General features: G+C 66.4%; 46 protein-coding genes (1 of these 46 only partly in view). 13 read left to right on the plus strand and 33 right to left on the minus strand.

Annotated elements, in window-relative coordinates; all coding sequences use genetic code 11:
• From AM590_RS02545 to AM590_RS02555, 3 genes are all read right to left on the minus strand, one after another.
• Positions 1-484: the 5' portion of a VOC family protein gene (locus AM590_RS02545; RefSeq protein ID WP_058826074.1), read on the minus strand. 14 nt of this gene lie to the left of the window's left edge; the window shows 484 of its 498 coding nt (coding positions 1-484); it begins with the start codon at positions 482-484; its stop codon lies off the left edge, out of view.
• 81 nt (positions 485-565) lie between these two features.
• Positions 566-1,549 (minus strand): formyltetrahydrofolate deformylase, encoded by a 984-nt coding sequence (locus AM590_RS02550; protein ID WP_058826075.1) that lies wholly within the window; start codon positions 1,547-1,549, stop codon positions 566-568.
• Positions 1,550-1,695: 146 nt separating this feature from the next.
• The gene (locus tag AM590_RS02555) at positions 1,696-3,117 is read right to left on the minus strand and encodes a GntP family permease (RefSeq protein ID WP_058826076.1); all 1,422 of its coding nucleotides are present in this window, start codon (positions 3,115-3,117) and stop codon (positions 1,696-1,698) included.
• A 284-nt stretch (positions 3,118-3,401) separates the two neighbouring features.
• On the opposite strand from AM590_RS02555, the gene purS reads away from it, so the two are divergent.
• Positions 3,402-3,653, plus strand: a complete 252-nt coding sequence (purS, locus tag AM590_RS02560) for a phosphoribosylformylglycinamidine synthase subunit PurS (protein WP_004969187.1) — start codon at positions 3,402-3,404, stop codon at positions 3,651-3,653.
• A 1-nt stretch (position 3,654) separates the two neighbouring features.
• A complete protein-coding gene (gene purQ, locus AM590_RS02565) occupies positions 3,655-4,329 on the plus strand; it encodes a phosphoribosylformylglycinamidine synthase I (protein WP_007275597.1) in 675 nt (224 codons plus the stop codon).
• 497 nt (positions 4,330-4,826) lie between these two features.
• Here the strand turns inward: purQ and AM590_RS02570 are convergent, their stop codons facing one another.
• Together AM590_RS02570 and AM590_RS02575 are read right to left on the minus strand one after the other, a co-directional pair.
• A complete protein-coding gene (locus AM590_RS02570; RefSeq protein ID WP_058826077.1) occupies positions 4,827-5,909 on the minus strand; it encodes an archaeosine biosynthesis radical SAM protein RaSEA in 1,083 nt (360 codons plus the stop codon).
• An 85-nt stretch (positions 5,910-5,994) separates the two neighbouring features.
• On the minus strand, positions 5,995-6,825 hold the full coding sequence (locus AM590_RS02575) for a DICT sensory domain-containing protein (RefSeq protein WP_058826078.1): 831 nt from the start codon (positions 6,823-6,825) through the stop codon (positions 5,995-5,997).
• A 135-nt stretch (positions 6,826-6,960) separates the two neighbouring features.
• On the opposite strand from AM590_RS02575, the gene AM590_RS02580 reads away from it, so the two are divergent.
• Both AM590_RS02580 and AM590_RS02585 read left to right on the plus strand, forming a co-directional pair.
• Complete coding sequence (locus AM590_RS02580; RefSeq protein ID WP_058826079.1) at positions 6,961-8,040, plus strand: hypothetical protein; 1,080 nt, start codon at positions 6,961-6,963, stop codon at positions 8,038-8,040.
• 126 nt (positions 8,041-8,166) lie between these two features.
• Positions 8,167-10,098 (plus strand): aldehyde ferredoxin oxidoreductase family protein, encoded by a 1,932-nt coding sequence (locus AM590_RS02585; RefSeq protein ID WP_058826080.1) that lies wholly within the window; start codon positions 8,167-8,169, stop codon positions 10,096-10,098.
• 57 nt (positions 10,099-10,155) lie between these two features.
• Here the strand turns inward: AM590_RS02585 and AM590_RS02590 are convergent, their stop codons facing one another.
• The 12 genes from AM590_RS02590 to AM590_RS02645 form a co-directional block, all read right to left on the minus strand.
• Positions 10,156-10,782 carry a hypothetical protein gene (locus AM590_RS02590; protein ID WP_058826081.1) on the minus strand — a complete coding sequence of 209 codons (627 nt, stop codon included), beginning with the start codon at positions 10,780-10,782 and terminating at the stop codon, positions 10,156-10,158.
• 50 nt (positions 10,783-10,832) lie between these two features.
• Positions 10,833-11,519: a hypothetical protein gene (locus tag AM590_RS02595; protein ID WP_058826082.1), complete on the minus strand. Its 687-nt coding sequence runs from the start codon at positions 11,517-11,519 to the stop codon at positions 10,833-10,835.
• A 74-nt stretch (positions 11,520-11,593) separates the two neighbouring features.
• Positions 11,594-11,932, minus strand: coding sequence for an AzlD domain-containing protein (locus tag AM590_RS02600; protein WP_058826083.1), 339 nt, complete (start codon positions 11,930-11,932; stop codon positions 11,594-11,596).
• On the minus strand, positions 11,933-12,628 hold the full coding sequence (locus tag AM590_RS02605; protein ID WP_058826084.1) for an AzlC family ABC transporter permease: 696 nt from the start codon (positions 12,626-12,628) through the stop codon (positions 11,933-11,935).
• A 67-nt stretch (positions 12,629-12,695) separates the two neighbouring features.
• Positions 12,696-13,136, minus strand: a complete 441-nt coding sequence (locus AM590_RS02610; protein ID WP_058826085.1) for a hypothetical protein — start codon at positions 13,134-13,136, stop codon at positions 12,696-12,698.
• Positions 13,133-13,390 carry a hypothetical protein gene (locus tag AM590_RS02615; RefSeq protein WP_004042070.1) on the minus strand — a complete coding sequence of 86 codons (258 nt, stop codon included), beginning with the start codon at positions 13,388-13,390 and terminating at the stop codon, positions 13,133-13,135. Before AM590_RS02615 ends, AM590_RS02610 begins: the two co-directional genes overlap by 4 nt.
• A 1-nt stretch (position 13,391) precedes the next feature.
• The gene (samp3, locus tag AM590_RS02620; protein WP_004975684.1) at positions 13,392-13,670 is read right to left on the minus strand and encodes a ubiquitin-like modifier protein SAMP3; all 279 of its coding nucleotides are present in this window, start codon (positions 13,668-13,670) and stop codon (positions 13,392-13,394) included.
• 276 nt (positions 13,671-13,946) lie between these two features.
• The gene (locus AM590_RS02625; RefSeq protein WP_172795745.1) at positions 13,947-14,174 is read right to left on the minus strand and encodes a HalOD1 output domain-containing protein; all 228 of its coding nucleotides are present in this window, start codon (positions 14,172-14,174) and stop codon (positions 13,947-13,949) included.
• A 401-nt stretch (positions 14,175-14,575) separates the two neighbouring features.
• Complete coding sequence (locus tag AM590_RS02630; RefSeq protein ID WP_058826087.1) at positions 14,576-16,534, minus strand: archaea-specific SMC-related protein; 1,959 nt, start codon at positions 16,532-16,534, stop codon at positions 14,576-14,578.
• Between the two features lie 34 nt (positions 16,535-16,568).
• Positions 16,569-17,213 carry a rod-determining factor RdfA gene (rdfA, locus tag AM590_RS02635; RefSeq protein ID WP_058826088.1) on the minus strand — a complete coding sequence of 215 codons (645 nt, stop codon included), beginning with the start codon at positions 17,211-17,213 and terminating at the stop codon, positions 16,569-16,571.
• Positions 17,214-17,404: 191 nt separating this feature from the next.
• Complete coding sequence (locus tag AM590_RS02640; protein ID WP_058826089.1) at positions 17,405-18,412, minus strand: DUF1616 domain-containing protein; 1,008 nt, start codon at positions 18,410-18,412, stop codon at positions 17,405-17,407.
• Positions 18,413-18,475: 63 nt separating this feature from the next.
• Positions 18,476-20,656: a DUF4129 domain-containing protein gene (locus AM590_RS02645; protein ID WP_058826090.1), complete on the minus strand. Its 2,181-nt coding sequence runs from the start codon at positions 20,654-20,656 to the stop codon at positions 18,476-18,478.
• Positions 20,657-20,914: 258 nt separating this feature from the next.
• Here AM590_RS02645 and AM590_RS02650 point away from each other — a divergent pair, with 258 nt between their 5' ends.
• From AM590_RS02650 to AM590_RS02660, 3 genes are read left to right on the plus strand one after another with little or no spacing between them, the layout of a single operon-like run.
• Positions 20,915-22,339: a DUF58 domain-containing protein gene (locus AM590_RS02650; RefSeq protein WP_058826091.1), complete on the plus strand. Its 1,425-nt coding sequence runs from the start codon at positions 20,915-20,917 to the stop codon at positions 22,337-22,339.
• Between the two features lie 18 nt (positions 22,340-22,357).
• Entirely contained in the window at positions 22,358-22,858 is a 501-nt protein-coding gene (locus tag AM590_RS02655; RefSeq protein WP_058826092.1) for a hypothetical protein, read from the plus strand.
• Entirely contained in the window at positions 22,855-23,910 is a 1,056-nt protein-coding gene (locus AM590_RS02660; protein WP_058826093.1) for a hypothetical protein, read from the plus strand. Before AM590_RS02655 ends, AM590_RS02660 begins: the two co-directional genes overlap by 4 nt.
• Positions 23,911-23,919: 9 nt before the next feature.
• On the opposite strand, the gene AM590_RS02665 is transcribed toward AM590_RS02660, so the two are convergent.
• The 4 genes from AM590_RS02665 to AM590_RS02680 form a co-directional block, all read right to left on the minus strand.
• Positions 23,920-24,909 (minus strand): MoxR family ATPase, encoded by a 990-nt coding sequence (locus AM590_RS02665; RefSeq protein ID WP_058826094.1) that lies wholly within the window; start codon positions 24,907-24,909, stop codon positions 23,920-23,922.
• Between the two features lie 108 nt (positions 24,910-25,017).
• Complete coding sequence (locus tag AM590_RS02670) at positions 25,018-25,923, minus strand: DUF4350 domain-containing protein (protein WP_058826095.1); 906 nt, start codon at positions 25,921-25,923, stop codon at positions 25,018-25,020.
• The gene (locus AM590_RS02675) at positions 25,924-26,199 is read right to left on the minus strand and encodes a hypothetical protein (protein ID WP_004042058.1); all 276 of its coding nucleotides are present in this window, start codon (positions 26,197-26,199) and stop codon (positions 25,924-25,926) included.
• A 117-nt stretch (positions 26,200-26,316) separates the two neighbouring features.
• Positions 26,317-27,159 carry a hypothetical protein gene (locus tag AM590_RS02680; RefSeq protein WP_058826096.1) on the minus strand — a complete coding sequence of 281 codons (843 nt, stop codon included), beginning with the start codon at positions 27,157-27,159 and terminating at the stop codon, positions 26,317-26,319.
• A gap of 239 nt (positions 27,160-27,398) precedes the next feature.
• Here AM590_RS02680 and AM590_RS02685 point away from each other — a divergent pair, with 239 nt between their 5' ends.
• Positions 27,399-29,606 carry a S8 family serine peptidase gene (locus tag AM590_RS02685; RefSeq protein ID WP_058826097.1) on the plus strand — a complete coding sequence of 736 codons (2,208 nt, stop codon included), beginning with the start codon at positions 27,399-27,401 and terminating at the stop codon, positions 29,604-29,606.
• 9 nt (positions 29,607-29,615) lie between these two features.
• On the opposite strand, the gene AM590_RS02690 is transcribed toward AM590_RS02685, so the two are convergent.
• Complete coding sequence (locus AM590_RS02690; protein WP_058826098.1) at positions 29,616-30,638, minus strand: DUF1616 domain-containing protein; 1,023 nt, start codon at positions 30,636-30,638, stop codon at positions 29,616-29,618.
• A gap of 41 nt (positions 30,639-30,679) precedes the next feature.
• Positions 30,680-31,165 (minus strand): hypothetical protein, encoded by a 486-nt coding sequence (locus tag AM590_RS02695; RefSeq protein WP_253244160.1) that lies wholly within the window; start codon positions 31,163-31,165, stop codon positions 30,680-30,682.
• A gap of 537 nt (positions 31,166-31,702) precedes the next feature.
• Here AM590_RS02695 and AM590_RS02700 point away from each other — a divergent pair.
• From AM590_RS02700 to AM590_RS02710, 3 genes are read left to right on the plus strand one after another with little or no spacing between them, the layout of a single operon-like run.
• Positions 31,703-36,952: a CARDB domain-containing protein gene (locus AM590_RS02700; protein ID WP_253805824.1), complete on the plus strand. Its 5,250-nt coding sequence runs from the start codon at positions 31,703-31,705 to the stop codon at positions 36,950-36,952.
• Positions 36,953-37,003: 51 nt separating this feature from the next.
• Complete coding sequence (locus AM590_RS02705; RefSeq protein WP_253244163.1) at positions 37,004-38,161, plus strand: dockerin type I domain-containing protein; 1,158 nt, start codon at positions 37,004-37,006, stop codon at positions 38,159-38,161.
• 3 nt (positions 38,162-38,164) lie between these two features.
• A complete protein-coding gene (locus AM590_RS02710; RefSeq protein ID WP_253805826.1) occupies positions 38,165-39,373 on the plus strand; it encodes a PGF-pre-PGF domain-containing protein in 1,209 nt (402 codons plus the stop codon).
• Between the two features lie 191 nt (positions 39,374-39,564).
• Here AM590_RS02710 and AM590_RS19685 read toward each other — a convergent pair whose 3' ends face one another.
• Positions 39,565-40,149 (minus strand): hypothetical protein, encoded by a 585-nt coding sequence (locus tag AM590_RS19685; protein ID WP_082677634.1) that lies wholly within the window; start codon positions 40,147-40,149, stop codon positions 39,565-39,567.
• Between the two features lie 263 nt (positions 40,150-40,412).
• Between AM590_RS19685 and AM590_RS21215 the strand changes: the two genes are divergently transcribed.
• The gene (locus AM590_RS21215) at positions 40,413-40,535 is read left to right on the plus strand and encodes a hypothetical protein (protein WP_256364930.1); all 123 of its coding nucleotides are present in this window, start codon (positions 40,413-40,415) and stop codon (positions 40,533-40,535) included.
• Between the two features lie 3 nt (positions 40,536-40,538).
• On the plus strand, positions 40,539-41,843 hold the full coding sequence (locus AM590_RS02715) for an RNA-guided endonuclease TnpB family protein (protein ID WP_058826102.1): 1,305 nt from the start codon (positions 40,539-40,541) through the stop codon (positions 41,841-41,843).
• 337 nt (positions 41,844-42,180) lie between these two features.
• Here AM590_RS02715 and AM590_RS02720 read toward each other — a convergent pair whose 3' ends face one another.
• From AM590_RS02720 to AM590_RS02760, 9 genes are all read right to left on the minus strand, one after another.
• A complete protein-coding gene (locus AM590_RS02720) occupies positions 42,181-43,290 on the minus strand; it encodes a hypothetical protein (RefSeq protein ID WP_058826103.1) in 1,110 nt (369 codons plus the stop codon).
• Positions 43,291-43,345: 55 nt separating this feature from the next.
• Positions 43,346-46,339: an FtsX-like permease family protein gene (locus AM590_RS02725; protein WP_058826104.1), complete on the minus strand. Its 2,994-nt coding sequence runs from the start codon at positions 46,337-46,339 to the stop codon at positions 43,346-43,348.
• Positions 46,340-46,354: 15 nt separating this feature from the next.
• Positions 46,355-47,035 (minus strand): ABC transporter ATP-binding protein, encoded by a 681-nt coding sequence (locus AM590_RS02730; protein ID WP_058826105.1) that lies wholly within the window; start codon positions 47,033-47,035, stop codon positions 46,355-46,357.
• Positions 47,036-47,084: 49 nt separating this feature from the next.
• Positions 47,085-48,749, minus strand: coding sequence for a hypothetical protein (locus AM590_RS02735; RefSeq protein WP_058826106.1), 1,665 nt, complete (start codon positions 48,747-48,749; stop codon positions 47,085-47,087).
• The gene (locus AM590_RS02740) at positions 48,742-51,708 is read right to left on the minus strand and encodes an ABC transporter permease (RefSeq protein ID WP_058826107.1); all 2,967 of its coding nucleotides are present in this window, start codon (positions 51,706-51,708) and stop codon (positions 48,742-48,744) included. Before AM590_RS02740 ends, AM590_RS02735 begins: the two co-directional genes overlap by 8 nt.
• 192 nt (positions 51,709-51,900) lie before the next feature.
• Positions 51,901-52,884: a CARDB domain-containing protein gene (locus tag AM590_RS02745; protein ID WP_058826108.1), complete on the minus strand. Its 984-nt coding sequence runs from the start codon at positions 52,882-52,884 to the stop codon at positions 51,901-51,903.
• A 330-nt stretch (positions 52,885-53,214) separates the two neighbouring features.
• Positions 53,215-53,508 (minus strand): hypothetical protein, encoded by a 294-nt coding sequence (locus tag AM590_RS02750; RefSeq protein WP_058826125.1) that lies wholly within the window; start codon positions 53,506-53,508, stop codon positions 53,215-53,217.
• 207 nt (positions 53,509-53,715) lie between these two features.
• Positions 53,716-56,526 (minus strand): right-handed parallel beta-helix repeat-containing protein, encoded by a 2,811-nt coding sequence (locus AM590_RS02755; protein ID WP_172795743.1) that lies wholly within the window; start codon positions 56,524-56,526, stop codon positions 53,716-53,718.
• A gap of 267 nt (positions 56,527-56,793) precedes the next feature.
• The gene (locus AM590_RS02760) at positions 56,794-57,597 is read right to left on the minus strand and encodes a DUF502 domain-containing protein (RefSeq protein WP_058826126.1); all 804 of its coding nucleotides are present in this window, start codon (positions 57,595-57,597) and stop codon (positions 56,794-56,796) included.
• Positions 57,598-57,671: the final 74 nt, after the last annotated feature.

Consider the following 57,671-nt stretch of genomic DNA (forward strand, 5'->3'; position numbering starts at 1 on the left):
GCTCGTTTTTCGCCGCACCGTCGGAGTCGTAACAGACCAATTCGACGCGGTTGCCCTCCGGGTCTGCGAAGTAGAGCGACCGCCACTCGACCCACTCGTGATACGCGAAGTCGAGGTCGAGGCCGTGGTCGCGGAGGCGGGCGACTTCGGCGTCGAAGTCGGCGGGCGAGATGCTGAACGCGAGGTGGTCCAGCGTCGTGAACGTCTGGTCGATGCCCTCGTACTCCGCGTCGTCCGTTCGGTCGAAGAGGGCGAAGACGGCCTCGTGGCCGGCGTGACTCTCGCCGAGACTGAAGAACGTCGCGGTGTCGAAGTCGCCGACGGGGGCACCGAGACCGACGATGTCGCGGTAGAACGCCCGCATCGTCGGAAGGTCCTCCACGCGGAGCGCGAACTCGCCGAGTGCACGGGCGGCACCGGGACCGTTCGGCTGGCCGTCGAGGTCGGGGGTCGGGGAACCGGCCTGCCGCTCAGAGTCTGTCATGGATCCGACTGGGCGGAGAACCGAGAAAAGCGTTAGTCCGACAGGTTGCCGGTCCGGCGGTCCGCGCCGGACCCGGTGACCTCAGTCCTCGGACGGCTCGGGCGCGAGCGCCTCGCGCTCGCCGAGGGCGTCGATGATGCCGTCGACCGGGCGGTCGGGGTTCGACGCCTGCGCCTCGCGGGTGAGGCCGAGTTGGTAGCGCTCGGGGTCGGCGCTCTCGCGGAGGCTGGTGCGCCCGCGGTGGACCGAGACGTCGTTGTTGAGGTGGAGCTTCACGGCTTCGAGGAGCGCGTCGGCCTCCAGCGGCTGGCCGCGCTCTTTTATCTCGTCGATGGTGGCGTCGTCGGGCACGTCGAAGGCGCGCTGGGTGATGATCGGCCCTTGGTCGAGGTCGGTCGTCACGTAGTGGGCGGTGACGCCGGCGATGCGGACACCCTCTTCTTTCGCCTGCCGGTAGGCGGCCGCGCCGGGGAACGCCGGGAGCAGCGACGGGTGGATGTTGATGATGCGGTCCTCGTAGCGGAAGACGACGTTCGGGCCGAGGATGCGCATGTAGCGCGCGAGGACGATGAGGTCGACGTCGTACTGTTCGAGGAGGTCGAGCAGGCGGTCTTCGTTGGCGGTTCCCTTCTGGTCGCCGATGTCGTGGAAGGGCACGTCGTAATGGCTCGCCAGCGGTTCGAGCGTGTCGTGGTTGCCGATGACGACCGAAATCTCCGCGCCGAGGTCGTCGTTGGCCCACGCCTCGAACAGCGCTTCGAGACAGTGGGACTCCTTCGTGACGAGGACGGCGATTTCGCGGGTCTCGCGGTCCGAGGGGAACCGGACCTGCACGTCGACGCCGAGGTCGTCGCCGAGGTCGGACAGCGCCGCCCGAAGCTCGTCGCGGGAGCAGGTCATCTCCGAGGTGTCGGCGTGGAGGGTCATCCGGAAGATTCCCTCGCGGACCGCCTGGTCTAAGTCCTCGACGTTGATTCCGCGCTCGAACAGCAGGGTGGTCACGTTCGCGATGAGTCCGGTCTTGTCTCCTCCGATGACCGTGATTTCGGTGAGTTCGCGAGTCATACCGTCACCTCCAGCTGTTCGAAGCTGAACATACACCGTCCTGCGTCGGCGAACGGTAAACCGCTGTCGTTCTCCGCAAGCGAATCCCTCGGGAACGACCGTGAATCACCCGCGAAAAGGAAAAGCCGACGTGAACGCGAGGCCGCCTACACCAGCGGCAGTATCGACGAGACGACGAGGACGACGACGAGACCGGTCACGGAGATAATCGTCGTCAGCGCGGTCCACGTCTTCAGCGTCTCCATCTGCGTGAGGCCGCCGATTTCCTTGACGAGCCAGAAGCCGGAGTCGTTGTACCACGAGCAGATGTTGCCGCCCGCGCCGATGACCATCACCAGATACGCGGTGTGGACCGGAAGCTGACCGGTGAGCGGGGCCATGATGCCGGCGGCCGTGAGCATCGCTGCGGTCGCGGAGCCCTGCGCGATGCGGACGATGGCGGCGATGAGCCACGCGGTCACGAGAAGCGGGATGCCGAAGCCTTCGAGGCCGTTTGCGAGGTACGAGCCGATTCCGGAGGCTGCGAGGAGCGCGCCGAACGCGCCGCCCATCGCGGTGATGGCGGCGATGTTGCCGCCGCTTTTCAGCGCCTCGGTGAGTTCGTCCTCCCAGTCGGACCGCGAGAGGTCGGACCAGCGGTAGTACGTGTAAGCCGCGGCGAGCGCGGCGACGGTCAGCGCGACGTTCTTGTCGCCGATGAACGCGACGAACGGTCGGTTGTCCACGATGAACGAGACGAGCGGCTGGAACGGTTCGGCCACCGTCACGCCTTCGAGGGCGTTGACGACGGTGAGCGAGCCGACGAGTGCCACGGCGATGACGATGGGCGCGGTGGCTTCGAGGAAGTTCGGCAGGGACGACACGTCACGCTGGGCGCGCTCCTGCAGTTCCTCCGTGGTCGTCCCCATCGCGTCGCGGAGGGGGATGTCGAGATGGCGGTTAATCCAGCGGCCGTAGACGAGGCCGCCCATAGTGGCCGATGGGACGGCGACGGTGACGCCGATGAGCATCGTGGTGCCGATGTCGGCCCCGATTTCGCTGGCGACCGCGAGCGGGCCGGGCGTCGGCGGGATGAACACGTGAGCCGTCGCCGCGCCGGCCCCGACGACGACGAGGTAGAGCGCGTAGTTGTCGCCCATCCGCGCCCGCATCGACCGCGCGAGGGGAGCCATGAGGTAGAACACGCTGTCGAAGAACACGGGGATGGCGAGCACCGTACTGCTTCCCCACAGCGCGATGTCGCTGTTTTCTCTCCCGACGAGCGACTGGAAGGAGCGGACGATGCGCTGAGCGGAGCCGCTTTCGAGCATCGACTTCCCGATGATGGCGGCCATCAGGATGGGAATCCCGATGCCGGCCATCCCGTTGCCGAACGCCGTGGCCGTCCGCGTCGCCGCGTCGGCGAGCGCGAAGTCGGGGACGAACGCCGCGTTGACGAGGCCGACTGCGAACGCGGCTATCGCCAACCCGACGAACGCAGGGAGGTCTAACACGACCAGTAACAACACGACCAACGCGAGTCCGACGGCGAACGTCAAGAGCGGACTCTGTGCGAACTCGATTGCCATGCGTGGGATAGCGTCTTCATCGGGGGCATAAAAATTATTATCATATATCATGTATGTAATTGTCTTTTATATAATTATATAAAATAATAAATGATTGAGACGCGTAATCAAAAGAGTTGTTGAGACGCGTCCGCGGCGCGCCGTCAGCTAGTGAGAACTGTCGCGTCCACGACGTAGCGTGGTCTCTGCCGGTGTCGTCGCCGGTTCGGAAAACAGTACACACATTCGTGTATATCAAACACGACCCAAAACCGTTTTTGCACATCACCACGCATCGCCACCTGATGACCACCTACACCGCGACGGTGACGGTGCGCCTCAAGCGTGGCGTGCTCGACCCCGAGGCGGAGACCACGAAGCGCGCGCTGGAACGACTCGGGTTCGAACTCGACGCGTTGCGCTTTACCGAACGGTACGAAGTCGACCTCGACGCGGCCGACGCCGACGAGGCCGAGGCCCGCGCCGACGAGATGGCAGAACGCTTGCTGGCGAACCCGACCATCCACGACTACGAGGTCGCGGTCGCCGAGGCCTGAGATGATCGCAGTCGTGCAGTTCGGCGGCTCGAACTGCGACCGCGACGCCGTGCGCGCGCTCTCCGACCTCGGCTTCGAGGCAGAGCGCGTCTGGCACGAAGACCCGCTCCCCGAGGAGACGACGGGCATCGTCCTCCCCGGCGGCTTCTCGTACGGCGACTACCTGCGCGGCGGCGCGATGGCCGCCCGCTCGCCCATCATGAAGTCGGTCCGCGAGGCGGCCGAAGACGGCGTCCCCGTCCTCGGCGTCTGCAACGGCGCGCAGATCGGCTGCGAGTCCGGACTCACTCCCGGCGCGTTCACGACGAACGCGAGCGCCCGCTTCCAGTGCGAACACGTCTACCTCCGCGTCGAGAACGCCGACACGCGCTGGACCGCGGCGTACGAGGAAGGCGAGGTCATCGAACTCCCCATCGCCCACGGCGAGGGTCGCTTCGAACTCGACGCCGAGCGCTACGAGGAGCTCGAAGCCGACGACCGAATTCTGTTCCGCTACTGCGACGAGGACGGCAACGTCACCGACGAGGCGAACCCCAACGGCTCGCTCGGGAACGTCGCGGGCGTCCTCGGCGACAGCGAGTCCGTGGCGGTGCTGATGCCGCACCCTGAGCGGGCGTCGCTGCCGCAACTCGGCAACACCGACGGTCGGGGCGTGCTGGCGGGCTTCGAGGGATAGGTGTATAAAAAAGACCGTCCGCCGCGGTGGCGGGCGGCACGGGGTCGGTTGGCGAACGTAGCGGCGTACACGATGAGCGATGTTGGAGTGTCGAGGTTTCCGACCCGCGTACCGCGTGCTATGGGGCGAGAGCGCAGGGAGCGTCCGTGGCGATCCACGCCTCGGCGTTCTCCTCTTCGCGAATCTCGAACCACCCATCCGCGTAGTAGACGGTCTTGTACGTGTGTTTCGTCATGATGGCGGGCGGCTCGGATGGACACGTCCGAACCACCGAATATGACAACGACTCACACCCTCTTTGATACGAATAGCCTATCCAACCGTTAGGATCCTGTTACTTTCGGATAGCACCCCCTAACGCGGCCGAATCGAAGAAAACGAGCTGAGATACTGGACGAACGGTCGGAGTTGCCGGCGGGCGACGGTCCGGTCCGAGACGAGGGTCGTTCGCCCGCGCGAGCGACGTGAACCCGGGTGGTGCGACGGAACGCGCCGGCCTACTTGACCAGCGGCATGTTGTAGCTCGTCTCGTTGTCGAGGACGAACTCCCACGTCGCCTCGCAGTCGCAGGACACCTGGTCGAAGACGCTCGGGTCCTGCCGCAGGTTGAAGTCCTTGACCGCCTTGAACACGAGTTCGTCGCAGTCGCCGCAGTTGTGCGCGCCGCGCTCTTGGCCGCCGCCGACGGGGTCGGAGACGACGATGGCGTCCACGTCGGCCGTCTCGCGGAGCGCGTCGGCGACCGACCAGAGCCACGGCGGGCGGTAGCCGCCGTTGAAGAACAGTTCGTCGACCATCGTGTAGCGCTGGACGTTCGTCGGGTTCATCGAGACGGTGTGGCAGTTGTCGACCGCCGCACACCGGCGGATGGACGACTTCATGTCGTCGAGCGCCTCGGGTTCCGAGAGGAACGGCGGCTTCATCAGGAGGTACGCCTTGACGCCGCCGCCGGCCGCGGCGGCCTCCTCGCAGGCGTCCTCGAAGTCCGCGAAGTCGAAGTACTTGTTCACGCAGTCGTGGCGGACGCGGTCGGTGGCGGTTTCGAGGCCGATTGCCACGTCGGTTTCGAGGCCGCGATCGGTGAAGTCCGCGAGTTTCTCGCGCGTGACGAAGTCCGGCAGCGACTCGACGACCATGCGCTCACGGTCGGCGAACGTCTCGGCGATGGCGTCGCGGGTCTCGGCGGGCACCTCGCGCTCGTCGAGGAACGAGCCGGAGGTGTAAATCTTGATGAGACCGGCCTGCTCGCCGTCGTCCATCTCCTCGGCCTCGTGGTCGAGACAGACCTGGATCTGGTCCATCAGCGCCTCGTGGGCGACGGTGCCGCCTTCGACGGACTCGGCGACGTAGCCGCACATGGTACAGCCGCCGGCGCGCGCCCACCGGCAGCCGCCGGTGTTGAGAATAATCGTCAGCGAGTCGTAGACGCCGTCGGGCGTGTTGTCCTCGTCGATCCACACCCGGGTGGGCTCGTGGGGGTCGTAGGTCTTCTGCTTCCGCGAACGGATGTCGCGCATCACCTTGTTGTGCGCGTCCATCCCGCGTCCCCGCTCGTAGACCTCGGGGCTCGGCTTACTCATTGGATACCCGTATCGGACGGGCGCGTAAAGCGGCTTCGTCTGGCTTCGTCTGGCTTCGGCGGCGGGCGGCGGCGGCCGCCGACCCTCACATGTTCCGCGAGATGTAGCGGTCGATGTCGGCGACGAGCGACGGGCGGAACGTCCAGTAGCCCTCCCAGCGCTTCGGTTCGGTCTCAAGCGCGAGGAGAGCGACGGGTTGGCCCGGCGTCGCGCCGTCGAGGTCTCCCGCGTCACCCCCATCGGTCGCGGGGTCCCTCCCGACAGAGCCGTCGTCCGGCGGCGTGTAGACGACGAACCACGAGTCGTAGAAGTCCTCGGTGTAGCCGCCGTGGGTCAGGAGGTCGGAGTTAGACGGCGGGGTCCAGTCGGGAATCCCGTAAATGTGGGTCTGTACGTCGGTCGACGCGACCTTCTGGTAGACCGCTCGCGTCCCGCGCTCGTCTTCGATGCGGGAGAGCCGCTGGAACGACGACCGGAGCCGGCCGTTGCGGGCGCGCCACGCGTGCCGCTCGATGTATCGCGAAATCGCCACAAGCAGCAGTTTCTCCTTGTCGGACTCGGGATAGCCGCGGAGGGAAAACGGCACGTCGTCGAGTCGCGTGAGCACCGACGGGAGTTCGAACTCGTCGAGCTTCGTCTGGCCCGTCTTGTAGAGGTCCGAGTTCACGAGGAGGACGGTGTTCATCACCTCCTCCAGCGGCGAGGTCGCGACGACCTCCTGTCCCTCGGGCGTCTGCTCGGTGAGCACGACCACGTCGTCGCCGTGCGCGTCGTCCGACAGTTCGTCGACATCGACCGGCTGGTCGGCGAACGTGGTTTCGAGCATCCGCTGGACGGGGTCGGGAGCCGAGCGATTGACCACCGAAAGCGACTGACTCGCGGCGTCAATCGCGCCGAGAAAACTGTCGAGTCCCATCTGGTTCGTGGAAACGACTGACCCCCGACGAAATAGCTGTTTTGGAGGTCGGAGCCGCGACCGGCAGCGGCGACGACGGTCGAACGCGGCACCGCAGCGACAGACGTTCATATGCGTCGCCCCCGTAGGTGGCCCATGGAGCGCCGCACGCTGCTCTCGCTTCTCGCGGGCGGCCTCACCGGGGTCGCCGGGTGCGGGACGCCCGAGGGCGAGACGGAGACGCCGACCCCCGAGGAGGGGACCGACGCACCGACCGAGACGCCGACGACCGACGCGCGCGTGGAGCGGTCGCTGACGCTCTGGAACCCGACGCCGGACCCGGTGTTCACGACCGTCGTCGGCGTCCGCGGCGACCGCGACGTGTTCTTCGAGAACCGCGACCTGCTCCCCGGCGAACGGACGGCGCTCTCGGTCGCCGTCCCGACCGGGGAAACGGCGGTGCTCGTCGAGACGGACACCGGCCTGCGGGCCCGGTCGGGATGGGTCGTCGACGCGGCGTTCGAGGGGCTGGAGGTCGTCCTCGGTCGGGACGGCGCGGAGTTCTGGCGGACCGTCTCGTGCGACGCCCGAGGAGAGTGTTCGCTCGCGGCGGCAGTCCCCGACGACGGTCCGAGAATCGACCTCCCGCTCGTCGGCGACGGCTCCGCGCGGTGGTACGCACCCGCGGGCGTCGTCGTGGAGAACCCCGGTCCCGAGACGACCGCTCGACTCCGCATCGACCTCGGGGACACGGTGCTCGTCGACCAGGCGTACCGGGTCCCGTCGGGGGCGAGGCTATCGATTCCGGTGACGTACCGAAGCGGAGACTACCGCGTCGCCGTCGAGACCGACGAGCGACGCGTCGAGACGGGGTGGCCGGTGCCCGACGAGCCGACGAAGTACATCGACGTGTCGAGCGGGACGACCGGCTGTGGTCCGGCGAACACGACGCTCACGGTCGCCAACCGCGACGACGAACCCCATCGGCTCTCGCTCCGGGTCGACCCCGCGGGCGGCGGCGAGTCGTTCGACCGCGTGCTCGCCCTCGACCCCGGCGAAGTCCGCGAACTCGTCCCCGTGACGGCCTCCGGAGCGCACGCCCTGTCGGCGACCCTCGAAACCGGGGCGGCGGTCTCGGGAACGTGGTGGTCGTGCCCGCCGCGCGGCCCCGCGAGCGTCGTCGTCGATGCCACCGGAACCGTCTCGTTGCGGGTTTCCGGCCCGCAACCGGGATAAGTCGCACGGGTTGCCGCAATCCCCTGACGGTTCCGCGTCGGTCCGCGACGGGGTAACCTCGAACGGTTACATTGAGGTGGGAATCACTAACCCGACAGCGGCCGTATATAATCAACGAGGATTACAATGACTGAACTCGGTGGTTATCATGACAGGGTCGCTCGGGTGGACCTGTCATCCGGCGACATCGCGTACGAGGGAATCGACGACGAGGACGCGCGGAAGTACATCGGGGCCCGCGGCCTCGGCGTGAAGTACGTCTTCGACCAGGGACCGGACGTGGACCCGCTGGGGCCGGACAACCTCCTCGCGTTCATGACCGGCCCGCTCACCGGCACGCAGACCGTGATGAGCGGTCGAATCGCGGTCGTGACGAAATCCCCGCTCACGGGGACCGTCACCGACTCGCACCACGGCGGCTGGAGCGGCGCGCGACTCAAATGGTCCGGCCTCGACGGCCTGCTGTTCACGGGCAAGGCCGAACACCCGAGCTACGCCATCGTCGAAGACGGCGAAGTGACGCTCCGCGACGCCCGTGAAATCTGGGGCTGGGGCGTCCACGACACCATCTCCGAACTCGAAGCCGAAGTCGACGGGAGCCTCGGCAAGAACCTCTCGATAATGGCCATCGGCCCCGGCGGCGAGAACGAGGTCAAGTTCGGCTGTATCGTCAACGAGGACGACCGCGCGTCCGGCCGCGGCGGCACGGGCGCGGTCATGGGCTCGAAGAACCTCAAGGCAATCGTCGTGAAGTCCGGCACGAGGATGCCGAAACCCGCCGACGCCGACACGTTCAAACAGGGCTACCAGCAGGCGATGCAGCTCATCCGCGAGTCCGAGGTCACCGCGCCCAACGAGGGCGGCCTGTCGCTGTACGGGACGAACGTCCTGATGAACGCGGGCGAAGAGCTCGACGGCCTCCCGACGAAAAACGGGAAGTACACCTCGACCGCAGCGATGCGAGACGCCGAGGGCGCAGACATCGACTCCGAACGCGTCTCCGGCGAGAACGTCCGCGAGAACATCCTCGTCGACGAGCCGACGTGTCACTCCTGCCCGGTTGCCTGTAAGAAGGAAGTCGAGGTGTCGGTGATGCACAAAGGCGAGGAGCTGAACGTCCGCGGCGAGTCCTACGAGTACGAGTCCGCCTACGCGCTGGGCCCGAACTCCGGACACACCGAGCGCGACGAAATCGCCGTCATGATCGACCGCTGTAACGACATGGGCGTCGACACCATCGAGATGGGCAACATGATGGCGATGGCGATGGAGATGTCCGAGCAGGGCAAGCTCGACGGGCTGAGCGAACAGCTCGACTGGGGCGACACCGAGCGCATGATCGACCTCATCACCGAGGTCGCGAACCGCGACGGCGACCTCGCAGACGCCCTCGCGGAGGGGGCGAACGGCCTCGCAGAGCGCTTCGACGCATACGACAACTCGCTGGCCGTCAAGGGCCAGACCATCCCGGCGTACGACCCGCGCTGCATGAAGGGCATGGGCATCGGCTACGCCACCTCGAACCGTGGCGCGTGCCACCTCCGCGGCTACACGCCGTCCGCCGAGATTCTCGGCATCCCGGAGAAGCACGACCCCCACGAGTGGCGCGGCAAGGGCGAGCTCGTGGCGCTGTTCCAGGACATGCACGCCATCTCGGACTCGTTCGACATCTGCAAGTTCAACGCGTTCGCGGAGGGCATCGAGGAGTACGTCCTGCAGTACAACGGCATGACCGGCCGCGACGTGACCGAAGAGGAACTGCTCGAAACCGGCGACCGCATCTACACGTTAGAGCGGTACTACAACAACCTCGCCGGCTTCGACGGCTCCGACGACTCGCTGCCGGGACGCTTCGTCGAGGGCGACGAGGCGATGCCGGGACAGGGCGCGTCTGAGGGTCAGCTGTGCGAACTCGACGAGATGAAAGAGGAGTACTACGCCCGCCGCCAGTGGGTCGACGGCGTCGTCCCCGACGAGCGTCTCGACGAACTCGGTATCGACATCGGCCCCGGCACGGGCGTCTCCCGCGGCGACTCGCCTGCACCCGCCGACGACTGAGCCGACGACTGGAACGACCACCCGGTCCGACCCGGTCGCGGTCGACACCCACTCGACTCACGCATTTTTCGACCGATTACGAACCCCAGTAGCGGCGAGTCCGCCGACGAGCGCCGCGGCGGCGACGACGCCGAGTCCGATGAACGCCGTCGGAGAGACGAGTGGGAAGTCGACGACCGGCCCGACGAGGTGGAACGCGGCACCGACGACCGCCGCGCCGACGGCGAGTCGAACCGAACCCTCCCCGCGGTACGTTCGCGCCCCGACGCGTCCGAGCGCGAGGCCGTAGGCGACGAACGGAAGTTCGTACACCCAGTAAACCACCGGGAAGCCGCCGGCGGCGAACGTATAGAGCCGGTAGTAGTCGCCCTCGTAGACGACAGCGTACAACCCCTGTCCCGGGGCCGTGTAGTCGCTGTAGAAAAAGCGGTCTGGCCAGTCCTCGTCGCCGTAGACGATGTGTGAGCCGTCTGGCGATTCGATGGCCTGCCGAACCGCATCCTGTGCGTCGGCGTCGAGTTCGTCGTACCGAAGCACGGGCGTCTCGTCTCGGACCTGCGACGCGTCGATTTTCGACGCCGAGAGAGACACCTGCTCCGACCAGTCGGCCATCGTCACCGGCGCGCCGACGAGCGAGACGGCGACGAGGAGCGCGAAGACCGATGCGACGAGTCGCCGGGACATAGGCGTTCCACGTTGTCAGATCGGTGAATATCTTCTGGGGCCGACGCCGACTATCGGAACGGGGAGAGCGACGCCACCGCCCCGCCGAGGCCGCCGAAGACGACGCCGAACACCAGTCCAGAGAACGCCCCCCAAAGCGGGAGGCCGACCGAGTCCCCGTCGAGGTCGGTCGGGTGGAACCCGGTCGAACCGATGCGGACGAACCCGTCCGCGTTCGGGGGCACGTCGCCGAGGCCGACGCGAGCGACGAGCGCGGCGACGGCGACTGCGGCGGCGAAGCCGAGCGCGACCGACGACCCCGTGACGAATCCCTCTGCGGGGCGTCGGGACCACGCCGCGAGGCGCGCTGTGACGATGCCCGCGAGGAAGACGCAGGCGGGCGGCAGTGCGCCAAGCCAGTACCACGAGTCGGCCGCGCCGTCGAACCCGTCGACGAGGTTTCGGAGGACGACCGCGCGACCGGGGCCGGTCGTCTCGACGAGTCGAACGGGCAGGCCCATCGCGCCGCCGAACGTCCAGACGGGGACGAACACGGACGGGACGGGTTTTCCGGCGGTCATCTCGGTCGCGGCGTCGAGCGTCGAAAACGAGCCGTCGGTGGCGAGGGCGAGCCAGCCGGCGACCGCGAGCGTGCCGGCGACGAACGCGGCGACGCCGGCGGCGAACCCGGTCGGAAGGAGGGCGCGACCCTCGTCGTCGCGGGGGAGTGAGTAGAGACGCGGGAGCGAGGAGGGCATGCGTGCGACCGTGGTCGCCCGCGAGACGAGTATCTTGGGGGAGGCGACGGGTCAACGAACAGGGCTGGCGGCGCTCAGACGACGAACCGGAGAACCCAGAGCGCGCCCATGCCGACGAGGATGGTCGCGAGCACGCGCTCGGTGTACCACGCGGCGAGTGCGGCCAGCGCGCCGGCGATGAGTTTCTCGTTGCCGACGGAGACCGCGAGGTCGCCGGTGGGCGCGAGGAGCGCGGGGAAGACGAGCGCCGCGAACACGGCTGCAGGGACGTACTCAAGCGCCGACTCGACCGCCGGCGGCACGTCGTCGATGCGGCCAAACAGGTAGATGAACGACCCGCGGATGGCGAACGTGAGGACGCCCGCGAGGGCGATGACGATCCAGACGGTCGCCGAGTCGTAGCCGGTCGGCATTCAGGCATCGCCTCCGAGGGATTCGACGCCGAGGCCGGCGAGGACGCCGACGACGGCCGCGACGATGATGTCGAGGTGGAACGGGACGCCCGCGACGACGACGCCGGTAGCGACGAGGCCGCCGACCAGACACGACGCGCCGGACGCGCGGTCCTTCAGCGTGGGGACGAGCAGGGCGAGAAAGACGAGCGGTGCGGCGAAGTCGAAACCCCACTCGGGCGGGAGCCCAGAGCCGAGCAGCGCGCCGGCGACGGTCGTCACCTGCCAGACGAACCACAGCGACGCGCCCGCGCCGACGTAGTACGCGAAGCGGTCGGTCTCGCCGTCGCGGCCGTAGCGGGCGATGGAGACCGCGTACGCCTGGTCGGTCAGGAGGTACGACGCGAGCGCCTTCGACCGGGCGGTCAGGTCGCGGAAGTACGGCGCGATAGAGGCTGAGTACATCATCGTCCGGAGGTTGATGACGACCGCCGTGCCGACGACGATTGCCAGCGGCGCGTCCGCGCCGAGGAGTTCTATCATGGCGAGTTGTGACGCGCCCGCGAAGACGAGACTGGAAAAGCCGAGGGCGTGCGTGACCGACAGCCCCTGTTCGACGGCCGCGACGCCCGCGACGAGGCCGAACGGCGCGATACCGAGTTGGAGCGGCCCCGCGGCCCGGACGCCGTCGAGGAGGTCGGAGGAAACGGTTGGCATCTGTCGGTAGCAGGTCGCGGCCCCCGAAATAGCCGTCTATCGTCGGGCGGTTTGCCGGCTTTTCGGCCTACCGCCTGACAACGGCGACCTCACGGATTTCGAGCGCCGTCTCGAACTCGTCGCGGCGGTCGGCGTCCGCGCCGACACGTCGGAGATGTTCGGCGTGCGCCCGGCGGACCGCGTCGACCTCGCGGTGCGAGAAGTCGAGGTCGAGTCCCTTCGTGTCCCAGTGGCCCAGCGGGACGAGAAACACCGCCGTCTCGTCGTCCTCGTGGACGCATTCGAACCCCTGTGCGTACTCGGTCGCCCGCCCGTCGAGGTACGCCTGCGCCCGGTCGAGCAACAGCGGGAGGCTGCTTGCGGGGACGCTCGCCTTCGCGGCCGCGAGCATGATGGCCGTGCCGTCGATGGCACCGCCGCGGGGCGCGTCGTCGTCGCCGTCCGGCGCGAGGCGCTCGCTGAGTCGTTCGCGCCCCGGCCGCCGGTCGCCGTCGGCTCCCACGGTCATCCCCCCGCGCGCATCGCCTTTCGGGCGAATCGCTCGACGAGGTCGTCGAGCGTCTCCTCGTCGCCCTCGAACGCGAGTTGCACCTCGGTGAGCTGGATACTGCTCGTTATCGTGACCTCCTCGGTCTCGATGTCGACGGCCCAGTCGGGGCCGACCACGCGGCCGTCGCCGTCGGCCTCGCCGCCGAGTCCTTCGAGGTACTGAATCGCGAGGCGGGGCGAGATACCGCGGAACGCTCGCTGGCGGCGCGCCACGTCAGCCCCCTGCGACCGGCGGGAAGACGCTCACGGCGTCCCCGTCGTCGAGCGTCGTGGCCATCCCCTCGAGGTGGACCACCTCGCGCCCGTTTTTCAGCACGTTCACGTGCGGCTTGACCTCGCCGTCTTCGATGAGTCGGCCGGCGAGACCGTCGTACTCCGCTTCCAGCGACTCGAGGACGTCTCCGACGGTCGCGTCGTCGTCGACCCGCCAGTAGATGGACTTCTGGCCCACTACCTCCCGAAACGTCGCGAAGAAGCGTAATTCGAGTTCCATACCCCTTGTCGGCGTCCACGAGACAAAAAGGTACGTCGCGGGTGGCCACAGCGGACGGTCGGCCGGACTTATCGGAGTCACTAATTCAAATAAACTGCAAGATTATCGTCTGAAAGATCTCAACCAATTAAGTAGAAAGAGCGTCGAAACGTCTCGATCGAATGGACATTCCAAGCGCCTTCGATACCGACCCGCGCGGGCCGGATAAGTGCGGTCGGTGCGAACCGTTCGACAACGGTCGAATCATCCCCAATTAGTGTCGAACGGCCCGGCCGATTACCGTCCCGCGTCGCGGACCTCGATACGACCGACGGACTCGACGGTGACGACGAAGTCGGCGTAGTCGAATTCGAGCGACGCACCCGTCACACGCGGTGCTCCGGGCGTGTTGCGGCCGAACAGGGCGTCGAGGGCGTCGGTGTCTACGTGCTCTGTGAGCGGCGGTAGCTCCGTCGGGTCGCGGCGCGTGTGTTGGTTCACGGCCGCGGCGACCGCCTCAGAGATCGGTTCGGTACGCTCGCAATCGTACCAAACCCGTGTCGGTTCGAACTCGTCTCGGAACTGCGTGTCTGATGTGATGATGGTTTCGTCCCCCCAGTATCGTCCGTTCGATACGTTGTTTTGTTGTGTTATATTTCTTGCGTACTATCGGTATGTTCCTTTGCAAGTGTTGTAGTAATACAATACTATCAGTCGGAATCGACTGCTAAACAGGCCGAGAGCGGCGAGTTATCGGAACATCGACCCGCGATGACGGCGGAAACCGGGGTGGCACGTCACCGCGAGCATGTTCATGGGGCGGAGGAGACGGCTCGGGAGGGACAAAAAGAGGTGGCAAACGAACGAATCGGAATGGAACGAGCGGGGACGTAATCGCCGTCCCGACACCGCGCGGACTGGTCCGGTCAGGCAGCGGGTGCCACGTCGGTCCCCCACGTGACGCGGCGGTACGACTCGTCGAGGGCCTGCGCGTCCTCGGGGAGGAGGGCCGCGACGAGGAACGTCGGATACTGCTCGAAGTGGTCGACCAGCGCGGCGATGCGTTCGGCGTCGATGGCCTCGACAGAGTCGAGCAGCATGAACGGGACTTCCTCGTACACCTCGTGGACGAGGTAGCCCGCGAGGGCGAACACGAGGCCGACGACCTCGCGCTCGCTCTCGCTGAGGTGGTCGATGGAGTCCTCGTACACCGCTCCGGAGTCGGACGCGCGGACGATGTGGAGTTCGAACTGGGTCTTTTCGACCTTGCGACGGCCCTCTCGGACCCGACGTTCGACCTGCTCCAGCCAGACGCGCTCGATGTTGTCGTAGCCGAGGAGGTCAAGGACCGTCTCCATCTCCTCGTTGAACGCCTCGACGGCTGCGGTCGTCAGCGACCGAATTCGGGTTCGCGCATCCTCGAGTTCCTCCGTCACCTGTTCGCGTTCGAGTTCGAGTGCTTCGCGCTCATCGAACCGGTCGTCGAGCGCGTCGAGGTCGTCGTGGACCGACGCGAGGTCGTCGCGTGTCCGGTCGAGCGTGAACTCGACCTCGTTGAGCTTCTTGTGGAGTTCGATGAGGTCGCCTTCGGCCTGCCCGCGGAGGTCCGACGCGTCGGCTTCGAGCGCTTCGACCCGTTCGGCGAGCTTCTCGCGCTGGTCGGTCAGCGAGTCGATTTGCCCGGTCCGTCGGTCGAGTTCGTCTTCGAGGCGCTGAAGCTTATCCCGGAGCTTCCGGCGGTCGCGCTGGGCTTGTTCCGCCGCCCGCATCGAGCGTTCGAGTTCGTCGAGTTCGCGGCGGAGTTCGGCGCGTTCCTCGCGCTGTTCGTCTCTGACCTCGCGGAGGCGGTCGGTCGTCCCCCGAATCTGGTCGCGGTCGACCTCGGTGCCGCAGGTCCAGCAGGTGATCGTCTCCGAGGAGACGAGTTGGTCCGTCACCGAACCGCCACCGACCGCGCCCAGCGAGTCCTCGACGAGGTCGGCCTTGCCTTCGAGCACGTCCTCCGTGTACTGGACGATGGTCTGGAGCTCCGAAATCGTCGAGTTGAGCGACTCGATACGCGACCGAATCGACTCGATGCGGTCGTTCGCCTCGCCGCGGTCGACCTCGTCGGCCTCGAACGAATCGAGTTCCGACTGGAGTTCGGAGCGCTCCTCGCGGAGCGATTCGACGCTCTCGCGCTCGCTCTGGAGGCGGAAGCGGACCGTTTCGAGGTCCGACCGCGCCGACTGGAGGTCCGACAACACCTCGTCTAACGCGGCTTGGTTCTCGCGTTGCGATTCGACCGTCTGGTCTTCGGCCTCGATTTCGGCTTCGAGGTCGTCGCGCTCGGCTTCGAGGTTCTCGATTTCGGCTTCGAGGTCGTCGCGCTTCGCTTCGAGCGACCGGCGGTCGGCCTCGAGCGAGTCGAGCGAGTCGAGTTGTGTTTCCACCTGCGTCCGTCGGGTCTGGAGGCGCTCGATTTCGGCCTCGATGGCGTCGGTGTCGACCGGTGCCATGATGACGTCGTGGAGGTCCCGCTCCGAGACGACGGCCCGGCGCGCCTCGTTTGACCCGAGAAGGAACGCAAAGCGGTCGGCGGTCGTCGTGTCTTGGAGATACGGCGTGCCGTCGGTCGCGACTGACCCGTTCTCGCGGGAGAGGATGCGGGTGTAGGTCCGGCCGTCCAGTTCGAGTTCGACCGACCCCTCGTCGGCGTCGCCCTTGAGACTGGCCGCGTCGCTCCCGAACGCGCCCATAAGCGCGCGCAGGAATGACGTTCGGTTCGTCGCGTTGCGTCCGGTCAGAACGGTGACGCCGGGTTCGAGCCCGACGGTTCGTTCGTCGATACCACCGATGTTTCGTATACGGACAGTCGCCGTCTGAAGTGCCTCTGAATCGTTCATGTTTCGGATGTGGTGTGTTGGTGAGCCCGAATCGCTACTCGTCGCTCTCGTGTTCGCAGTCGCAGTGCCCGGAGTTGAGGAGCGTCGTCGGGGTCATTCGAGTGTCGCAGTCCGTGCAGGTGACGCGGATGTCTACTTCGACCTCGTAGGTGCCGATGAAGACCGCTTCGGCCTTCACTAAACGGTCGATAACATCGATAGTCACCGTCCGAAGTCGGGATCGGAGCTTCCGAATCGTCGCGAGTCCCGACTCGGTCGCGCTCTGTCCGTCTTCGTCGTCTTCACGTTCGACGTTTCGGTGTCGTTTGAGGTAGTTATACACCGACTGATAGGAGATGATGTCCGACTCCAACTGGTCGATGTCGACGCCGCGCTCGCGGAGCGTGTTCCGCGCGTCGGTGCGGCTCCCCGCGGTCACATCGTCGCTTGTCAGGAGCCGGTAGAAGTTCTCCGCCTCCCCGTCGAGGACGTGCGCGCCGGCCTGGTCCAGCGCGGCCCGGATGAGTCGCTTGTTCACGTCAGCTTCGAGTTCGCGGAGGCTCCGTCGCTCGCGACCCTCGCCGAGCCACGCGTCAACAAGGTCGTCACCGAGGCCGTCAAGACCGTACCGGTCCGCGATGCGCTCTATCTTCGGACCTCGGCCGCCGCGGCGGGAAACCGTGCTTCCAGAATCTCGCATTGTGACCTCGCTACCCGGACCTTAGCGTGCAGTACCCTAAACGTTACTTATGGATTATCAGAGGTGATAAAACTAGAACACAAACGAGTTACACGACATACGCCGACGTTCTTACGGATTCCGGGGAATAAATGAGAGATATCAGTAAACGAGAGAACCACCCGATGCTAGACGACGGCGGGTTTTCGCCATTATTCCTCACGAACTGTCACCCAGAGGTGGACCTCCCGGTAAGCGTTATCAACCGTCGGCGACGCCGGCGGTGCGCCCTCGTAGAGGAGGTACGTCAGTCGCAGGCGCTCGCCGGTCATCGTCGGGCGGACCTCGTGCGGCTCGTGCCACGTCTCGTTGTGTTCGAGTCGGGGCGTGAACGTCCGGAGTTGCTCTGACTCCAATACGGTCGTCGAGTTGTTTGACACCTCGACGCGCTGGAGCACGGTGACGACGGTGTAGTTCACCGTCCGGTGTTCCTGGTTGCCGACGCCGAGGACGAGCGACGCGGGCTCACCGCGGACGAGTTCCTCGGGGTAGTTGTCGGCGGTGAGTTCGTCGTCGCCGTCTTCGGTCAGGAGATACAGTTCCGTGAACGACTCACCGTCTTTCGGCACGGCCACCGCGTAGCCGACGCTGGCGGTCGCGAGGACCACGCTCACCACGAGGACGACGTTCAGCATCGCGTCGGTCCCCGACGCCGGGTTGAACAGTTCGTCGCGCGCGGCGGCGAACCAGCGCTGGTAGGGGACTTCCAGCCGTTCTTCTTCGGGGAGCGCCGACCGGCGGGCCGCCGCGAACGCCGTGGCGACGAGCGTGAAGCCGCTCACGGCGACGAGGATGGGCACGAGTCGAATTCCCCACGGCGTGAAGTTGAGGACGAGCCCGATCAGGGGGACGACCGCGATGCTCGTCCCGAACGAGAGCGCGACCCGCTCGATACCGTCGATTCCGCCCATCCGGTCGTGGTCCTCGGGGGCGTCTATCGGCGGACCGCGCTCGGGGAACAGCGCCGCGATGAGGGCGTAGCCGGGGATGAAAAGCACGAACGGCAGGCCGACGATGACTCGGAGCGGCGTCCCCTCCAGCCCGGGCGTGAGCGTCGCCACGAGCGTGAGCGCGACCCCCGCGAGGACGACCGCGAGGTCGGCCGGGAGCGTGCGAAGCGGCTCGGGGAGGAACAACCGCCAGTCTTGGCGCTGCGACATCTACCCGAAGTGGGAAACACGAGCACAAAAATCATTTGTCAGCCGCCGGCGGCCGCGGCTGCGCTACTCGACCGGGCCGACCGGCTCCGACGCGCCCGCACCGTCGCCCGAATCAGCCGACTCGGGCGCGCCTGACTCGTCCGGGGCGACGAGCGAATGGGCCGTCTCGACCAGTTCGGCGGCGTCCGCGTCACTCACCGAGAGCCCGCTGTAGGCCGCGCGCTCGTAGCCCGCGGTGAGCGATTCGAGCGGGTCGGCGGGCGCGACGCCGGCGTCGACACACCGGTCGCAGAACTCCCAGTGCGTCGCGGCGTCGTCGACGTCGGCGGCGGCCCCGAGCGATTGTCGAACGCCCGCGTAGGCCACGACCACCGCGTCGTTCGGCCGCCCCGCGTCAAGTGCGTCGGCCGCCGAATCCAGCGCCGAAGCCTCGGTCGTCGCCTGCTCTGGCTCGGCCGGTTCGTCGCTCTCCGTCGCGGCCGATTCGGCGACGGTCGCCGCTCCAGCGTCGTCGGCGCCGTTCCGCCGGAGGAGCACGGCGGCGACAAGACCGACAACTGCGGTCCCGGCGACGACCCACGCGAGGTCGAGCGGGTCGAACGGGAGCCCGCCGGAAGCGCCGTTTCCGGCCTCGTCCCCGGTGGCACCGTTCGAGAGCCGGATGCTCGCCATCGCGTCGGACGATTCGAGGTTCGTCCCCTCGCCGTCGAAGGCGACCGAGACGGTCGCGTTCTCGGTGGTCACACCGCTCGGAAGGTCGATAGTCGTCCGGTACGCGCCCGATTCGCCGGTCGTCGTCACGGCGACCTCGCGCTCGTTGACGCTGACGGCGACCGACTGGCCGCTCACGGCCTCGCCCTCGTCGGTTTCGAGGCGACCTTCGACGACGACCGTTCGGTCGGCGGTCTCGCGGGCGCGCACGTCGAGCGTCGTCCCTTCGGTTTCGAGCGGGACCGCAATCGTCGCCGGGGCGAACGCGACCGCCCTGCCGTCGCCGTCGGGTGCGATGCGAATCGACGCCGTGTCTGTCGCGGTCGCGGGGACGGTCGCCGAGACGGCCGATGCGCCGCTTTCGTTCGTCGCCGGCGCGGTCGCCGATGACCCGGCGAAGCTCGCCGAGACCGGGTAGTTCGACACCGGCGTCCCGTTCACGCTGACCGTCGCGCGAACCGAGACGGCGTCGGCGTAGCCGTAGGCCGGCGCAGACGGCTCCGACAGCCTCGCGGTCGCGTTCACCCGCGAGACGGCGACGGGAACGACCCGCTCTGTCGCCTGATACATCGACGCGTCGTCCGGGAGGTACCGGACCGTCAGCGACTCGGTGCTGACCGGAATCCGCGTCGGCCGGTAGGTCAGTTCGAACGAGCCGTCGGGGGCGACCGCCGACTGGACCGTCTGCCCGCCGACCGCGAAGCGGGCGGTCGCCGTTTCGACCGGCGTGCCGTTGTCGGCGACGAGCGACCCGGAGAGCACGAGCGGGTCGGTAAAGGAGATGTTCCGGTCGTAGTCGGCGACGGTGAGGCTGGTGGCGACGAACTCGCGTGAGACGATTTCGTCGCGCTGCTCGGAGACGTTCGCCTGTACGTCCGCGATTTGGGCGCTACTCTCCGCGAGGTCGCCGTCGGTCCGGTTCGAGATGACGTCGAACGCCTCCAACAGCCGGTCTGACTGCGTCTCGCCGTCCTCGGCGAGCCGCGTCAGTTCGCGGGCGAGTTCGCGGGCGCGTTCGTCGTTACCGGTCCGCCTCGCCGCCTCGTACTCGCGGCGCGTCTCGCGGAACTCGCTGACCGTGTCGACGTACTCCCGCTGGGTCTCGCTGACGGTCTGGTACTCCCCGCCGGCACCGTCGCCGCCGACCTCGCCCTCGACGTCGATGTACTTGCCGAGCGAGTCGTCGTAGTCGTCGCCGAGCGCCGCCTTCGCGGCGGCGTACTCCCCCTGACTGAGCTGCAGGGTGCTCGCCCCGATGTCGCCGTTGAGTTCGCCCGAGAGGTACGACAGCAATCGGTCGAGTTCGTTCTCGTCGTCGACCTCGTCGGGGTTCTCGTGGAGGACACCAGTGCTGTTGTTCGTCGCGTTCGCGGTCTGCTGCAGCGGACCTGGGGTCGGTCCAAACGCCGATACTCGGTCAACCGTCCCGAGAGACGCCGGCGCGTCCGCGCTCGGGGCGGGCGCGTCGGCGGCCGCTCCCGTAGAGACCGCCGCTACCGGCGCTGTCGCGACGAGACAGCCGACGACCAACATCGTCCAGAGCAACCGCACCGGGCCGCCCGATTCACCACGCACTACCCGTAGCCAGACGGGGGGACCTAATGGGTTTTGGCATTCGCCGACTCGCCCCGGCGCCCCCGGGCGCGTGATTCGCAGACTGCGATGTATTAACGCCGGGTTTAACGGCCCGATCTGACCCGGGAACGCGCGGCAAATCCTCGGGTCCGCGCGGCCGGCTGCGGCCCGCTCCAACACAAACATTCAACTTGGGCGGCACGAATCGAATCCACGATGCTTCCGACCCGCCGGTGGGCCGCGCTCGCAGGCGTAGCCTGCTTCCTCGCCGTCTACGCGGTCGTCCTCGACGAGCCGACGCCGCTTTTCGCAGCCTGCGGTCTCGCCGCGTGGCTCGTCGTCGCGCAGGTCGACGCCGTCGGGACGATGCGCGCGGTCGACCGCGACCTCTCGGCGGGCGTCTCGGTCGATCCCACGTCGGTGTACGTCGACGACCGCGCCGCGGTGACGCTGACGGCGTCGCTGTCCGAGGCCGTCGACGCGCCCGTCGAGGTCGAACTCGTCGCGCCGCCGAGTGTGAACGCGCCCGGGCGGGCGCGCCGGACGGTCGCGTTCGACCCCGGAGAGACCGCCGGGTCGGTCACGTGCAGTGTCGAGTTCCCCGTCGCCGGGCGAATCGCGTTCGACGAGGTCGAAGTCGACATCGAGGACCGTGCCGGCTTCTTCACCGAGACGCTGACGCTCGACGCCGACGCCCGCTGCCTGGTCGAACCGCCGGCCCCCGACGGCATCCACGTCGGTCGCGGCGGCGAACTGGTTGGCGCGTCTTTCGGCGACCACTCCAGTGACCAGACTGGACCGGGACTCGTCCCCCACGAGACGCGGCAGTACCTCCCCGGCGACACGCTGTCGCAGATCGACTGGAAAACCACCGCGCGCATGGACCACCCGTACATCCGCGAGTTCGAGTCCGAGTCGGATTATCTGTTGTCGCTCGTGGTCGACTGCGGTTCGAACATGAACCGCGGTCCGACCGGGCGAACGATGCTTTCGTACGCGCGCGAGGTCGCGCTCGGCCTCATCGACGCCGCCGACTCCCACAGCGACCCCGTCTCGGCGCAGTTCGTCGGCGACGCCGGGACGACGTGGGAGTTCGGCCCCTCGTCGTCCTCGAACGCCTACCAGACGATTCGACGGCGACTGCTCTCGATCGAGCCGACCGCGCGCTCGCGTCGCCCGGTCGGCACGTCCCGGCCGGTCGCCCCCGAAGACGCCCGCGAGCGGGGTCGCCTCCTCGATGGTGACGACTCGGCGTTCGCGACGACGCTTCGCCCGTACCTCCACGACGGCGAGAGCTACGTCTCGCGGGTCAGCGACCGGCCGATTTTCGACGCGGTGAAGTCCGCGTGCTCGCGGTCCGACCGGCAGGACCACCTCGTGCTCGTCACCGACGACTCGGCGAGAGTCGAGACCTACGAGGCGGTCGTCGTCGCGTCCAAGCGGAGCAGCCAGACGAGCGTCTTCCTCACGCCGACGACGTTCTTCGACGACGCCGCCGGGAGCGCGGGCGACACCGACGGTCTCGTCGCCTTCGAGGAGTTCCGAAAGCGACTCGAACGACTGCCGAACGTCACCGCCTACGAAGTCGCCCCGAAGAGCGCGATGAACCTGGCAACGGACCGCGCCACCACAGCGGAGTGAACACCGATGGAGACACCTGTGAACCAGAGCGAACGGACGATTCGAACCGTGTTGGACGCGAACGAACTCACCCCGATGGACGTGGTCGGCGTCCTCTGTGTCACGCTCGTGGCGGGACTGACGAGCGGGCTGTGGGGCGTCGCCGCCGGCGTCCTCGTCCTCGCCGTCGCGGCAATGACGACGGGGCCGCTCGCGTTCGTCGTCGCCCAACTGACCGCCGTCTCGCTTTTCGGGGACGCGAGCCTCGTCGCACTCGGTAGCGCGCAGCTCGCGGCGTTCCCGCTCCTCGCGAGCGCGGCGTGCGCGTGGCCGCCGGACCGGTCGCGACTCGCTCGGCTGGCGGCTGGATACGTCGTCGCGCTCGGGATGGCGTGGGCGCTCTGGACGTCGCTCCGGTGGGCGTGGCAGGCCGCGCTGGTGGCCGTCGTCCTCGCGGCACTCGCCGCCTACGGGCTCCACCGCTACGAACGTGTCGCGCTCGGCTTCGTGAGTGCGTCGGACACGGGGGCTGGGCGATGAGCGCGGACAGCCCCGCGGACCGACCCGACCGCGAGTTGGCGAACGGCGAGACCCGCGCCGTCGTTTCGGCCGCGACCCGAGGCGACGGCGATGCCGGTCGGGGTGACACCGACGAGTCGGCGCCCGACCGCGCCAAAGCCGCCGACCTCCGGCGCGAAAACGCCCGACTCAGACAGCGCTACGAGGCGCTCCGACGGGGTCGATACCGACAGACTGCCGTCGCGCTGGCCGCGCTCGGCGTCGCCGGTCTGCTCGGGGGCGCGCTGTTTCCGCCCGTCAGGGAGACGCTCGTCGTCCTCGGCGCGATCGGGCTGTTCGCCGCGGCGGTGACGCGGTATCTCAGCCCCGAGCGGTTCATCCCCGTCGGCGTCGGCTCGTCGGTGTTCGGCGCGCACGCGAGCAACCACGCCGCCGTCGTCGATGAACTCGGCCTCCAGGACACGATGGTCTACGTCCCCGACGCCAACCGCGACGCCGTTCGGCTGTTCGTCCCGGAGCACCGCGGCTACGCGCTTCCCGACGCCGAGGCGCTCCGCGACACCTTCGTCGTCACCGACGACGAACTGGCGCGCGGCGTCGCCTTCAACCCCAGCGGCGGCGGCCTGTTCGACGAATTCGAGCGGAGCCTCGACGGCCCGCTCGGCGACGACCCCGAGACGCTCGCCCGACAGGCGACCGACGCCCTCGTGGAACTGTTCGAACTCGCCGAAACCGCGGCCGCCGAGACGGACGCCGCGGACGGTCGCCTGACGGTCCGCGTGGAGGACTGCCGGTTCGGGTCGGTCGAGACGTTCGACACGCCCGTCGCGTCGTTCATCGCCGTGGCCGTCGCCCGCGGTCTCGACGCACCGGTCGTCGCCGAGGTCGCCGCCGGCGAGGAGATGGACTTCGCCGTCACCTGTCGGTGGGACGTCGAAGACGACGAGGAAAGCGAGCCGTCCGCGGCCGCGGCGTCGGAGGCTGAGGGTGAGGCCGACGCAGGGGCGGTCGAGTCCGAAGGAACAGAAGTCGAAGCAGAAACACAAACAGAAGCAGAAGCCGACGAGCGATAGCCGACGCCCTCAGTCGTCGTCGCCGGCGACGGACGGCGTCGCCGACTCGTTGAGGTCGACTTCGGGCGTCGGAACGGTGTCGACGACCTCCTCGACGACCTCTCGGGGGTCGCGTCCGCTGATGTCCGCCTCGGTCCCGAGGACGAGGCGGTGCGACATGATGATGGGCGCGAGCCGCTTCACGTCGTCCGGAATCACGTAGTCGCGGCCGTGAATCGCCGCGGCGGCCTTGCCGGCCCGGAGGAACGCAAGCGACGCGCGGGGCGACGCGCCGAATTCGACCGCGGCGTGCGTCCGCGTCGCGCCGACGAGGTCGAGGATGTAATCGAACACCTTGTCGTCGACGTGCACGTCCGTGACGACCTGCCGGGCCTTCCCGATGTCGGCGTCGTTGATGACGTTCGAGATGTCCGAGGGTTTGAGCGACGGCGAGCGATCGAAGCGTTCGAGAATCTCGCGCTCGTCGGCCCGCTCCGGGATTTCGACGACGACCTTGAACTGGAAGCGGTCGCGCTGGGCCTCCGGGAGGTTGAACGTCCCCTCGTACTCGATGGGGTTCTGGGTGGCGACGACCATGAACGGGTAGGGGAGTTTGAGCGTCTCGCCCTCGATGGTCACCTGCCCCTCCTCCATCGCTTCGAGGAGCGCGGACTGCGTCTTCGGCGTCGCCCGGTTTATCTCGTCGGCGAGGACGACGTTCGAGAAGACCGGCCCCCGCTGGAGGTCGAACTCGCCGAGGTTCTCGCGGTAGATGTGGGTGCCCGTGATGTCGGCCGGCAGCACGTCGGGCGTCATCTGAATCCGCTGGTAGTCGAGGTTCGCGGCGTGGGCGAACAGGTTGGCGATCGTCGTCTTGGCCACGCCAGGGACCCCTTCGAGGAGGACGTGCCCGTTCGTCAGCAACGCGATGGTGAGCGCCTCTATCGCGTCCTCGTTCCCGACGAGGAGTTGCGATGTCTCGTCAAGGATGGCCTCGTAGACCTCTTCGGGAGCACTCATATACGAGACACTCGGGACGGCGACCACATATAACTGCGGTCTCGGTGCCCCGGCGAGCGAGCGGGCCGAACGAGCGGGCCGACAGAGCCGGACGGCCCCGGCAACAGACTACGAGAACCGCCCGCGCCGGGCGACGAGCGCGACCGCGCCGACGACGACCCCGCCGAACAGGAGTTGGAGCCCATCGGAGCCCCGGAGCGCCCGGAGCGCGACCTGCAACGGCGGGCGCTCTTCGGCGTGCGAGAAGTCCAACACGACGGTCGTCCGGTCGGCGACGAGCGCCTCGGCGAACGCCCGGTTGTCCGGCCGTTCGAGCATCGCGTTGATGAACACGCTCGGGTCGCTCACGACGACGACGTCGCCCTCGCCGAGGCGCTCTGTGGTCGCGACCGGGTACGAACGGAGCGCCTCGCTCTCGTCGAGTTCGCCGTCGTCGTCGCGGTCGAGATACGAGAAGTTCGACGAGCGGACGAGGACGGTGCTTTCGTTTTCGGTCACCGTCGCCGGGTGGTTCAGCGTGAGTTGCGACACGTCGCGGGTCAGCGGGTCCGCAGCGACTCGCGTCGCCACCGGGAGCGCACCGGATTTGTACTGATGCCGGTCGTCGCGGAGCGGGGTCTGATTGATTCGCGCCGACGCGCCCAGTCGGGCGAGCAAGTCGTTGCCGTGCGGCCTGAAGTCGTCGGCGACGACGACGGTCCCGCCGGCCCGGACGAACGCTTCGATGCGGTCGGCCTCGGCGTCGGTGTAGCCCCGCTCGGGCGAGATGACGAACGCGACGGTGCCCGCCGGGTCGACCTCGCTGTACTCGGTGGTGTTGTAGACGACCTCGGTCTCGGCACCCGCGTCGGACGCGACCCCGCGAATTCCGGAGCCGCCGTCCCACGCGGCGTTGAACGCGCCGTAGGTTGACGACGAGGTGCCCGCGCCGACGCCGACGCCGAGGAGCATCGTGACGAGGAGCGCCGCGGCCAAGAGGTGCGGGTAGCCGACCTCGCGCGAGCCGACGCGCACTCAGAACACCCCCGGCGGGAGGATGTCGAGGATGCGTCTGACCACGATGTAGCCGAAGGCGACGAGGCCGCCGCCGATGAGCCACAGGAGCCGTCGCCGCCACGCGGGCGTCACCGCGACCGGCGCGGTGAGTTCGACGACGACGAGGAAGCCGATGAGGGACACGACGAAGACCAGCTCGTACGAAAGCGAGTCGAGGAGGACCAAGACGAGCGTCGCGCCGAGCATCCAAGCGAGCTGGGCGCGGATGAATCGCTCGCGTCGTGCCGTTGCCATGTACGGTCGTGGACGGTGCGGGATAACTAAACTATCGCTTGCGCGAACGGCTCGCGAGCGGTGTCGGGTCCGACGCGTCGGCGGCGTGATGCGTCGTGAGCGTCTCCCCGCCGCGGTTCAGCGGGACGCGACCACGAAGTACGCGACGACGGCGAGGAGGGAACAGACGGTGAGGAGTACCGACAGACCGGGGACGCTCGTCTCCGTCTGCGACGGTGAGGACTGAGTCGCGGTCTCGCTCGCGGCTGCGGTCGCGGTTCCCGCGGTCCCGGTCTGTCCGTCCGTCGCGTTCTCCGCCGATGAGGAGGGCGAGGAAGGAGAGCTCGCGGTAACGCCGTCCGTCCCGTTTTCGCCCATCGCGGAGACGGTCAACTCGCCGGAGGTCTCTTCGGAGGGAGACCCCGAGTCGTCGTCCTGCGACGACCCGTCCTCGGAGGCGCGTTCGGTGGTGTTCGAACCCGCCTCGCCGACGGCGAGACTCCCGTTCTCGACGGCGTCGATTCGATAGCTGACGCCACCTTCGCTCCCGATGTCGGTGACGTTCACGGCGATTGGTGACGTTCCGTTCGCGGTCCCCTCGACCGTGACCGTCGCGATAGTGACGGACCCGGACTGCGACGTATCGATGAGTGCCGCGTAGAGGCGAACTCGCGACCGACCGTCGCCGTACGTGACCTCGCTCAGCCCGGGGTCGGGGACGAACGACGCGTTCGAGACGGTCGCGACGGAACCGTCAACTCGGAGAGTCACGTCGACGGCGCCGACGCCACCGCCGCTGACGTCGTCGACGACGAGGTCGTACGTCGTCGTCGAGCCGACGTCCGTCTCTTGCGAGGCGGGCGTCACGATGACCGAGACGCCGTCTTGTGCTGCGTTCGCCTCGGTGGGAACCGCGGCGAGACCGCAGCTGACGAGAACGAACAGTCCGAGAGAGACGACCAGAGCCTGTCGAATTGACATGCGAGTCGGTACCGACGTGTTGAGAGTCGGACTACTTTTCTGTTCCGGGACCGGCGGACGGCGGAACGCAGACCGTTACTCGTCGGTACAGGTGTAACGCTAATATGTGTGTTTCACCAGGCAGTCTTCCGTCGGCGCGACCGGTGGATGTTTTAGGTCTGTAGTTGCGATGGACACTACCTCTCGAGTAAGATGCTCGCCGTCACAGCCGCGCGCTTGCGAAGACGACTCCCGAAGAGATGATTCGAACGCAACGAAGGACGCGGGCCGCCGTCGCCGGCATCGTGTTCTGTCTGCTCCTGAGCGCGACGCTCGCACCGGTCTCCGAAGCGGCGCGCCCGCCCGATTCCAAGTTGGGAGGGCCCGAGCGGGGCGCACCCACAGCGACCGCCGCCGGCCTCGCGACGACCAACAACACGACTGCACCCGACAACGAGACGACCGGGAGCGGCGTTCTCTCGGGCGCGGCGGCGTATCAACTGTCGCACGCGGCGGCGGACGAACTGGTTCCGGTCATCCTCGTCTTCGACGACCACTCGCGCGGGTCGAACAACGCGTCCAACGAATCCGACGCGGGGACGCGCGCCCGACGCAGAGCGGCGACTAACCGAACGCAGTCCGACGTGCGCGAGTTTCTCGACGCCCGGCGGGCGAACGGGACCGCGGCCGACGTGAAACCGTTCTGGACTCGCAACGCGCTGGCCGTCGAGGCGACGCCCGCGGTCGTGCGAACCCTCGGCGGGATGCCGAACGTGTCCGCGATTCACTACGACCGGCCGATTTACGCGACGGGGTCGGTGTCGCCGAGCGTCTCTGCGTATCTGGACTCGCTGTCCGCGTACGGCGAGACGGTCCGACCGGACAGCGCGCGGCCCGCGGCGAGCGGGACGGAATCGTGGAACCTCGAATCGATTGGTGCCGACGACGTACAGGACCGTGGAATCACCGGCGCGGGCGTGAACGTCAGCGTCATCGACAGCGGCATCGACGACAGCCACCCGGCGCTCCGCGGACAGGTCGTTCGGTGGAGGGACTTCGTCGGCAACTCCTCCCAGCCGTTCGATCCGTGGGGCCACGGTACCCACGTCGCAGGGACCGTCGCCGGGCGGGCAGACGCGAACAAATCGGTCGGCGTCGCACCCGAGACACGACTGTTCGGCGCGCGCGCCCTCGACGAGGACGGACAGGGCAGTATGTCGGACGTGATGGCGGCGATGGAGTGGAGCGCCGAGAACCGCGCGGACGTGGTCTCCGCGAGCCTCGGAGCCAGTCCGTTCCCGCTCGAATACCGCGGCGAACGGGCGGTCCGGCCGAACGGGACCGGAGCGAGCGACATCGAACTCTACGCGAACGGCTCCGGCGTGTACCAAGCCAGCGCGCGGTACGACGGGTTCAAACCGGCGTACGTCTACGTGCTCGTCGAACCGACGCAGGTCGGCGGCGAGCAGATTCAAAGCGACGAGCGACGGGCCGAGGTCATGCGGAACCTCTCGGTGACGCTTCGAGACCCCGCGGGCGACACCCCGCTCAGGGGCGTCGACGCGGGCTGGTGGTTCGAGGACGGCCGCGTGCCGGACGCAATCGCGTACCAGAGGTTCAGCCCTCGGAACGAGACGGCAATCGAAACCCCAGGGAACTGGTCGCTCGCCGTCGAGAGCGACCACCCGGAGTCGGTGTCGTATCGGTACCGGGCGACGGCGTACTACCCGTCGAACGGGAGCGACCAGTTCTCCCGGTACGTCGACTCGCTCGTGACGACGACGGACACGGTCGCGGTCATCTCGGCCGGCAACGCCGGGTTGCTCGGGAACCGCTCGGTCGCGAGTCCCGGCGCGTCGGCGGGCGCGATTACGGTCGGTGCGGCGCGGCAGACGGCGTCCGGCGTGACCTCGTTTTCGAGTCGCGGCCCGGTCGGGTTCGGCGACGACCGGCGGCCCGGCATCGCCCTCATCGCCCCGGGCGAGAACGTCACGTCGGCGTACTCGACGTCACAGCGCGACGAGGCCGAACCGTACGTCACGCTCGACGGGACGTCGATGGCCGCCCCGCACGTGAGCGGCACGGTCGCGCTCCTTCTCGACGCGAACCCGAACGCGACCCGCGCCGACGTGACGCGGGTTCTCCGGTCGACGGCGCGACCGCTCCCACAGACGGAACCAGCCGTCGGCGCGGGGATGCTCGACACGTGGAGTGCGGTCAACGAAACGGCCGCGCTCCCTCGCGCCGTGACGAACGAAACGGCGCCGCCGACCGACCCCGACGGCGACGGGCGCTACGAGGACATCAACGGCGACAGAAACGTGACGCTCGCGGACGTACAGGCGCTGTTCGCCCACCGCGACGCCGAGGCGGTCGAGAGCACTCCGGAGGCGTTCGACTTCTCCGGAAACGGTCGCGTCAACGTCGTGGACGTGCAGGCGCTGTTCGCGGAAATCCGAACGTCATAGCGGCGTCGCTCAGGACGAGGCAGAGTCCGGGTCCGTCACGTTCACCCAGAGGTGGACCGACTGATAGGCGTTTTCAGCCGTCGGCTCCGCGGGTGCCGATCCCTCGTACAGGAGGTAGGTGAGTCGAAGCCGGTCGCCGGTCATCGTCGGCGTGACCGCGTGTTCGGTCCGCCACGTCGCGTTGGCCTCAACCGACGGTCGGTACCGCGTGAGTGCCTCGCGTTCGAGGACCGTCGTCGTGTTATTGGCGACCCGGACGCGCTGGAGTTGCGAGACGACGACGTAGTCGGTGGCCGTCCCCTCGTGGTTGCCGACGGCGACGGTGAGCGACGTGGGCTCCCCCGCAGTGAGTTCCGTCGGATAGTCTTCCGCGGCGAGATTCCCTTGGTTCCCCGTCAGCACGTATATCTCGGAGAAGGACTCCCCGGACCCGGGAGCGGCGACCATGTATCCGCCCACCCCGACGGCGAGCGCGAGGCAGAGCACCAACACGACGGCGAACGCCGCGTCGGTCCGCGAACCGGACGAGAAGGGGTTCGGGTCATTTGGGAGACTGGACCGGACCGGGACGCCGAACCGTTCGCCCTCGGGGAGGGCGGCCCGCCGACGCGCCCCGACGACCACGGCCGCGACCGTGAGTAGGCCGATGGCGACGACGATCGGAACGAGTCGAAGCCCCCACGGCGTGAAGTTGAGGAGCAGTCCGAGCGCCGAGACGAGGGCGATGCTCGTCCCGAACGAGAGCGCGACCCGCTCGATGCCGTCGATTCCCGTCCGGTCGGCCGCGTCGGCGTCTCCGCTCGCGGCGACCGCCGGCCCCGACTCCGGGAACAGCGCGGCGATAACTGCGTAGCCGGGGACGAAAAGCACGCACGGGAGGCCGAGCACGACCCGAAGCGGGGTGTCGCGGACGCCAGGGAGGGTGACTGCACCGCAAGTAAGGACGGCCACCACCACGACCGCGAGCAGGTCCGCAGGGGCGGTGCGAACCGAGCGCGGGACGAGCGATAGCCAGTCCGTGTCGGAGGTCATCGGCTATGGGTGCGACAAGGATTCACTAAAAGCGGTCGGTCTCACGCGTCTTCCGCGCGCGAGAGTGTGTTCAACACTTTGAGTGAGAGTTCGTTCGAAGAGATCTCTCCGTCTCGGTATTCGGCGAACCACGACGACTTCGCGTACCACGTCCCGAAGCGGGACTCGGGGCTGTCCATGACCACCGCGTTCAGGCGCTCGGCTTCCCAGCCGTTTGCGACTCGATTGAAGAACCCGCCGGCAATCGTGCCGATTTCCCCGCCGACCTCCTCGTACTGCTCTTCGTTCGAGACGTACGTGAGTTCCACCGCATTCACCGGCGGTTGCGGGAGGAGTTCGACGATGGAAATCTCCTCTTGTTGGAGGAACGACCGAAACTCGTCCGCCTGCTCGACGTACGGGGAGGGCGTTCTCGTCGGGAGCGGTGTTTGTGTTTGGGTCGACGTCTCCGTCTCGGACTCCTGTGCACAGCCGGCAGTTCCGACGACCATCGCAGAGAGCGCAGTAAGGAACCGGCGTCTTCGCATATGCTACTCACATGACTACCCGCCTTCTTTAATGTGACCACGGCTACGAAACGGCCGAAGTGTTGTCGGTTTGAATGAGTGTCAATACAGCCGGACAGTATTATTCAGACGTACAGCTCTGAATAAATCCATGGGTGATACAGAAGTATTTTATCGCTCGTATCAGATGAACATACCATGAGGCCTACGACCAGCAACAGGACTAAACTCTTGAGTTTAGTTCTGACGGGGGTTGTGGTTCTATCGATGGTGGTAGGACCCGTTAGCGCGAGCACCCTCGCCTCAGCAGACGCATCGGCCTCACTCAGCGGAGGGGGTTCCGCTCCAATCGACGGAGCGACAACACCTGCGGTGAGTGACGAGTTGAAAATAGACGCCGGAGAGAACGTCTCCGTGTGGCAGTATTCACTACTGACACTCCGGCCGAATAACCCGGCGGCGTCGAGCGAGTTTGTCACACTCGACGACGTTCCGTACATCAGCCACGAGATACGGAACACGAACATTTTCGTCGGGACGAGTGACCTGGAGACCAGCTTGGACAAAAACCGAATCTACGTCTTCAACAAGACGGAGATCACCGCGACGTTCAATCCGGGGAAAGCCGGAAAGAGCAGCGTGGTCGACGGGGAGAAAGTCCAACTGGTCGCTGTCCGCCTGAAAGAGGGCGCGAAGCAACCGGGTGGCATCAGTGACATCGGCAAGCTACTCACGACGAGCGAAGACACGAACGCCGAAATCGTTCGCGAGTTCACGGGGGAAAGCGGAGAGCAGAACTTCAAATTCACCCCCGACAAGTCCGGGCAGTACCTCTTCGCGACGGTCCTCGTCGACAACAGCACCGACCCGGGACTGGTGCAGGGCTCGTCGCCAGGTAACCTCACCGCCGAAGGGAACGTGACGGTTGTCGGGTTCGACCACTTCCTCGTTCAGGACGGTCGGTCGACCGTGACGCCGCCAGATGTCGCTGCGGTCGGCAACGATGTGGACGTGGACGTGGACGCGTCGAACCTGGGCACGGACGACGTTTCGCACACGACGATTCTCCTGAACGAGTCGGTCCTCGGCGACCAACAGCAGACGATTCAGCTCAACGGGAGCGAAATCGAGGAGATTCAGTCGTCCATCGACCGAATCGAAGGGGCGACCGACGTGAAGCCCGGAACGAACTTCGCCGGGAGCACGCTTCCCGCGAGCCGCTACAACGGGAACACGAACATCGTCTCGCTGCTCTCGCGGTTAGCCGGTGAAGACAGCGTGACGCAGACCGACGACACGGTCATCTACACGAGTATCAACGGAACCGTCGGCGGACCACAGGAAACTGTCACGCTCCGCACGACGGAGAACTTCACGCCCGGCGAGTACTCGGTCATTCACTTCGCGACCGCACAGAACGGGACGGCGACGCTGAGCAACAAAGCGAGCGTCGACCTCGTCGACGGCGTCCAGCTCAACATCGAGCCGAGCGCGGTCGAAATCCAGCAGGGAGGGAGCGTCACGCTCAACGTCACCCGGGCAGACACCGGCGACCGCGTCGCTGGTGCGAACGTGACGTACAACGGCAAGACGTTCACGACCGATTCGAACGGTCAGGTGACGTTCACGCCCGTCGAGTCCGGAACCGCGACGGTCACGAAAGATCCGTCTAACGGAACCGCGTACATCTCGTCGAGCGTCGACCTGTACGTCATCACGCCGAACATCGAACTCACCGACTACAACGTCTCGTCGACGTCGGTGACGACCGATGAGACGGTAACGGTCAACGCGACCGTCGAGAACACCGACTACTTCGGTGGGAACTTCACGCTCGACCTCAAGCGCGACGGCCAGACCGTCGAGTCGAAGACGGTGTTCGTCGGCGAAGGCGAAACCGTCGTCGAGCAGTTCGAACTGAGCTTCGACACGCCGGGCACGTACGATGTCACGGTCAACGACGCGACGCCGACGGCCATCGAGGTCAGCGGCGTCCCGGACATCGTCTACTCGAACCTCACGGTTCCGAGCCAGGTCTCGCCCGGTGACACGACCGTCGTCAGCGCCGACATCCGTAACAACGGGACCGGCACCGGCGAGTACAACGCGTCGCTCGTCATCGACGGGACGGCCGTCGAGTGGATGAACGGGACGCTCGCACCCGACGCGTCCACGACGGTCACCTTCGAGAAGGATCTCGGACCCGGCACGTACCAGATCGCGGTCGACGGGCTTCCCGCCCAGACCGTGACGGTCGACACGCCGCCGAACCTCGAGTACTCGAACCAGCAGGTCAACACGACCGAAATCGGACTCGAAGACGCGGTCAACGTGAGCGCGACGGTCACGAACACCGGCGACGTGTCGGGCAATTTCACCGCGACGCTCTCGGTCGACGATGAGATTACGCAGACGAAGTCCGTGATGCTCGGAGCGGGCGAATCGAAGACGGTTTCGTTCGTCGTCTCCGGTCTTTCGCTCGGTGAGCACACGGTCCGCGTCGGCGACCTCTCACCGGAGACCGTGACCGTGAAAGCGCCGGACATCGCGCCGACGCTCTCGGTCGAAACGGACGTCACGAAAGGCGTCGTGCCGGTCAACGCGACGGTCGAAAACCTCGGTAACGTCGATGCGACGGGCGTCGACGCCATCGTCGAGGCGAAAGCCGACAACGGCGGGTCCTGGAAAGAACTCGCCAGTCGGACGGTCGACCTCGACGCCGGCGAGTCGGTCGCTATCAATACCACGCTCGCACGCGTGGACGCGCGGAACTACTCCGTTCGCGTCATCGCCGACCCGGCTGACGAAATCGCCGAGGCGAGCGAGACGAACAACGAGGTCGACGCGCGCGTCACCGGCGGCCCGCTCGCGAAGGGCTACGTCAAGATGCCCGACGGGAGCCCCGCCGTTGACGACCTCGTCTACACGAGCCGCACGAACCCCGGCGACGAGCCGTGGTCCGTCGGCCAGACGTTCACCGACGAGAACGGTCGCTTCCTCGTGCCGGTCGTCAACGGAACCACGCAGACGATTGCGTACGTGCAGGACGGAGCGAGCGGCTGGAGCGGTGACCACCCGCGCGACGGGTCACCCGACATCTTCTCGCTCTACACGACGCAGGGAACCGAGCGGATCCTGAACGTCGGGAACACGACGCTTCCCGACGCCGGCCTGCTCAACGTCACCGTCGTCGACCAGGACGGTGACCCGGTGGAGAACGCGACGATTGCGGTCCACCACAACAACAACGGCACGCGTTCGGGTGTCGCGTACAAGTCCAACGCCGAGGGACTCTTCCCGGCCGGTGAAGGCGACAAGACCGGCATCGAGGTCCGCGGCGACATGGAAGTCCGCGTCACGCCGCCGGAGAACGACCGGTTCGTCAACCGGACGTACTGGCAGAACCTCACGGTCGACACGAGCGGCGCGAACCTCACCTTCCGCCTCGCGGAGGGTGCTGACCTCTCGCCCGAACTCGATGTCGAACAGCGACAGCGGTTCAACGACGGCGTGAACGCCTCCGTGACCGTCTCGAACGACGGTCTCGTCAACGTCTCGAACGCGACGGTCAACCTGACGGTCGAGGCCGCAAACGGTGCCACGGAGACGTACACGAAGTACACCGGCAACCTCTCCGACAGCACCGACGCGCCGAACAACGAGACGACGCTCACCTACGACCTGACGGAGTTCGCCAGCGAAGAACTCCTCGGAACCCTCGCACAGGGTAACGCGAAGGTGACCGCGACGGTCGATCCGGCGAACGACATCCCTGAGACGGACGAGACGAACAACCAGGTCCTCAACTCCACGCGCGTGGTCTACGCCGACCCGGCGGTCCGCATCCAGGGACAGAGCACGGCGCTCCAGAGCCAGAAGGCGACGTTCGTCGTGTTCACGAAGAACAACGGTACCGCAAAGACCGGTGAGTTCAACGTGACCGTCGATTACGACGACGGGACGACGGAGAACATCACCATCGCGAACCTCGGCGTCAAACAGCCCAACACGACGCGCGTCACCCACCGCTTCGCGACGGGTGGCGACAAAGTCGTGAGTGCGAGCGTCTCCGACGGCGTCCCGTTCGACAACAACGTGTCGACGAAGGACGTCAGGGTGAAGCCGTACTCGCTGAGCATCGAAAACGGCGACGTCTCGGTGCCCTCGACGGTCGTGAATAACTCGACTGTCACCGTTCTCGCGGAGTTCAACGCGAACCACCCGTCCGACGTCAACGCGACGGTCTCGCTCCCCGCGGGGCTCGAACTCGCCGCCGGACAGAGCGCTGAGAAACAGGTCCGGTCGTCGGCAAAGGGCGGTTCGGTCGCCTGGAAGGTCCGCGGCAACACGACCGCGGACATCGAAGACGCGCAGATAGACGTCACCGTCGAAGCGTTCGGCCAGAGCGACACGGCGTCCGCGACGACCAACGTCACGGTACCGAAGGTTCGCTACACGACGACGAACGCGACGACGCTCGAGTCCGCGGGCGAGACGCAGTCGCTCGCACTCAACGTCTCGGACGCGACGACCTACGAGCACACGCTCAACGTGACCGTACAGTCCGGGACGGACGGGCGGACGCTACAGGGTCTCGAATACCTGTTCTCCTACCCCTACTGGTGTGTTGAACAGACGACGACCCAGATGATGTCCGCGCTCCGGACCGACCAGTACTACCGTAACGGCGACATCCCGAGCAACTACAACCGCGACCGTGCGAACAGCACGATCAGCGCGGGTATCAGCAAGCTCGCCGACGAGCCCACGCCCGGTGCGTACTTCAACATCTCTCAGCACGACAACGGCGCGTGGAGCATGTACGGCAACAACCCGCGCGGTGACCTGTTCTACACCATCTACGCCCTGCAGGGCGCGAGCGCCGTCTCCGACGACACGGTGCAGAGCAACCGCACGGACGTGAACAAGAGTCTGCAGAACATCAACCAGAGCGGTGCGGTGCTCTGGCTGGCAGACAAACAGCGCAACGACGGAAGTGTCCGCCCGAGCGGCTACTTCCTCCGCGACGACGCCTCCGCGACCGCCTACACGACGGTCGCAATCGACCGCGCTGGCGACGACCTCAACGCGACCGCACAGACGGCCGCCAACGAGTTCAGCGTCGACGCCGCGGTCTACCTCATCGAACAGCAGAACAGCGACGGAAGCTGGGAAGCCGGTACGAAAGAAGCGCAGGCGACCGCCTACGCGGTGCAGGCGCTCGCAGCGGTCAACGACAGCGACACCCTCCGGAATCAGGTCAACAACGAGCTGAGTTCCGGTAACGTGTCGATGGCCCTCGACAGCGGTGTCGAGTGGCTCGTGGCCAACCAGCAAGCGGACGGGTCGTGGGCCGGTTACACGAACTCTCCGTACTGGAGCAACGTCGGCGAGAAGGCCCGCGCGACGGGTAACGCGATCATCGCGTTGAACGACGCGGCAGGGTACACGGCGACGAGCAACGGAACCGTGTCCGACGGTGTCGGCTACCTCGTTGGCATCTACCAGCAGGGCGGCTCCTTCGGGAACACGCGTGCGACCGGCGTCGCCATCGACGCCCTCACCACGGCGGACCAGCGGAACGCCGGTTCGCAGACGGTGACGATCGAGATCAACTCGAGCGTCACGAAGGAAGTCAGCGTCGACGGTAACACGCCGACTGCGACGGTGACGTTCACCACTGACGAACTCGACACGCTTCGTGAGACCGGTACCATCACGCTGACCGTCGATAACTCGACTCGAGTCGTTGTCGGTGCCGAATCCGAGCAACTCGTCAACGAACAAGAGTACGAGGACACCAACTAAGGAGAAACGATGACACGAAAACTTTCAACGACACTGGCTGCCCTCCTGGTCGTGGCATCGATATCGTTCGGTGTCGGCCCGGGTGTTGTCTCTGCTGCGGACCCGTTTAGCGTCGCCATCGACGCGCCGGACGACCTCAGCACGGACGGGAACCAGACGATTGCAGTAACGGTTACGAACAACGACGACACCGCGCTCCTCAACCCGCTCGTGGAGGTTCCGATCAGCAGCCCGGTCGCGCTCCCGAACGGTGCCGAAGACGCGGTCTACGTGAATAACACGGCGGATCTCCGGGACGCGGTCGTCCAGGAGAGTACGATTTCGACCGGCGACTCTCTGCTCATCACGGGCGAGGTAGTGCCGGCCGGCGAGTCACGGACCTACCACTTCAACGTGACCGTCTCGTCGGCGGGGACGACGTCGCTGACCGCCGACGTGCGCCCGCTGTACAACGAGCCGAACAACGTTCGCACGAGCGAACAACTCGACGTGAGCGGCGTCGGGACGGTCAACGCGAGCGTCGTGGACAACGACGGCAACGCCGTAACTGGCGCGTCCGTCGTCCTCGACGGTCAGAACCAAGCCGACTCGGTCAGCGAGACCGTGCTCGAAGGCGACCACACCGTCGGCTCGAGCCTGACGGACGCGCCCGAGTTCACCGTCGGTGTCGGCATCTCCGAGACGGCGTCTGTCACCTTCGTCGACGGTGACGACAGCATCCAGCCGGTCGCGTACGTCGGCGAGGAGCCGGCGCTCATCGGCGACTCGACCTCTGAGTCCGACGGCAACGCGAAGACGCCCGTCAACACGACGGTGTCCGTGACCATCTCGAAGAGTGACGGCACGGTCGTGTACGATATCGCACCACCGAGCGACAAACCGCTCCGTGGCGACGGCACAGCGACGACGGACGCGAACCTCGTCGAGCAGACGACGGTTGACGGCGAGACGCGGGTCCAACTCAACCAGACCGGCGTCGGAACGCAGGTCTCCGTGGAGTTCGAAGGCTACGAACTCGGTAACGTCGACCTCGACGGCGACGTCGACGCGGACGACGCGTCCGACATCGCACAAGCCGCTTCGAGCGGTTCCGACGCCGCCTACGGCGACGTCAACGGCGACGGGCAGGTCAACGCGGTCGACGCGATGCTCGTCCAGCAGTACAGCGAGAACAACCGTGATGCCGACTACACCATCGGGGGTGCATAACTCATGAACACGAAACAGCTACTCGCGGTCGTGATGTGCACCGCCATGCTCGTCAGCACGGTCGCCGTCGGCGCTGCCGGTGCCGCGACTTCGAAGACCGTCTCGGTCGACGCCGTCGGCTCGCTCGACGAGCGCACCGCGGACTCGACGGCGACGCTCACCGCGTACAACGTCGAAGACGCAGACGGTATCGGGTCGTACGAACTGAACATCAGCTACGACGACAGCGTGGTCGACGTCTCGGTCGCCGGGAACTCCCGGTTCAACGTTGAGACGACCGACCACGGCAACGGAAAGCTCACCGTCGTCGGGTACACGGGAGAGACCTCCGGCTCGACCGGAAACATCTCGCTCGCGGACCTGACGGTGAACGCGCAGTCCGTCGGGAGCGACACCTCCGCGTCCATCGACGTCACCGTCGAATCGATTACGGACACGAGAGGGAACCTCCTGTCGCACAGCGGCGACACGACGACCGTTGACGTGAACAACATCGACGGCAGTACGCCAACGCCGTCCACGCCGACCACCGATGTCCCGTCGAGCGGCGGTGGCGGTGGCGGCGGCGGATCCGTTCCGAACAGCGGGACGTACGACAGCGTCCGGCTCTTCTACGGTTCACAGGTCAGCGCGTCGCTTCCGGACGGCGCGACGGTGACGAACGTCGACGTGGCGTTCGGGAGCCAGGGAACCGGTGAGGTCATCGTCCGCGAACGGTCGAGCCTCCCGGGAACCGTCGGTCAACCGGCGAATCCCGCAGTCGGGTTCGTCCAGATCGACGTCCCGAGCTCACTCAAAGATTCACCGTCGACGGTGACGATGACTGTTCGGCAGAGTCGACTGGACGACCTGGGCATCACCGCACAGGACCTCCAAGTCGAACGCTACAACGACGAGACCGGTGAATGGGAAGTGCTCGACACGCGCGTCGTGAGTCAGGGCGACGGGCAGGTCGTGCTCGAAGCTGACACGCCCGGCTTCTCGTACTTCGCCGTGACCTCGAAGCAGGCCGTGACGACGACAACCACGGCCGACGACGGCGAAACGACGACCGCTGACGACGGCGAAACAACGACCGGAACGTCCGGCTTCGACGACGAGACGACGACCGGAGAGCCGACGACGACTGACTCGGTCATCCCCGGCTTCGGCGTCACCGCCGCGCTGATTGCGCTCGTCGCAATCGCGCTCATCGCGGTGCGACGCGAATAAGTTCGCGTCACCGTTCTCGGTTCTTTTTTGGCTCGACTGTGCGGACGGCTCGCTTCCGAATCAGAGAGTCACGCACGGCGCTGTTGAAGTCCGTCGGTACTGGTAGTTTGTTGCGTCCGTGGTGAATAGAGGGCGCGAGTCGGTCATGGTAACTTGCCTGACTTCGGTCGGCCGAATCGGTAGATGGAGAGCTATTCTTCAATCGTGAGTGAATAACTCCACTCAAACTCTTCCCATGCCGTGTCCGCTCTAACTTTCGGCACAAATGATTCGGTAAAGCGGTGTTTCCCTGCGGGAAGACAGCCCATATCTTCGGGCCGATTGCTCACCCACCTGTCCATCGTGGCCTCCAATATTTCCCGCTCCGGGTAATGCAGTACAGTGTATTCGGTCTGAATGCACTCTCCCGCATCGAGTGACTGCCATCTAAGCACGTCAGGAAGAACGAAGTGAACAAGATTCGTCTGCCAGCAACCCTCGACCGGGCGGTCCGGGATAATCTGTTCGTCTGTTCCGAAGGCGAGTTTCTGTACCTCCCGGTCACTCGGAATGAGAACAAGCCATCCTTGGCCTTCACTCCAAATACTGGAGTACGGCTGAATTGACCCGAAGCCAACCGTTTGTTCTCCGGAGGAAAGATTCTCAAATGAACCACGAATCTGAGCAGGTGCATCGGATGAGAAATCGCGTAGTTTCTCCACACTGAGCTGGAAGGGTTCCTTGCTGGGTTGAGAGCCTTCAGCAACTGTGATACGGGGGTAGCGCCCAGAAGCCATAGAAAACCACGGCGCCCCAATCAAGTAACATTATTGAACCGATTTGGGCGAAAGCAGTACGCTAAGACGGTAGTTGATACGAACCCCAACCGAACGAGAGGTTTAGCTGAAAGTAGGCGCTAAGCCCCCTTCCTCAACGAGCGAGCGAAGCGAGCGAGTAGGGAGGGGATACAGCGCCGCACGAGTATCAGGCACGTTCGACGCTCGGCCCACAGGCCCACGTACTCGAAACTCATATTTGTGTAGTTTGTGTATAATGTGGTGTGACAACGCGCAAGAACATCTCAATCCGCGACGATCAAGCCGAGTGGATTCAGGACAACCACCTGAACCTTTCCTCGTTCGTCCAAGAGAAACTGGATGAACTAATCGAGGAACGAGAGTAACGGATGTACTACGCCTACAAGTACCGTCTCAAGCCGTCCGACACCCACCGAGAGGAGTTGGACCGCCATCGAGACATTTGTAGGCAACTGTACAACCACGCTCTCTACCGCTTCGACCAAATTCCCGTGGACGCAGGCACGCTCAATCAGCGTGTTCGGTCCATCCGAGACGAAATCCCGTCCCTGAAAGATTGGTGGACTGACCTCTCGGACGTGTACTCGACAGTTCTGCAAACAACGGTCATGCGAATCGAGCAGAACGTCAAAGGGCTCTCCAAGCTCAAGGATAATGGCTACGGCGTCGGTCAACTCACGTGGAAGCCGCCACGCGAGTTCCGCAGTTTCACGTACAGCCAGTCTGGCTTCAAGCTCGACAAGAAGGGCGGTCAGACTGTGCTGTCACTCTCGAAACTCGCGGACATACCGATTCGGCTCCACCGCGCTATCCCCGACGTTCACAAGAGCGACAGCTCTTGTGCAGCCCATCAGAAATCTCTGATTTCTGAGGACGACGCCACGCTCAAACAGGTCACGGTCAAGAAAGAACCGACGGGCGAGTGGTTCGCCACCTTCGGCGTCGAAATGGACCGCGAACCGCCCGCGAAGCCCAAGAATCCCGAGAAGTGTGTCGGTATCGACGTGGGGATTCTCACGTACGCCCACGACACCGATGGAACGGCGGTCGGGTCGCTCGATCTCACCGACGAGCGTGACCGCTTGGAGCGCGAGCAACGGAAGCTCTCGCGGAAGCAACACGGGTCGAACAACTACGAGACACAACAGCGGCGCGTAGCGGAGTGTCACGCCGCTCTCCGACGGAAGCGCCGCGACTTCCTGCACAAACTCTCGGCGTACTACGCTCGGGAGTACGACCTCGTGGCGGTCGAAGACCTGAACGTGAAGGGGATGATGGAGTCGCCGTCGAACAGCCGCAACACCGCGTCTGCCGCGTGGCGAACGTTCCTCTCGTTGCTCGAATACAAGTGTGAGCGAGAGGGGACGCACTTCGTCGCGGTCAACCCGAGGGGGACGACCAAGGAGTGCGCGTCCTGTGGTGTCTCGACGGAGAAGCCGTTGTGGGTCCGTGAACACTCCTGTCCTGCCTGTGGGTTTGAGGCGGACAGGGACGCGAATGCGGCGTGGAACATTCTTTCTCGCGGCCTCGAAGATGTAGGAGTGGGACACTCCGAACAAACGCCTGTGGAGACTGCGCTCCCTGCGGATACCAATTCGGTGTCTGCAAAGCGCGTCGTGGAAGCAGGAAGCCCTACCCTCAAGGAGCGAACGGCGTCAGCCGTGAGCGAGTAGGGTGGGGTAGTTCACAACGTTGTCTGTGGGTAGAGCCTCTTTGTCGTGCTGAACTCGCCCTCTGTCTGTGTCACACCGTACGTATCAAATTCTAGAGCTTCAACAGAACCTAACGCATGGTATTAGCCACGTGTGTGAGCCATGGTCGTGGTACGCTTGGTGTGGGACCTGACTCATCATACTGAAAGAGCGACCGAATCGGAATGTTCGCCCACTTACTGGGGCGTGTGGGAGGCGCGATTCGCTCCGCGGGCGGTTGGACGCGACGCAGCCTGCGACCACACGGGTCAGTCCGTCGAACAGAGAAATGCGCGAGGAGAGCAGTCGGCCGTCCCGATTACGAGCGGCGACGGAGCAGGCTGACACCGACGAGACTGACGATACAGACCAGCGCAATCCCAACCGGTCCCCAGAGGGGAACGGCGGTGTCGGTCGTGGTCTCGGTCGTCTCTGTGGTCGTCGTCGTGGGGTCCGCGGTCTCAGTCGAATTCTCCGTTCCGGTCGAGTCGGTGGACTCCGCCGTCGAATCCGACTGGTCGGCTTCGTCCGCATCGCTCGTGGGCGTCGGCGAGTCAGTCGTCTCCGCCGAGCTCCCACCCGAGGACGCCGCCGTCGTCGTGTTAGACGTGGCCGACTCGTTGGTTGCGGTCGTCGTGGTGGATTCGGTCGTCTCCGTGGTCGTCGTCTCGTCGGAGTCGCCTGTCGAGTCCGAGTCTTCGAGCGACCCCGCTTCGACGACGCTCACGGACTGCGTGCCGCTCACCGCGACGAGTTCGGGTTCACCGAACACTTCCTCGTCGGTCTGGGCGGCCGAATAGAGGCGGTAGTCGCCCGGCGAGAGCGACGCGACGTCGACCGTCGCCGTGTAGTTCAACCCCGTCTGTCGGGTCGCGGTCGTGCGGACAGACGCCGACTCGTTCCCGAGAACGACCTCGACGCCGGCCGGCGGCGATTCGACGTCGTTGCTGACCTTGGAGAGGTTCACTTCCACGAGGAGTTCGTCGTCCGATTCGACGCGGTCCGCCGCGGTCTGCTCGACGTCGAACCCGTTGATGATGAACGGTTCGACCGCGTAGACCGTCTCGGTCCCGTTCATGAGCGCGATTGCGTACGTACCGGGGTCGTAGCGGTCGAGCGAGAACGACGCCGAGGCGGAGCCGCCGTCGACGTACTGGCTGTCACGGAGTCGTTGCTGACTGTCGACGACACGGATGGAGTACGAATCACCGGACGGCCCGTCGGTCGAAACGGAGAGGTAGCCGTCTTCCGACGCGCTGCCGATGGCTTCGATGGTCTGGTCTCCCCACTGAGTCGAAATCGTTCGGTCCGGGATGTCGAGGTCGCCGTCGATGTCGACGTCGTAGTCGGCGCTCTGTGCCGCCGTCAACGGGGCGACCGCCGAACACACCAACACGAGCGCCAAGAGGAGGGCACGGGACGAGTGCATGTGCCAGCCTCTACAGTCGTCTGGGGTAAGTGCATTGTCATGGCGAGTCGAACAGTCAGCGGTGGAGCAACCGCCCGACGTCGAACCGAACGAAGGGCGTCGCCGCGATGACGGCGCTACAGACTGCGAGGCAGACCGCCCCGAGAGCGGACGCGGCGATCAGCCCCGGGGTGAACGGGACGGCGAGTCGAATCCCGAAGACCACGAGCACGTCCGCCTGTTCGAGCAGCCACAAGAGCGCCGCCGCAAACCCGAACGAGAGCGCCGCCGCGGGAATCGCGAGGCGGACGGCGTCGGCCGCGAGCAGGGCGAGAATCCGCCGTCTACTCGCGCCGGTCGCGCGGTAGATGCCGATGACGCGACGGTTCGCGTGGACCGCCTGCGCGAACGTCGCGGTCGTGCCGCCGATGGTGCTCAGCCCGGCGAGCGAGACGAGCACGACGAACAGCAACTGCACGTTGCCGAAGACGTTCTCGATGGCCCGGCCGATGCCGGTGCCCTCGGTGTACTCGCCGCGGCTGCTGAGCGTCGCCGCGACGCGTTCGTCGCCGGTGACGCGGTAGGTCGCCGTCGAGATGACCGACCCGTCGACGACCAGTCGGAGGTCGTAGGTGCCCGGCGGTGGGTCGTCACCGAGTCCGACCTCGGACGCCGCCAGTTCGATTTCCGAGACGTTCCCGCCGGTCAGTTCGACGGTCCGGGTCTGCGTGCCGCCCGGCGAGACGAGGGTGAGGTTGCGGACGAGGAAGCGACCCCACGGGTTGGCGACGCGTGCGGTCACCGTCGGATTCGTGAGTCGCGAACCGGTCGACGGCGAGACCGTCAGCCGCCCGCCGAGTCGCTGCGGCGCGTCGCGTTCCACGGTGAGCGTGTGTTCCTCCGCGACGTAGCCGTCTTTCGAGAGCCGCAACGTGTACGTGCCCGGCTCGTCGGGAACCCGCATCGGGACGCCGCCCCGGGCGTCCGTCGTCGCACTCCGGCCGTCGAGCGTGACGGTCACGCCGGAGACCACGGACTCGTTCGGCGTCGTCGCCGGTACGACGAGCGTGGAGCCCGGCGGCGCGCGGGTCGGGTACTCGGACGGAAGCTGGAGCGTGTTCGGCCGGTACACCGTTACCGAGCGAGTGACGCCGTCGGTGGCGAGTTCGTACGTCCCAGCGATCCGAAAGCTCGTCTCGAACGACAGCCGTGTCGATTCGTCGCTCCCGAGCGTCACGTCTCGTTCGAGCGTTCGGTTCCCCACGCGGACCGCGACCGTCTCTGTCGCCGCGGCGGACCCGAGATTCCGGACCGTCGCGCTGAATCGATACGTCGCGTTCGTCTGGACCTCGGACGGGCCGGAGAGGCTCGTCACGAGCAGTCCCGACGAGCGGTTCTGCAGGGACGCGAGGCTCGAAGACGCGTTTTTCGTCCGAATCAAGTGCACCGTTCCGGGACCTGTCGCCAGCGGCTGCGTCGTTTCGAGCGGAACGACGAGCTGGTCGTTCGTCACGCCGCTTCCGGTGAACGTCCCGACGATTGTGACGCGTCTGACCCCGGGCGTGACGCTTCCGCCGAGCGTCACCGTCTCGCCGACGTCGAGCCCGAGCGTCCGCGCGAGGTCGGTCCCGATAACCGCCTCGTCGGCGCGCTGTGGGGCCGACCCAGCGACCAACGACGCGTCGGTGACCGAGCTAAACGCGGTGTAGTTCGCCCCGCGAACGAGGTACGGCGTGTCGCCGCGCGTCTGTGCGTAGATGACCTCCGGGCTGGCCGTGATACCGTACGAGCGGAGCACCGTCGCGTAGTTTTCGTCGATGCGGCTGTTGAGGGGGTGTGCGGCACCGCTCTCGACGACCGTCCCGCTCGACGTGGTCGCGAGGGGAGCGAGCGCGCCGCCGATAGAGCCCGTCAAGAGGATGATGAGCATGAAAACGGCGAGCGTCGCCGCCGTGGGGGTAAACGCCCGCCAATCGACGAGCGTCGGTGAGGTAACCGTCTGGAAGCGGCGAATCGGCTGTGGCCATCGACCGGCGGCCCGGTGCGGTTGGTCGAAGCTCGGGTCACCGCGGACGACCGGAAGCGCCGCGAGAACCCCGGCGAAGAGGCCCATCACGAGGAGGAACCCGGCGATGGCGAGGAGCGAAACCGCGATGTCGGCGGTCACGGTCGTCTGAAGCGACACCGGAAGGCCCGCGTACGTCGCGGCGTTGACGACGCCGTTGGTCACGACCACGCCGAGCGCGTAGCCTAGCGCGACGCCGACGAACGTGAGCGACAGCACGCGCCCGAGGAGAATCGCGAGGATACGCCACGGCGACGCCCCGGTCGCGCGAGCGACGCCGATGAGACGGGTTCGGTCCCGAATCGACATCTTCGTCACGTTGTACACGACGACGAGAATCAGGAGCCCACCGGCGAACGCGGCGACCGACAGCGTCCGGACGACCTGCGTGATGCCGCCCGCCAGAAACGGGAGCGCCGCGATGAGCGGGACGCTCGTCGCCGACGCCGGGCGTCCGGACTCGCCGGTGTCGAACACGAGCGCGCCGCTCGTTCCCAGCCGCTGGACGGTGTCGGTGCCCGCGACGTACCACGAGTCGGGAAACAGCGTCTCGTCGATGCGATGCGGCGAGACAGTCGTCGAAACCGCGTTGTCAGGGCCGACGATCTCGACCTTCTGGACCGACGACTCAGGCCCCGAGACGCCGTCTGACGGCGGTCTCGGGAGCGTGGCTGCTTGCCACGCGACCGACGCGCCCGAAATCGTCCGCGGCGCGTCCGGCGGTATCCCGACGACGTAGTGGGTCTCGCCATCGGGAAGCGAGACGGTCGTGACCGCGATGACCACCTCGTCGGCGGACGCGGTCGCGACGGCGTCGTCGTACGACTGCTCGTACGACACCGTCGCCGAACTCGACAGGTCGGAACTCAGCGTTCCGGTGTAGGTGGCCGCGGTGAGCAACAAGAGCGCGGAGCCGAGGAGGAACGCCGTCGTGACGGCGACGACCGCGATGCTCAGCCACTCGCGGCGCGACCACCTCGAGAGGAGCGCTGTCGCATAGCGCATGTTATCCGAGGCGACTCATTGACGGATGCGCTCGTCCGGTTTCCGGCGGAGCGAGCCGTCTATCAGCACATGCGTCTCTTCGAACTGGTCGGACAGCGTGGGGTCGTGGCTGATGACGACGAGCGCGGTGTCCGTCTGGTCCTTCACACGGAACAAGAGGTCGAGAACGCGCTCTGCGGTTTCGGGGTCGAGTTGCCCCGTCGGCTCGTCGGCGAAGACGACGTCCGGCCGGTTGGCGAGCGCACGGGCGATTGCGACGCGCTGTTTCTCCCCGCCGCTGAGCGTCGCCGGATACTGGTCTTTGAGGTCTAAAATGTCGAGGGCGTCGAACAGCGTGTCCAGCCACGCCTCGTCTCGGCTCCGGGTGTGGTCCTGCGGGAGCGCGGCGTTGTCCCACGCGGTCAGATCCGGGATGAGCTGGAAGTCCTGAAAGACGAATCCGATTGCGTCCCGCCGGAGGACGGCGCGCTTCCGCTCGGGGAGCGCGCTCGTGTCGTCGCCGTGGACGTACAGCGAGCCGCTGGTCGGAGTGCTAAGCAGTCCGAGGACGTTGAACAGCGTCGTCTTCCCGGCACCGCTCGGGCCTTGAATGAGGAGGGACGTGTCAGGCTCGACGGTGATGGAGACGTCCGCGAGAATGGTGGAGTCACCGCGTTCGACGGTGAGCGAATCGCCGCGCAGTACGGGGGCCGTCATCGATATGCTCCCTTCATGCTTCACCTATGTATAGTGTACGGCTACTCGCTCAGACCGTCCGGTTCGTCGCGGCCGCGCACGTCGCGTTCCCGACCGGCCGGGACACCGAGACGGGGTCGTTCCCGGTGTTGGCGTAGACGACGTTCCGCGTCGCGGTCCAGTTGGCGTACACGGACGGCGAGACGGTCTCCGGCGCGTTCGGGAAGAGGTGCGCACCGGTCGTCGTCCACGACCGCTGCGAGATGACCAGACAGTCCGGGCTCGGGCCGCCGGAGAGCCAGTTCGCGACGGCGCTGTAGCCGACCTGCGCGTTGAAGTAATGCGTCCCGACCCGCGTCAGCGAGTGGTCGCTCAGCCACGGCGAGTCGGTGTGCGTGGACGCGAACTGGACGCCTTCGAACTCGGACTCGTAGGTCGTAGAAGGGACGGTCGCGGTGTCCATCGTGAGGTACGCGAGCGGTGCGGTCGCGAGCGTCGACACGAGCACGACCGCGACGAGCGCGAGACGGAGCGCGCGTCCCGAGGTCGAACGCGAGACGCCCTGCAGGAGGCGAACGAGGACGAGTCCGACGAGCATCGCCGCCGGGACGTGCAGGAACGTCTGTGCGCGCATGACCGTATCGTAGTACTCGGGGGTGAGCGACGCGGTGAGGCCGAACCCGATGATGGTGACCGGTGCGAGGAACATCGCCGTCGGTATCGCGCCGCCGCGGTACGACTCGAACAGGTCGAGCCCGAAGGCGGCGGTCACCGCGAACACGCCGAGAATCGCGACGAGCCCCAAGATGAGCGGCGGCGTCTGGGTCGTGCCCGGGAATATCGGCGAGACGGCGTTGAGCCCGACGATGCCGAAAAACGACCCGACGACGCCGAGATACGAGACCTGTTTGACCCGGCGACCGGTCCGTTGCACCCACACGATACCGATGGCGAGGAGGATGAGCCACGCGAGAAAGAGCCCGGGATAGGCCATGACCCGGTTCACGTACGGGACGCTGAGCGTCGTCGACGACTCGGCGAAGCGGTAGTACGCGAACATGTACGCCCAGAAGGCGACCGCGAGCGCGCCCGGCCCGAGCACCGACCGGAGCGAGAGCCGCACGGAGACGTGGCGCACGACGAGCGCGGTCACGACGAGCGCGGCGATGAACGTCGAAAACGTGTGCGTCATCGGGAACACGGCGAGGAGAAGCCCGACGACGAGCCACCAGCGGAGGCGTTGACTGCGGAGCGCGAGATGCAGACAGAACGCGAGCGTAATCACGAGGAGGATGCCGAGAATCTCCTCGTCGGGAACGGAGGTGCGACGGAGGAACAGCCCCTGGACGGCGAGCAGCGTCGCCGTCACCGCGCCGACCGCGGTGGCGGTTCCGTCGCGTGACCCGCTGTCGAGGAGGACGCGCCGCGCGACGACCCCGCCGACGAAGCAGATGAGTCCGCCGATGGCCGTCGCGAGCGGCTGAATCGCTCGGAGGGGAACGGCGTCGGTGACGAGCGACACGACGCTCAGGTAGGTGCTGAAAACGAGATTATCCGCCCGCTGCGTGAGGGGGAGCGCACCCGTCTCCGTGGTCGTCTTCGCGAGCCACGCGTAGTCGAATCCGTCGAGCGTCGATGGATAGCCGCTCCAATAAAGCGGGAGGGCGCGGAGGGCGAACGCGAGGGCGACGCCCGCGATGAGAATCGCGAATCCGCGGCGACGTCCGTTACTCATTGGTGATACTTCCCTCTCCCTCGGGCGTCGGTATATGTCTATCCACTAAGAGTGCGCCGGGGTCCCGAAGCAACAGATAGCCCGTCGCGAGACAGGCGCTCGCGACCGCGAGGCCGAGGCCCGCGAGAACCATCCCGGCGACGACGCCGGGCGAGAACACCGGCGTGAGCGCGACGCCGAACACGCGGAGTTCGCCGAGCGACAGGAGCGCCGTCACGGCCGCGGTGGCGATGGCGAACGCGGCGACCGACGCGAGGAGTCCGATTTTGAGCGTGTCGAAGAGGACGAGCCGGAGGATGTCGGTCCGGCGCGCCCCGGTCGCGCGGTACACGCCGATGGTCTTCCGAACGCCGTAGGTGCTCCGCGTGAACGCCGCGGTCGTGCTTCCAACGGTCATGAAGCTCACGAGTGCGACGACCGCGGCGAGGAGCACTTCAAGGTTTCCGAAGACGAGCTGAATCGCCTGCGCGATGCCGCCGCCGCTGGTGTAGCGACCGCTCCCCGCGAGCGCGGTCGCCAACCGCTCGTCGCCGCGGACGCGATAGGTGAGCGTGGCCGGTTCGCTCGCGCCGACCTGCGACGAGACGGTGTACTCTCCGGCCGGCCGCTGCGGGAGGGTCACAGCGACGCGACTGCTCCCGCCGGGTGCGAGCGAGACGGCGCGTTCGACGTCCGTCCCCGGTCCGCGGACGGCCACCGTCGCGTTCAGTTGCCGCGTCCACGGGTTGGCGAGCCGCGTCGTCACCGTCGGCGACGTGAACAGTGTCGGCGTCTGCGGCGAGAGCGAAAGCGTCTGGACCGGCTGTCGAGTCGCGTCCGCGGAGACGGTGGCCGTCGTGTTACGCTGTTGCGAGCCGGCGCGAGCCGAGACGACGTACGTCCCCGTCTCGTTGAACCGGATTCGGGTCGTCCCGTCGGCGTCCGTCGTTCGGCTCCGCTCGCCGACGGAGACCGTGGCGTTCGCGACCGGTTCGCCGCCCCGCGAGACGCTGATTCGCGGCGCACCGCCGACGGGTATTGACGTCGGGACGGTCACGCTGAGCGGGTCGACGACGCGGCCTCGCTCGTCGACCGTCACCGACTTGGTCACGTCGGCCACCGAGAGGGAGACAGTGCCTGCCCCCGGCGGCTCGAACGCGACGAAGGTCGTCGTCGACCGGCGACTGGGCACCGACAGCGGAGTCTCCGCCGTCGCGTCCCCGAGCGTGACCGAGACGGGCCGCGAGGCGTCGCTCAGGCCGAGGTTCGTCGCCTCGACGGCGACGCCGAAGCTCCCGTCGCGACGAGTGACCGTCGCGTCGGTGACCACGATTGTCGAAGCGCTCGCGTCGTCGCTCGCGAGCCCGCGGGTTCTGATGAACTGAACCCCGTTTCGGCCCGTCGTCGTGAGGTGACGCGCCGTATCGAGTGAGACGAGAAGTTGGTCGTCCTGCACTCCTGTTCCGGCGAACCGTCCGACGATTTCGACGCGCGTGATGCCGGGCGTCGTACTCCCGCCGAGAACCAGCGTCTCGCCGACCGCGAGGCCGGTCGCCTCCGAGAGACTCGCGCCGACGAGCGCCTCGTTGTCTGCCTCGGGCGCTCGGCCCTCGGTCAGCCGCGTGTGGCTGAACGACTCGTACGCGGAGTAGTTCACCCCCCGCGCGACGAACGGCGTACTGCGGTACACTTCGAAGAGGAGAATCTCCGGACTGACCGCGACGCCCTGACTGCGGAGCGCGGACGCGTACGATTCCGGGACGTTACTGGCGATGGGGTGCGGTGCGTCCGGTTCCGTAATCGTCTGCTGGCCGACGCCCGACAGCGGACCGACCGCGCCGATGACGGCCGACAGCAACAGCACGACGCCCATGAACACGCTCAGCGTCGCCACGGTGGGGACGGCCGCTTCCCATCCGAGTAACCGCGTCTCGAAGAGCCGTCTGAACGGCGACCGGGACCCCTCGGCGGTTGGCTGTCCCGGTGATGTCAGCTGGTCGAGCGGCTTCGTCGCTTCGGGGTACGACGCGGTCAGGCCGGCGACGACGCCCGCGACGAGGAGCACCGCCGACGCCAGTCCGAGCAGGCCGACGACCGTCGGCGTGAGTGCGAGCGCGAGCGAGGTCGGGAGGCCGGCGTAAATCGCCGCGTTCAGGACCGCACGAACGAGGATGACGCCGATGCTGTATCCGAGTGCCAGTCCGACAGTCGCCAGCACGACCGCACGGAGCGTGTAGACGCCGACGATTTGCCGCGGCGTCGCCCCGGTCGAGCGGAGCACGGCGATGTCCGGCCGCCGCTCTTTGACCGTGAGTCGGATGACGCTGTAGGTCGTCACGCCGACGAGGATGCCGCTCGCCAGCGTCGCGAGTTGGAGCAACCGAACCAGTTGGCCGGTCCCGAGGACGAAAAACTGCAGTGCCGACAACAGCGGCGTCGCTGGTCGGCCGTCCGCCCGTTCGATACGGACGACGTCGGTCGCCTCGAGACCCGAGAGCGTCTCGGTGCGACTGAGATACCAGCCGTCTTGGAGCACCCGGTGACCCGAGCGGTCGGTGAGCGTGACCGTCGTTTCCGTCTCGTCGGTCGTCAGCGAGACGGTCTCGCCGGCCGACGGTCCGCCGACGACGGCGAGCGTCCCGGGGTCCGGGCGGGGAAAGCTAATCGTCTGTCCCCGAACGGAAAGCTCCGGGGCGTCCGCCGGGATGCCGACGACCGTCGCAGGCGCCCCGTCGACGGTCGCACGGACGAAGACGAGTCGGACTCCGGACTCGTCAGCGCCCGCGGCGCTCGCCGGAGACTCCACGTGCTCGACGTGATAGCTGGACCCGAACTCGTCGGAGATAGTCGTCGTCTGCTGTCCGAGCGAGACGCCGAGGACCGCGGCGCCGACGAGAAACGAGACGGTGAGGGCGATGACGAGCACGGCGAGTGTATCGCGCGTCTCCCAACCGAACGAAAGTGCTCGACGGTAGCCCATCAGTGTTCTCTATCGCGAGTCTCACGAGCGCTCACATTAAGTGTATGTGGTTCCGTTGACCTTCACCGAAAGACGGCACATCGGCGGGGACTCGGTGATTCGAGCGACCGCTGGTGCAGTCAAAAAATCGGGTTCGCGTCGATGCCCCAACTCCCGACCGCCCACTCGGGGAGCGAGCGAGTCGAACGCGAGTTAGTGAGCCCGGAGACGCGCCGCACCGACGAGCGCGACCAGCGAGACGAGCGCCGGCAGCACGCCGAACCCGGGCGCTTGGCTCTCCGTCTCCGTCGGCGTCTCAGTCGTCACCGGGTCGGAAGTCGTCGTGGTCGGCTCGGCGACCGTCACCGTCGCCGATTCGCCGCCGACAGAGAGGTTGTACGTCCCCGCCTGCTGGAACGCCGGGAGGAACACGACCGTCGATTCGTTACCGGGTTCGAGGTCGGAGACGGTCTTCATCGTTCGAACGGACCCGTCGACCGTGAGATTGACCGTGGCGTTCGTCGTCACGTCGCCGTCGTTCAACACGGTCGCCGCGACTTCGACGTCCTCGCCGGTTTCGACGCTCGTCGTCGCGAGCGAGAGATTCGTGATCGTCGTGGACACCGTGTCGCCGCTCCCGCCGTCGCCGGAGCCACCGCCACTGTCGCTATCGTCCCCGCCGTCGCCGTCACCGCCGCCGCCCGACGACGAGGTCGTCACTTCAAGTCGTGCGGACCGTTCCTCACCGACCGTATAGTCGTTGCCGTCCTCGTCGCCGAGGGCGTTGACGTGGGGCGTGACCGTGGTTTCGGCCGTGCTCGTCGTGTTCCCCGCGACCGTGACGGTGGCGACGACGACCGAACCGGTCTGGTTCGTGTCGAGTCCGTAGCCAGTGAGCGTTGCGGAGCTGTTGTCACTCGCGTACGTCGTCGTGACCTCCGCCGCGTTGTGGCTGAACGTGACCTGCGTGATATCCGCGGTCTCGTTGGCGAGCGAGAACGTGATGTTGGCCGCGCCGACGCCGCCGGAGGCGTTCGTCACGACTACGTCAAACGTCGTCGTCTCCCCGTTCGCAACGGTCTGGTCAGTCGGGTCGAGTGCGACGTCCGTCGACCCGGCCGCGGCACCGATTCCCGGCGCGACCGCGAGCGCGAGGACCGAAAACACCACCAGACAGTGGCGCGCGTTTGGTGTCATTCGGCATCCCCCACGGGGTCGGACGCCATCCGGACGACTCGCGTTGAACTGGGCGTGTGCGAAGAACTCATAGTTGGTGTCGGTTTTGATTCGTCGACCCATCACGAGTCACGCACGGCGTTGGGTGAGCGAAACCGCATCACTAGTGGCGGTCGGCAGCAGCCCCTCACAGTTCGTACTGCCGCGAATCGCCGCACGAGCGCGTGATTACTACGACGTGTATGCTACGACAAGAAGCAGCAAGCATTCTAATTGTTACGGTCAGTCGGAGAGTTACCGCCGGCTCGCCGATTCGCACTCGTGGACGGCGAGACTCGCCGCGGCGATGAGTCAGACGTATGCGGCGAGGCCGGCACCGACTTTGTCGACAACGTCGAACAACGCCTCCGGAAGCGGTTCGTCGTCCGGGAGTCCGACGGTTTTCACGAGGTCCGAATCGACCGTCTCGAGCGCGGGCGAACGAGACGTTTCCCAGCCGGTGACGACGAGCGGTTGGCTATCGTCCACGTTCCGCGTGACGCGCGCGGCGACTCCTCCACGATAGGACGGCGGCGCGTGGAGGCAGACGACGACCGTCGGGTCCTTCGATGAGACGAGTCGGCGAAGGGGCGCGGTCTCGGTCACGTATCGGACTTCGACGTCGCCTTGCGGATGCCAGGCTCGCTCTGGGGGCGGTCCGTAGACGAGAACTCGCGGTAGCGACTCCATGGCCCTTGAGAACACACTTCGTTGGGCAGACACATAAGTGTTAGTTCCACTGACAATTCAGAGAGCGTGAACGGCCGAAACGAACCTCGGAGAGAGCGACGGCGCTCAGAGACGAGCCGGGGGTCAGCCCAGTTCGCTGTAGAACAGGCGCTGGATGTCGACGATGTTGAACTCCCCGTTGTCGTTGAAGTCGAACAACGCTGCCTGTTCGCGGACGCTGGCGTGGTCCCGGTTCGCGAAGAGCGCCTGCACGTCCGAGACCGTGACGTTCCCATCGCCGTTGACGTCTTCGTAGCGACCGTCGCCGTCCGGGTCTGTCGGTGGCTCCTCACTCGGACCGACCGCCGACAACGTCACAATGTGCAGCGTTCCGTTCTCCGTCGACCCAACGCGCAGTTCAGCTCCGTTCTTATCGGAGACGTTCGCGTTGGAGACCGTGACCGGAATCTGTTGTTCGGCCGCTCCGTCCGTCCCGTTCACGGTCACGGTGAGTTCGGCGAGGTCCGGCGAGGGCCCGTCTGCGGTCTCCATGCCCACGGCGCTCAAGCGGACCGTCGTGTTGTTCTCGCTGTACTCCGCGTCCGAGAAGGCGGGCGACCCGCCGATACTCGTCGACGTGAAGCGAACGCCCGAATCGGCGGGGACCGACATGGTCGCCTCGTACGCGCCGACGAAGGAGTCGACGTCGCCGGCGACGAGTTCGACAGTCGTAGTGTCGGTCGCACCGACGGCCTCGGTCGGCGTTTCGACGAAGAGCTGTATCGTCGAGTCGGGATCCGACTGGGTGCCGATGACGAACGTCTCCGTCTCAGTCGCCTCGTTACCGGCGGTGTCGGTCGCGGTCGCGGTGAACTCGTACTCGCCGTCGCCGGCCCCACTGTACACGGTCTCGTACACGTACGTCCCGTTCACGACCGATTCGTCGAACGCGCTCAGCGTGATCTGTTCGCGGTACACGCTGTCACTATCGGTGAGCACGCCCGTGAGCGACGCGAGCGACTCGTTCGAAGAGACGGTCACGGCGATATCATCGTCCTGCTGTGCGGCCACGCTATCGAGCGCCGGCGGAGCCGTGTCGGTCGTCCCGCTCCCCTCGGACGCGACGGTGACCGACCCGTTCGCGACGGGGAAGCCGACGTAATCCGCGCCGGTCGTGTAGACCGTCCGGTCGCTGACGTTCACCGAGGTCGTCGTCCCGCTGTCTCCGACGATGTCGAACGTCACGTTTACAACCGGGTCTGTGAGGTAGTCGGCGCTTTCGATGCCGAACTCGGCGATTCCGTTCTGGTTGTCGGCTTCCGACCAGACGAACGCGTCTTCGTCGTCCATCGTGACGTTCTCGACGTGCACGACAGACGGGTCGAAAGAGACGGTTCCGGCGTAGTAGACACCGCCGCGGACCGGCTCGGTCTCGACGGGAACCGTGACCGTCTCGTTGGGTTCTGCGGTCGCGGTGCCGACGGTCATCGAGAGGTCGTCGGTCGCTGCCACGGTGACCGGGTAGCTGAGCGACCGGGTCGTCTCACCGGCGGTCATCGTCGCCGAGACAGTCCGCTCGTCCGGGAGCGACGTTCCGGAAGCGTCTGCGCTCACGTCGAGCGTCAAGGACGCGGTCGCGCCCGCTTGCAGGGAGCCAATCTCCCACTCGTTGGTTTCGTTGTTCCAGGTGCCGGCGCTGGCGTCCGCCTCTCGGACGGTCACGCCCGTCAGGTCGTCGAAGGCGACGGTGGTCGAGACGGCGGTGTCACCGGTATTGGTGAGTTCCGTCCGAAGCGCCCCCGGTTCGTCCGGCGAGATCATCGTCGCCGACGTGGACACGTCGACACCATCGCCAGCCGAGGCGGTCGAGAGCGTCGTCAGCGCCGAATCGGTGTAGTACGGCGTGACCGAGAGATTCCCGGTCGCGGCGTCACCGGAGCCGTTTGCCACGCCCGACGGGCCGTCCGTCGCGCCCCACCAGTTCCGCTCGACAGCACCGCGCTCGGTCGCTCCGGACGCGTCGACACCGACTCCGTTATCGACCAGCCGGGACTCGTGAATCCGCCACGGCCCGGTCACTCCTTCGGCGTTGACGCCCGCGTCTCCGTTTGCCTCGATGTCCGACCCGATAATCGACCAGTTCGCGCCGGTCGTGGTCGCCGTCGCCGGGCCGCCGACGTTGACGCCGAACTGTCCGTTTCCGGCGACGGTGCTGTTCGTAATCCGCCACGAACCGGCCGTGTTCGTCGCTTCGATTCCGTCGCGGGAGTTGTTGACGACCGTCGTCTCGGTAATCGTCCAATCGCCGGTCGTCTCGAAGACGGCGATACCGGTCGTGTCGTCCCGCGTGTCGGAAACGGTCGCGTTCCGAATCGTCCAGTCCCGCGTCGATTCGTCGGCGCGGATACCGGTTCCGAACACGGTGTCGGTCACGGTGACGTTTTCGAGCAGCCACGAGCCGTCCGACTGCCGAGCGTTGACCCCGTTTCGGTAGCTGTCCCGAACGACCGCGTTCGAGACGACCCAGTCCCCGCTCGAACCTTCGGCGTTGACGCCGGTCCCCATGAAGCCGTCAGTCTCGGTGATTTCGAGGTCGGTCGCTTCCCACGCGCCGGTGGTGTCCTGTGCGTCGATGCCCGCGGTACCGTAGCGAGTGATGGTGAAGCCCGAAATCAGCGGTTCGGCGGCTCCGACGATTTCGATTGCGCTCGCCTCGGAGCCGAGCGTCGACCCGTTCAGCACCGCGCCGTCCGGGGCGGCCAGTGTGAGGTTCTTGTCGACCGTCACCGCCTCGCGGTACGTTCCCGGGCGCACTTCAACCGTGGAGCCGGCAGAGGCGTTATCCACCGCCGCTTGAATCCGCCGGTAGTCCGCCCCTCCGGAGTCGTCGACGGTTACCGTCGCGTTGCTCAGTTGTGCGGGGCTCGGTTCGATGTCTCCTACGGGCGTGCCCACGCTGACCGCCCCAACCGGTGCGATCACGAGTAACCCGCACACGAAGATGCTCAGAGCGACCCACCCAACAGAACGCGTTGTGTTCCGTGCCATAGTTAGACCTGTCCGTGCCCACAGAACGCGTGCTCGACAGCCCCTGCACTACTACCGTCGCTGTTCTGCCCCTCGCACAGCGCGTGGAATGCGGACGTGTCTGTCACACGACAGACATCGAGTAAAAAGCTTGTTCCGCTGGCCAGTCTCGCCAGCGGTCGCGCGAGACACGGCTCAGTCCTGTTTTTCCTTCCGCTCTCTCGTAATCATCGACTCGCGGATGTCCTGTAACCGCTCTGTGCCGCGGAGTTCGGACATGTTCACGCCGAGCGCGTCAGCGTCCTCGTCGGTGGCGACACCGCTCGTGAGGATGCTCCGGACGCCCTCCTCGACGGTCATGTCGATGTCGTACACGTCGTCGGCGGGAATGTAGGTGAGCAGGCCGCCGGTGACCGGGTTGGGCGCGAGCGGAAGGAACATCGAGACCATCTCCTTGTGGCCGGTCGACTGTTCGATAGTCGCGGGGGAACCACCCGTCTGGAAGCCCAGTACGTACACGTCGTCGTCGAAACACTGGACGAGTTTCACGTCCTGAAACTCGTCGGCCCCCTCGTCGAGGACCACGTCGCCCATGCGGCGGAAGCTCTTGTACACCGTGCCGACGCCGGGAATCGACGAGATGACGAGGTCGAACACGCCGATGATTTTCTCGCCGTACTGGTTGCGGCCGACGGTCCCCACGACCGCGACGATGGCGAAGAGGACGAGCAGGGCGACCAGTTCGGTGAAGAAGTCGACGACGAACGAGTAGATACCGAGGTCGATGAGGAGGCTGATGAATTCGACGCTCTCGAAGCGGCTGATGATTCCTGCCCAGCGCAGGAGTTCGATGAACGGTTCGAGGGCGTTTCTGACGAAGTCGATGCCGACGCGCAGGACGTACAGCGTGATGACGATGGGGATCATGATCGCCACGCCCGTCAGCAGGGTGTTGTACGCCCGTTCGTACAGCGATTGACCGGTCTCTTTGGCGCTCACGGCGAGCGTGCCCGGCGAGCGCGGAGGGTCTGCGGAGGACACGGCCGGTGATTCATGTGGGTCGTGAAAATAGT

Source organism: Haloferax sp. Q22, assembly GCF_001482285.1.
Lineage (GTDB): Archaea > Halobacteriota > Halobacteria > Halobacteriales > Haloferacaceae > Haloferax.

Coding starts and splice junctions, on each gene's coding strand:
- rdfA (WP_058826088.1), bottom strand. CDS start 17,213: ATGCGAGATTCTGGAAGCACGGTTTCCCGCCGCGGCGGCCGAGGTCCG.
- AM590_RS02580 (WP_058826079.1), top strand. CDS start 6,961: ATGGAGCGCCGCACGCTGCTCTCGCTTCTCGCGGGCGGCCTCACCGGG.
- AM590_RS02730 (WP_058826105.1), bottom strand. CDS start 47,035: ATGACGGCCCCCGTACTGCGCGGCGATTCGCTCACCGTCGAACGCGGT.
- AM590_RS02595 (WP_058826082.1), bottom strand. CDS start 11,519: ATGCCCTCCTCGCTCCCGCGTCTCTACTCACTCCCCCGCGACGACGAG.
- AM590_RS02650 (WP_058826091.1), top strand. CDS start 20,915: ATGCTTCCGACCCGCCGGTGGGCCGCGCTCGCAGGCGTAGCCTGCTTC.
- samp3 (WP_004975684.1), bottom strand. CDS start 13,670: ATGGAACTCGAATTACGCTTCTTCGCGACGTTTCGGGAGGTAGTGGGC.
- AM590_RS02710 (WP_253805826.1), top strand. CDS start 38,165: ATGAACACGAAACAGCTACTCGCGGTCGTGATGTGCACCGCCATGCTC.
- AM590_RS02585 (WP_058826080.1), top strand. CDS start 8,167: ATGACTGAACTCGGTGGTTATCATGACAGGGTCGCTCGGGTGGACCTG.
- AM590_RS02575 (WP_058826078.1), bottom strand. CDS start 6,825: ATGGGACTCGACAGTTTTCTCGGCGCGATTGACGCCGCGAGTCAGTCG.
- AM590_RS02735 (WP_058826106.1), bottom strand. CDS start 48,749: ATGAGTAACGGACGTCGCCGCGGATTCGCGATTCTCATCGCGGGCGTC.
- AM590_RS02725 (WP_058826104.1), bottom strand. CDS start 46,339: ATGCGCTATGCGACAGCGCTCCTCTCGAGGTGGTCGCGCCGCGAGTGG.
- AM590_RS02740 (WP_058826107.1), bottom strand. CDS start 51,708: ATGGGCTACCGTCGAGCACTTTCGTTCGGTTGGGAGACGCGCGATACA.
- purQ (WP_007275597.1), top strand. CDS start 3,655: ATGATCGCAGTCGTGCAGTTCGGCGGCTCGAACTGCGACCGCGACGCC.
- AM590_RS02630 (WP_058826087.1), bottom strand. CDS start 16,534: ATGAACGATTCAGAGGCACTTCAGACGGCGACTGTCCGTATACGAAAC.
- AM590_RS02660 (WP_058826093.1), top strand. CDS start 22,855: ATGAGCGCGGACAGCCCCGCGGACCGACCCGACCGCGAGTTGGCGAAC.
- AM590_RS02555 (WP_058826076.1), bottom strand. CDS start 3,117: ATGGCAATCGAGTTCGCACAGAGTCCGCTCTTGACGTTCGCCGTCGGA.
- AM590_RS02590 (WP_058826081.1), bottom strand. CDS start 10,782: ATGTCCCGGCGACTCGTCGCATCGGTCTTCGCGCTCCTCGTCGCCGTC.
- AM590_RS02715 (WP_058826102.1), top strand. CDS start 40,539: ATGTACTACGCCTACAAGTACCGTCTCAAGCCGTCCGACACCCACCGA.
- AM590_RS02605 (WP_058826084.1), bottom strand. CDS start 12,628: ATGCCAACCGTTTCCTCCGACCTCCTCGACGGCGTCCGGGCCGCGGGG.
- purS (WP_004969187.1), top strand. CDS start 3,402: ATGACCACCTACACCGCGACGGTGACGGTGCGCCTCAAGCGTGGCGTG.
- AM590_RS19685 (WP_082677634.1), bottom strand. CDS start 40,149: ATGGCTTCTGGGCGCTACCCCCGTATCACAGTTGCTGAAGGCTCTCAA.
- AM590_RS02550 (WP_058826075.1), bottom strand. CDS start 1,549: ATGACTCGCGAACTCACCGAAATCACGGTCATCGGAGGAGACAAGACC.
- AM590_RS02690 (WP_058826098.1), bottom strand. CDS start 30,638: ATGACCTCCGACACGGACTGGCTATCGCTCGTCCCGCGCTCGGTTCGC.
- AM590_RS02695 (WP_253244160.1), bottom strand. CDS start 31,165: ATGCGAAGACGCCGGTTCCTTACTGCGCTCTCTGCGATGGTCGTCGGA.
- AM590_RS02675 (WP_004042058.1), bottom strand. CDS start 26,199: ATGGCAACGGCACGACGCGAGCGATTCATCCGCGCCCAGCTCGCTTGG.
- AM590_RS02610 (WP_058826085.1), bottom strand. CDS start 13,136: ATGACCGTGGGAGCCGACGGCGACCGGCGGCCGGGGCGCGAACGACTC.
- AM590_RS02600 (WP_058826083.1), bottom strand. CDS start 11,932: ATGCCGACCGGCTACGACTCGGCGACCGTCTGGATCGTCATCGCCCTC.
- AM590_RS02640 (WP_058826089.1), bottom strand. CDS start 18,412: ATGTCGCAGCGCCAAGACTGGCGGTTGTTCCTCCCCGAGCCGCTTCGC.
- AM590_RS02665 (WP_058826094.1), bottom strand. CDS start 24,909: ATGAGTGCTCCCGAAGAGGTCTACGAGGCCATCCTTGACGAGACATCG.
- AM590_RS02685 (WP_058826097.1), top strand. CDS start 27,399: ATGATTCGAACGCAACGAAGGACGCGGGCCGCCGTCGCCGGCATCGTG.
- AM590_RS02680 (WP_058826096.1), bottom strand. CDS start 27,159: ATGTCAATTCGACAGGCTCTGGTCGTCTCTCTCGGACTGTTCGTTCTC.
- AM590_RS02570 (WP_058826077.1), bottom strand. CDS start 5,909: ATGAGTAAGCCGAGCCCCGAGGTCTACGAGCGGGGACGCGGGATGGAC.
- AM590_RS02745 (WP_058826108.1), bottom strand. CDS start 52,884: ATGACACCAAACGCGCGCCACTGTCTGGTGGTGTTTTCGGTCCTCGCG.
- AM590_RS02645 (WP_058826090.1), bottom strand. CDS start 20,656: ATGTTGGTCGTCGGCTGTCTCGTCGCGACAGCGCCGGTAGCGGCGGTC.
- AM590_RS02720 (WP_058826103.1), bottom strand. CDS start 43,290: ATGCACTCGTCCCGTGCCCTCCTCTTGGCGCTCGTGTTGGTGTGTTCG.